55 protein-coding genes (2 of these 55 running past the window's edge) are annotated in these 57,671 nt (G+C 35.2%); 31 read left to right on the plus strand and 24 right to left on the minus strand.

What is annotated here, in order from left to right:
* From BW926_RS02325 to BW926_RS02360, 8 genes are all read right to left on the minus strand, one after another.
* Positions 1-680: the 5' portion of a PstS family phosphate ABC transporter substrate-binding protein gene (locus BW926_RS02325; RefSeq protein WP_076443806.1), read on the minus strand. Its footprint begins 193 nt before the window's first position; only the first 680 of its 873 coding nucleotides appear in the window; the start codon lies at positions 678-680; its stop codon lies off the left edge, out of view.
* Positions 670-867 carry a DUF308 domain-containing protein gene (locus tag BW926_RS02330; RefSeq protein WP_179077972.1) on the minus strand — a complete coding sequence of 66 codons (198 nt, stop codon included), beginning with the start codon at positions 865-867 and terminating at the stop codon, positions 670-672. Before BW926_RS02330 ends, BW926_RS02325 begins: the two co-directional genes overlap by 11 nt.
* A gap of 75 nt (positions 868-942) precedes the next feature.
* Positions 943-1,785, minus strand: a complete 843-nt coding sequence (locus BW926_RS02335; RefSeq protein WP_076443808.1) for an energy transducer TonB — start codon at positions 1,783-1,785, stop codon at positions 943-945.
* A gap of 24 nt (positions 1,786-1,809) precedes the next feature.
* Positions 1,810-2,373, minus strand: coding sequence for an ExbD/TolR family protein (locus BW926_RS02340; RefSeq protein ID WP_076443810.1), 564 nt, complete (start codon positions 2,371-2,373; stop codon positions 1,810-1,812).
* 12 nt (positions 2,374-2,385) lie between these two features.
* Positions 2,386-2,994: an ExbD/TolR family protein gene (locus BW926_RS02345; RefSeq protein WP_076443812.1), complete on the minus strand. Its 609-nt coding sequence runs from the start codon at positions 2,992-2,994 to the stop codon at positions 2,386-2,388.
* Between the two features lie 60 nt (positions 2,995-3,054).
* The gene (locus BW926_RS02350; RefSeq protein WP_076443814.1) at positions 3,055-3,918 is read right to left on the minus strand and encodes a MotA/TolQ/ExbB proton channel family protein; all 864 of its coding nucleotides are present in this window, start codon (positions 3,916-3,918) and stop codon (positions 3,055-3,057) included.
* 242 nt (positions 3,919-4,160) lie between these two features.
* Positions 4,161-7,196 (minus strand): leucine--tRNA ligase, encoded by a 3,036-nt coding sequence (locus BW926_RS02355; RefSeq protein WP_076443816.1) that lies wholly within the window; start codon positions 7,194-7,196, stop codon positions 4,161-4,163.
* 167 nt (positions 7,197-7,363) lie between these two features.
* The gene (locus tag BW926_RS02360; protein WP_076443818.1) at positions 7,364-7,840 is read right to left on the minus strand and encodes a lipocalin-like domain-containing protein; all 477 of its coding nucleotides are present in this window, start codon (positions 7,838-7,840) and stop codon (positions 7,364-7,366) included.
* Between the two features lie 200 nt (positions 7,841-8,040).
* On the opposite strand from BW926_RS02360, the gene BW926_RS02365 reads away from it, so the two are divergent.
* The 3 genes from BW926_RS02365 to BW926_RS02375 are packed head-to-tail and all read left to right on the plus strand — an operon-like array spanning position 8,041 to position 10,425.
* Positions 8,041-9,018 (plus strand): acyltransferase family protein, encoded by a 978-nt coding sequence (locus BW926_RS02365; protein ID WP_179077973.1) that lies wholly within the window; start codon positions 8,041-8,043, stop codon positions 9,016-9,018.
* Between the two features lie 22 nt (positions 9,019-9,040).
* Positions 9,041-9,799, plus strand: coding sequence for a glycosyltransferase family 2 protein (locus tag BW926_RS02370; protein ID WP_076443822.1), 759 nt, complete (start codon positions 9,041-9,043; stop codon positions 9,797-9,799).
* Positions 9,799-10,425, plus strand: coding sequence for a deoxyuridine 5'-triphosphate nucleotidohydrolase (locus BW926_RS02375; protein WP_076443824.1), 627 nt, complete (start codon positions 9,799-9,801; stop codon positions 10,423-10,425). Before BW926_RS02370 ends, BW926_RS02375 begins: the two co-directional genes overlap by 1 nt.
* On the opposite strand, the gene BW926_RS02380 is transcribed toward BW926_RS02375, so the two are convergent.
* From BW926_RS02380 to BW926_RS02405, 6 genes are all read right to left on the minus strand, one after another.
* Positions 10,417-11,646 carry a 3-deoxy-D-manno-octulosonic acid transferase gene (locus BW926_RS02380; protein WP_076443826.1) on the minus strand — a complete coding sequence of 410 codons (1,230 nt, stop codon included), beginning with the start codon at positions 11,644-11,646 and terminating at the stop codon, positions 10,417-10,419. The genes BW926_RS02375 and BW926_RS02380 overlap by 9 nt on opposite strands.
* Before the next feature lie 9 nt (positions 11,647-11,655).
* The gene (locus BW926_RS02385) at positions 11,656-11,994 is read right to left on the minus strand and encodes a cupin domain-containing protein (RefSeq protein WP_076443828.1); all 339 of its coding nucleotides are present in this window, start codon (positions 11,992-11,994) and stop codon (positions 11,656-11,658) included.
* Positions 11,991-12,458, minus strand: a complete 468-nt coding sequence (locus tag BW926_RS02390) for a DUF1648 domain-containing protein (protein WP_076443830.1) — start codon at positions 12,456-12,458, stop codon at positions 11,991-11,993. The genes BW926_RS02385 and BW926_RS02390 overlap by 4 nt, the downstream gene beginning before the upstream one ends.
* 19 nt (positions 12,459-12,477) lie before the next feature.
* Entirely contained in the window at positions 12,478-13,194 is a 717-nt protein-coding gene (locus tag BW926_RS02395; protein WP_076443832.1) for a C40 family peptidase, read from the minus strand.
* Positions 13,195-13,274: 80 nt separating this feature from the next.
* Positions 13,275-13,922: an O-methyltransferase gene (locus BW926_RS02400; RefSeq protein WP_076443834.1), complete on the minus strand. Its 648-nt coding sequence runs from the start codon at positions 13,920-13,922 to the stop codon at positions 13,275-13,277.
* A gap of 331 nt (positions 13,923-14,253) precedes the next feature.
* Positions 14,254-15,087 carry an OmpA family protein gene (locus BW926_RS02405; RefSeq protein ID WP_076443836.1) on the minus strand — a complete coding sequence of 278 codons (834 nt, stop codon included), beginning with the start codon at positions 15,085-15,087 and terminating at the stop codon, positions 14,254-14,256.
* Between the two features lie 86 nt (positions 15,088-15,173).
* On the opposite strand from BW926_RS02405, the gene tilS reads away from it, so the two are divergent.
* From tilS to BW926_RS02420, 3 genes are all read left to right on the plus strand, one after another.
* Positions 15,174-16,508, plus strand: coding sequence for a tRNA lysidine(34) synthetase TilS (gene tilS / locus BW926_RS02410; RefSeq protein WP_076443837.1), 1,335 nt, complete (start codon positions 15,174-15,176; stop codon positions 16,506-16,508).
* A gap of 7 nt (positions 16,509-16,515) precedes the next feature.
* On the plus strand, positions 16,516-18,591 hold the full coding sequence (locus BW926_RS02415; RefSeq protein WP_076443953.1) for a protein-disulfide reductase DsbD family protein: 2,076 nt from the start codon (positions 16,516-16,518) through the stop codon (positions 18,589-18,591).
* Between the two features lie 212 nt (positions 18,592-18,803).
* Positions 18,804-19,328 (plus strand): biopolymer transporter ExbD, encoded by a 525-nt coding sequence (locus BW926_RS02420; RefSeq protein WP_076443839.1) that lies wholly within the window; start codon positions 18,804-18,806, stop codon positions 19,326-19,328.
* A gap of 316 nt (positions 19,329-19,644) precedes the next feature.
* Here the strand turns inward: BW926_RS02420 and BW926_RS02425 are convergent, their stop codons facing one another.
* A complete protein-coding gene (locus BW926_RS02425) occupies positions 19,645-19,875 on the minus strand; it encodes a hypothetical protein (RefSeq protein WP_076443841.1) in 231 nt (76 codons plus the stop codon).
* 16 nt (positions 19,876-19,891) lie between these two features.
* Here BW926_RS02425 and BW926_RS02430 point away from each other — a divergent pair, with 16 nt between their 5' ends.
* Entirely contained in the window at positions 19,892-20,674 is a 783-nt protein-coding gene (locus tag BW926_RS02430) for an alpha/beta fold hydrolase (protein WP_076443843.1), read from the plus strand.
* A 10-nt stretch (positions 20,675-20,684) separates the two neighbouring features.
* Positions 20,685-21,470: a patatin-like phospholipase family protein gene (locus BW926_RS02435; protein WP_228403377.1), complete on the plus strand. Its 786-nt coding sequence runs from the start codon at positions 20,685-20,687 to the stop codon at positions 21,468-21,470.
* Positions 21,471-21,707: 237 nt separating this feature from the next.
* Here BW926_RS02435 and BW926_RS02440 read toward each other — a convergent pair whose 3' ends face one another.
* Positions 21,708-22,715 (minus strand): DHH family phosphoesterase, encoded by a 1,008-nt coding sequence (locus tag BW926_RS02440; RefSeq protein ID WP_076443847.1) that lies wholly within the window; start codon positions 22,713-22,715, stop codon positions 21,708-21,710.
* A gap of 241 nt (positions 22,716-22,956) precedes the next feature.
* On the opposite strand from BW926_RS02440, the gene rpmH reads away from it, so the two are divergent.
* Entirely contained in the window at positions 22,957-23,115 is a 159-nt protein-coding gene (rpmH, locus tag BW926_RS02445; protein ID WP_076443849.1) for a 50S ribosomal protein L34, read from the plus strand.
* 154 nt (positions 23,116-23,269) lie between these two features.
* Positions 23,270-23,980, plus strand: a complete 711-nt coding sequence (locus BW926_RS02450) for a cell division ATP-binding protein FtsE (protein WP_076443851.1) — start codon at positions 23,270-23,272, stop codon at positions 23,978-23,980.
* A gap of 69 nt (positions 23,981-24,049) precedes the next feature.
* On the opposite strand, the gene BW926_RS02455 is transcribed toward BW926_RS02450, so the two are convergent.
* The 3 genes from BW926_RS02455 to BW926_RS02465 are packed head-to-tail and all read right to left on the minus strand — an operon-like array spanning position 24,050 to position 26,791.
* Positions 24,050-24,751, minus strand: a complete 702-nt coding sequence (locus tag BW926_RS02455) for a tRNA1(Val) (adenine(37)-N6)-methyltransferase (protein ID WP_076443853.1) — start codon at positions 24,749-24,751, stop codon at positions 24,050-24,052.
* Complete coding sequence (locus BW926_RS02460; RefSeq protein WP_076443855.1) at positions 24,751-26,205, minus strand: sensor histidine kinase; 1,455 nt, start codon at positions 26,203-26,205, stop codon at positions 24,751-24,753. Before BW926_RS02460 ends, BW926_RS02455 begins: the two co-directional genes overlap by 1 nt.
* Positions 26,195-26,791 carry a riboflavin synthase gene (locus tag BW926_RS02465; protein ID WP_076443955.1) on the minus strand — a complete coding sequence of 199 codons (597 nt, stop codon included), beginning with the start codon at positions 26,789-26,791 and terminating at the stop codon, positions 26,195-26,197. The genes BW926_RS02460 and BW926_RS02465 overlap by 11 nt, the downstream gene beginning before the upstream one ends.
* 49 nt (positions 26,792-26,840) lie before the next feature.
* Here BW926_RS02465 and pdxA point away from each other — a divergent pair, with 49 nt between their 5' ends.
* The 16 genes from pdxA to BW926_RS02545 all read left to right on the plus strand — a co-directional run bounded on the left by pdxA (position 26,841) and on the right by BW926_RS02545 (position 42,356).
* Positions 26,841-27,932 (plus strand): 4-hydroxythreonine-4-phosphate dehydrogenase PdxA, encoded by a 1,092-nt coding sequence (gene pdxA / locus BW926_RS02470; protein ID WP_076443857.1) that lies wholly within the window; start codon positions 26,841-26,843, stop codon positions 27,930-27,932.
* 84 nt (positions 27,933-28,016) lie between these two features.
* Entirely contained in the window at positions 28,017-28,538 is a 522-nt protein-coding gene (locus tag BW926_RS02475; RefSeq protein ID WP_076443859.1) for a YceD family protein, read from the plus strand.
* A 59-nt stretch (positions 28,539-28,597) separates the two neighbouring features.
* Entirely contained in the window at positions 28,598-28,801 is a 204-nt protein-coding gene (rpmF, locus tag BW926_RS02480; RefSeq protein WP_076443861.1) for a 50S ribosomal protein L32, read from the plus strand.
* Between the two features lie 129 nt (positions 28,802-28,930).
* Complete coding sequence (gene accB / locus BW926_RS02485; protein WP_076443863.1) at positions 28,931-29,413, plus strand: acetyl-CoA carboxylase biotin carboxyl carrier protein; 483 nt, start codon at positions 28,931-28,933, stop codon at positions 29,411-29,413.
* Positions 29,414-29,510: 97 nt separating this feature from the next.
* Positions 29,511-30,866 carry an acetyl-CoA carboxylase biotin carboxylase subunit gene (gene accC, locus BW926_RS02490; protein WP_076443865.1) on the plus strand — a complete coding sequence of 452 codons (1,356 nt, stop codon included), beginning with the start codon at positions 29,511-29,513 and terminating at the stop codon, positions 30,864-30,866.
* Positions 30,867-31,172: 306 nt separating this feature from the next.
* Positions 31,173-32,417, plus strand: a complete 1,245-nt coding sequence (gene rocD / locus BW926_RS02495) for an ornithine--oxo-acid transaminase (protein WP_076443867.1) — start codon at positions 31,173-31,175, stop codon at positions 32,415-32,417.
* A gap of 3 nt (positions 32,418-32,420) precedes the next feature.
* The gene (locus BW926_RS02500; protein WP_076443869.1) at positions 32,421-33,206 is read left to right on the plus strand and encodes a glycosyltransferase family 2 protein; all 786 of its coding nucleotides are present in this window, start codon (positions 32,421-32,423) and stop codon (positions 33,204-33,206) included.
* The gene (locus BW926_RS02505) at positions 33,203-33,967 is read left to right on the plus strand and encodes a polysaccharide deacetylase family protein (protein WP_083672237.1); all 765 of its coding nucleotides are present in this window, start codon (positions 33,203-33,205) and stop codon (positions 33,965-33,967) included. The genes BW926_RS02500 and BW926_RS02505 overlap by 4 nt, the downstream gene beginning before the upstream one ends.
* Before the next feature lie 30 nt (positions 33,968-33,997).
* Positions 33,998-34,747: a glycosyltransferase family 2 protein gene (locus BW926_RS02510; protein WP_076443871.1), complete on the plus strand. Its 750-nt coding sequence runs from the start codon at positions 33,998-34,000 to the stop codon at positions 34,745-34,747.
* Positions 34,748-34,751: 4 nt separating this feature from the next.
* Positions 34,752-35,738: a WaaS/CpsH family glycosyltransferase gene (locus BW926_RS02515; RefSeq protein ID WP_076443873.1), complete on the plus strand. Its 987-nt coding sequence runs from the start codon at positions 34,752-34,754 to the stop codon at positions 35,736-35,738.
* Between the two features lie 3 nt (positions 35,739-35,741).
* Complete coding sequence (locus BW926_RS02520) at positions 35,742-36,929, plus strand: glycosyltransferase (RefSeq protein ID WP_076443875.1); 1,188 nt, start codon at positions 35,742-35,744, stop codon at positions 36,927-36,929.
* Positions 36,930-36,932: 3 nt separating this feature from the next.
* Entirely contained in the window at positions 36,933-38,171 is a 1,239-nt protein-coding gene (locus BW926_RS02525) for a glycosyltransferase (RefSeq protein WP_076443877.1), read from the plus strand.
* A 54-nt stretch (positions 38,172-38,225) separates the two neighbouring features.
* Positions 38,226-39,470 carry a glycosyltransferase family 4 protein gene (locus tag BW926_RS02530; RefSeq protein ID WP_076443879.1) on the plus strand — a complete coding sequence of 415 codons (1,245 nt, stop codon included), beginning with the start codon at positions 38,226-38,228 and terminating at the stop codon, positions 39,468-39,470.
* Positions 39,470-40,609 (plus strand): glycosyltransferase family 4 protein, encoded by a 1,140-nt coding sequence (locus tag BW926_RS02535; protein WP_076443881.1) that lies wholly within the window; start codon positions 39,470-39,472, stop codon positions 40,607-40,609. Before BW926_RS02530 ends, BW926_RS02535 begins: the two co-directional genes overlap by 1 nt.
* Positions 40,588-41,472, plus strand: coding sequence for a glycosyltransferase (locus BW926_RS02540; RefSeq protein WP_228403378.1), 885 nt, complete (start codon positions 40,588-40,590; stop codon positions 41,470-41,472). The genes BW926_RS02535 and BW926_RS02540 overlap by 22 nt, the downstream gene beginning before the upstream one ends.
* 2 nt (positions 41,473-41,474) lie before the next feature.
* Positions 41,475-42,356 carry a hypothetical protein gene (locus BW926_RS02545; protein ID WP_076443883.1) on the plus strand — a complete coding sequence of 294 codons (882 nt, stop codon included), beginning with the start codon at positions 41,475-41,477 and terminating at the stop codon, positions 42,354-42,356.
* Position 42,357: 1 nt separating this feature from the next.
* On the opposite strand, the gene BW926_RS02550 is transcribed toward BW926_RS02545, so the two are convergent.
* Complete coding sequence (locus BW926_RS02550) at positions 42,358-43,323, minus strand: glycosyltransferase family protein (protein WP_076443885.1); 966 nt, start codon at positions 43,321-43,323, stop codon at positions 42,358-42,360.
* A 15-nt stretch (positions 43,324-43,338) separates the two neighbouring features.
* Entirely contained in the window at positions 43,339-43,683 is a 345-nt protein-coding gene (locus BW926_RS02555) for a phosphomannose isomerase type II C-terminal cupin domain (protein WP_076443887.1), read from the minus strand.
* Between the two features lie 120 nt (positions 43,684-43,803).
* On the opposite strand from BW926_RS02555, the gene gltX reads away from it, so the two are divergent.
* From gltX to BW926_RS02570, 3 genes are all read left to right on the plus strand, one after another.
* A complete protein-coding gene (gene gltX / locus BW926_RS02560) occupies positions 43,804-45,318 on the plus strand; it encodes a glutamate--tRNA ligase (RefSeq protein ID WP_076443889.1) in 1,515 nt (504 codons plus the stop codon).
* A gap of 48 nt (positions 45,319-45,366) precedes the next feature.
* A complete protein-coding gene (locus tag BW926_RS02565) occupies positions 45,367-46,323 on the plus strand; it encodes an acetyl-CoA carboxylase carboxyltransferase subunit alpha (RefSeq protein WP_076443891.1) in 957 nt (318 codons plus the stop codon).
* A gap of 901 nt (positions 46,324-47,224) precedes the next feature.
* The gene (locus BW926_RS02570) at positions 47,225-48,646 is read left to right on the plus strand and encodes a DUF3472 domain-containing protein (protein ID WP_083672239.1); all 1,422 of its coding nucleotides are present in this window, start codon (positions 47,225-47,227) and stop codon (positions 48,644-48,646) included.
* Positions 48,647-49,153: 507 nt separating this feature from the next.
* On the opposite strand, the gene BW926_RS02575 is transcribed toward BW926_RS02570, so the two are convergent.
* The 3 genes from BW926_RS02575 to tsf all read right to left on the minus strand — a co-directional run bounded on the left by BW926_RS02575 (position 49,154) and on the right by tsf (position 53,896).
* Positions 49,154-52,285, minus strand: a complete 3,132-nt coding sequence (locus BW926_RS02575) for a T9SS type B sorting domain-containing protein (RefSeq protein ID WP_076443895.1) — start codon at positions 52,283-52,285, stop codon at positions 49,154-49,156.
* Between the two features lie 149 nt (positions 52,286-52,434).
* Positions 52,435-52,923, minus strand: coding sequence for a T9SS type B sorting domain-containing protein (locus BW926_RS02580; protein WP_076443897.1), 489 nt, complete (start codon positions 52,921-52,923; stop codon positions 52,435-52,437).
* Between the two features lie 148 nt (positions 52,924-53,071).
* Positions 53,072-53,896 (minus strand): translation elongation factor Ts, encoded by an 825-nt coding sequence (gene tsf / locus BW926_RS02585; protein ID WP_076443899.1) that lies wholly within the window; start codon positions 53,894-53,896, stop codon positions 53,072-53,074.
* Positions 53,897-54,039: 143 nt separating this feature from the next.
* Here tsf and BW926_RS02590 point away from each other — a divergent pair, with 143 nt between their 5' ends.
* Entirely contained in the window at positions 54,040-54,747 is a 708-nt protein-coding gene (locus tag BW926_RS02590; RefSeq protein WP_076443901.1) for a DUF6759 domain-containing protein, read from the plus strand.
* A gap of 113 nt (positions 54,748-54,860) precedes the next feature.
* Positions 54,861-57,671: the 5' portion of a T9SS type B sorting domain-containing protein gene (locus BW926_RS02595; protein WP_076443903.1), read on the plus strand. The gene runs 597 nt beyond the window's last position; 2,811 of the gene's 3,408 nt are visible here — the first part of the coding sequence; its start codon is at positions 54,861-54,863; the stop codon falls past the right edge of the window.

The raw sequence follows: 57,671 nt of genomic DNA on the forward strand, positions 1-57,671 counted from the left end.
TTATATAATTTTCCTTTATTTTGAATCGTAAGAATTTTCACCATATTTCTTAACTTTTCAGACTCTTTATCATAAGGTCTGCTGAACGTATTAAGGCCGATAACTCCAATTTTATCGGGATATTTATTTAATTCTTCTATAATATTTTTACTTCCGGGAATAACAGAAAATTTTAAATCTTTCGGCTGTTTCTTAAGCTTTTGTGCAACAAAATTCAAGTTACTTGAATTGGCTCCATCAAAAATAAACTGTTTATTATCAGATTGCATTCCCTGTGCAATTTCTTCCATTGAAATACTTTCTTTCGGAGAATCTTTGGGTACGACAAAGACTACTGCATCCGCTGCAAACCTTGCCGGTAAAAACTTCAAATCGACCCTGTCTTCGTACGTTTTAATCTCTTCGGGTGTCAGGTTTCTTGACATAACGACTATTCTTGCTTTGTCATTCAACAAATCTAAAAAGCCTAAGTCTTCTTTTTTCGTAGCTACTTTAATTTTCGTTTCAGGATAATTAATCATATATCCTTCTGCTAAAGCCTCCGTAACACTTTTAAATGATTCATCGGTAAGAATTATCATTTCACCTTTGTGATAAGACGGTGATTTATCCTCATTCTTACAGCTTATTGTGATAATACTAAGAAAAAATAGTATTATGAATGTAACACTATTCTTCATTTTTTGAATTTTTTATTCTTGAAATCGCCCTGTAAATTCTGAAAATGCCATAAAGAATCAGAAGTGCTCCCAATGCGTAAGCAACTACCGGCTCCAGAATGGTGAAAAAGAATTTGTAGAAAATAACTACAATTCCCAGAACGATATAAAACAATCCCGTGATAAGGGATAACCAATTGAACATCATATAACAAAAATACCAAAAAAAATAAAAAAGAGAGGCATAAGCCTCTCTTTTTTTAACTATTATTTAAAGATAATATTATCCTTCAAAGTTCATCTTAACAGGGAAACGGAATCTTGAACGAACCGGCTGGCCGTTTACTTTACCCGGATTCCATTTAATTTTTATACTCTTAACAGTTCTTTCAGCTTCTCTGTTCATATCTGAGTTTGGTCCAGTAGCCTTAACCTGGCTTAATGTACCATCTCTTTCAACAACAAAGGTAATTTCAGTACTTAATGTACCTTCGCCTTCTACCGATGAGTTATCAAAATTATCTGTAAATTTAGATCTGAACCCATTAAGCCCCCCTGCACTGAAGTCAGCTGCCTGGTCTACAGATTCGTAAACGTCATTGGTAACCTGTGGCTTAACTTCAACAGTTGTTGCCTTAGTACCTGTAGACGGTGGTGGTGGTGGTGGGGTATAAGCCGGAGCTTTTACACCTTCCTGATTCACCAAACCTGTAGTAGTTTCCAATTGCTTAGAAATTGGCGGTGGTGGCGTTTCAATTTTCGGAGCCTTTACCGGCTCAGGAACCACGTTTTGAATAATTTCAATTTTCTCTTCCTCTTTTGGAGGAGGTGGTGGTGGGGGTGGTTCTTCTTCTTTTGGCTGCTCGATAATTTTATCTTCCTGAAGAATCTCTACTAAATCTGCCTTTACTTCCTGCTTAGGTGGTTCAGTAAGCCTCTTAATGGTAAGATAAATGAATGGAGATAATGCCGCGATAAGGAATAATGCTGTTCCAACAATGAAAGACTTTGTCAATAGTTTTGGATACTGATGTCTTAGATCGTATGCACCATATTCCTTGTTTCTATTTTCAAATACAATCTCGTCTAGTGTAAGACTTGGATCGTATGCATTTTCATTTGCCATAGATTTACAATTTTATGGTTTAAATTACTTTGTAGCCGGTGTTCCTGAGTTACCTACTTTTCTGTCATAAATGGCTTTTTCCCAAGGCTTAACATCAGTAACCCCGTACTGTTCGCTCTTTGTAATTGCCATTTCATCAAGAATATCCACAAAGTTTTTATATACAGCATCGTCAGTGGGTTTGATAATCACAGTAAACTTAGATTTATCAGCCGCATTTGCTTTTGCCTGCTCAATTATTTTCCTAACTCCTTCTCTGTCGAAGGTAGTTTCGTTAAGATTCTGATCAGTCAGAGATGTATTGTCTTGCTGGTGCCAGAAAATCTTATTGTCTTTACCTAATAATAAAGATATAGAGTTAGAAAGTTTAATTTCTGTTGGAGGTGGTTTTTTGTCTTTATCTTTCGGTTTTGCCGGAAGACCCAAATCCATTACATTCGGTTTAGAGAATGTGGTTGTGAACATAAAGAAGGTAATCAATAGAAAACCCAAGTCCACCATCGGAGTCATATCAACTCTGGTACTCTGTTTCTTGGAACGTACCTTGCCGCCTTTGGCGCCCTTTTCCTGTACTTGTACTTCTGCCATTTCTAATCGATATTATTCGTTAGGTTTACCTTCTTGTGATGTAATCAACCAAAATTTAAGAAAATCAATATCTCTTAAACCTTCAAATAAGCTTTTAACTTTTGGATACTTCGTAGTAACGTCACCTTTGATTGCTAATTTGTAATCAGGATTTACTTTTAAACTCTGTTCTACCCAATCTACTAATTGCTTATTTGTACTATCCATAGGAATCCCTGTAGGACTCTTGAAATTCTTCTGCTCGTCATCTGGCAAATCAAGATAGCTTTTTAACTGGTTCATAGGAACCCCAATTGCCTGTACTTTCTGGAATGCAGCTTTTTCATTGTTGTCAAAAGTAACACCGTACTTTTTACCCATATTGTCTAAAAGCTGTAATCTTTCAGATGCATTTACTACTGGCTGGAAATAGAATTTCCCGTCCGGAGTAGCGTTGATGGTCATCAAACTTGCATCAGGAAGTAACTTCTCTGATATTGAAGATGGCGGTTTGATCTGCTCCACGTCAGGTTTTTTAAACTGAGTGGTCAAGATAAAGAACGTAAGTAGTAGGAACGCGACGTCACACATTGCCGTCATATCCGTCACTACACCATGTCTTTTAGGTTTGACTCTCGCCATTATTATTAATGATTTTTAATTAAACTTCTTTTTACTTGTATACAAATTCCTTGCTAATTCTTAGTTGAATTCAGCGAAAGACTGCTGGATACTCATTGCGATCTCATCGATCTTATAAGTCAATCCGTCGATTTTAGAAGTAAAGAAGTTATAAAGGATGATAGCGATCGCTGAAGTACCGATACCCAATGCCGTGTTAATCAAGGCTTCAGAGATACCTGTAGAAAGTGCAGCCGCGTCAGGAGTACCACCTCCAGAACCTAATGCAAAGAACGCCTTGATCATCCCGATTACAGTACCTAAAAGTGCTACTAATGTTGCAACAGTACCTAAAGTAGAAAGGATCATCATGTTTTTCTCTAACATTGGCATCTCAAGAGTTGTAGCTTCTTCGATTGCTTTGTTAAGCGCAACCATTTTTTGCTCTTTATTTAGCGTAGTATCGTGAGACAAAGCTTTGTAAGTAGTAAGACCTTCTTTTACTACATTACCCACAGAACCCTGCTGTCTGTCGCACTCTTCTAAAGCTTCATCAATTTTGTTTTGGTTTAGTAAGCTTCTTACTTGTACTACGAAGTTGTCTAGGTTACCTTTTCCAGCAGCTTTGCTAAGAACGAAATATCTTTCGAAAGAGAAAACGATTACCGTGATCATGAAAGTAATCAAGATAGGTACGATTACCCCTCCTTTGTAGATAATTCCCAAAAACGATTCTGGGTGAATGTCTTTTCCTTCAACACTTGAGAAAGCAACAGATCCACTTCCCAGTTTTTCTGCGTCTTTGAAATTCCCTGGGTTACCAAGAACGAATAAATAAATACAAACCCCTATTGCGAAAAGAATAGGAATAATTAAAGCCGGGTTAAGACCTCCTGCCTTTCTAGCAACTACTTGCTCATCATTTTTTGAAACATTCATTTCCATATTTAACTAAATTATATTGTTTTAAAAATTTTTACAGTTTGTAAATTAAAGGCAAAAAAAATTAAAATGCAAGAGTCTTAATTAAACATTTGCCTTTTTTTTGACAAAGAAATTTTAATACACTTTCGATATTATAATTATTTTCTCTTTTTTTGGCAATAATCCTTAAATTTAACATTTACGTTAAAAAATCAAAAAAATTAAACCTCCATTTTTTTAAAATTGCCAATGTTAATTTTTTTTTAAATTACAATATTCACAATTCTGTGAGGCACTACAATGATTTTTTTGGGTGCTTTTCCTTCCAGAATTTGCTGTATTTTTTCGTCCTGAATTACCAAATCTTCCACTTCTTTGGCAGAAAGCTGGGCAGATAGGGATATTTTAAACTTCATTTTTCCATTTATACTTACCGGATATTCAATTTCATCTTCTACAAGATAATCTTCATTCAATATTGGGAATTTTTCGAACTCGATAGATTCCTCGTAACCAAGCAGGCTCCAAAGCTCTTCGCAGATGTGTGGCGCATACGGAGAAATGATAACGGCAAGAGGTTCTAAAATATTGCGTTTGTTAGATTTTATTTTTTGTAATTCATTTACAGCAATCATAAATGAGGATACCGTAGTATTGAAAGAGAAGTTTTCGATATCATAAACCACCTTCTTTATTAATGTATGCAAAACTTTATACTCTGCTTTTGTAGGTTCTTCATCAGAGACTGAGAAAGCATCTCCATCAAAATATAGATTCCAGAATTTTTTAAGAAAACCATACACTCCGCTTAAGCCTTGGGTGTTCCAAGGCTTCGATTGTTCTAATGGACCTAAGAACATTTCATACAACCTTAAACCGTCTGCTCCGTATTCATTACAGATGTCGTCAGGGTTTACCACATTATATTTTGACTTGGACATTTTTTCTACTTCACGATCGGTGATATATTTTCCGTCTTCCAAAATAAATTCTGCATCTGCATAATCTGGTCTCCAAGCTTTGAATTTCTCTATATCTAATTCATCTGTTGTTCCTTTTAATAAAGAAATATCAACATGAATATTTTGAGTTCTATCGAAAGGAAGCGGGTTCCTGCCATGATCTAAAATTTCTAATCCAAAAAGTTTTTCTTTTGGAAAAGCATCTTCATATTGAGAAATAAAATCAACAACTTCTTTTAGTTTATCATTAACTAAAGTTCCATCTTTTATCTGTTCATACCATTCCTGACCAAACTGATAGCTTCTGGATATATAAACTTCATTATTCAAAATCCTATCTATTATAGATGGTCGATTTTCAACTTTTGAAATAAAATTCTTAAAGTCGTCTTTGAAGGTGAATCTTGAAACCAAAGCACTCATCCCCAAAATCATCCCCTGATTAATCAACTTTTGGAAGGGCTCATCCTGATTGATATATCCTCTATCCTTTAAGAACATATTCCAGAAACGGGAGTATAATAAGTGACCAGTTGCGTGCTCGCTCCCACCGATATATAGATCTACCTGTCCCCAGTAGTCAGCCAATTCTTTTTTAACAAAAACCTCATCATCATCCGGATCCATATATCTTAGGAAATACCAAGAACTTCCTGCCCAACCCGGCATGGTAGATAATTCTAACGGGAAAACCGTTTTTTCATCAATTAAATTGGTATCCACCACTTTTTGGTTTGCTTCGTCCCAAGCAAAAGTTTTCGCATTTCCTAATGGCGGATCTCCATCTTCCGTTGGCAAATATTTTTCAACTTCAGGAAGTTCCAAAGGCAATGCAGAGTTTGGCAACGTGTAAGGCATTCCACTCTTATAATATATAGGAACCGGCTCTCCCCAATATCTTTGTCTTGAGAAAATCGCGTCGCGTTGTCTGTAGTTCGTTGTTCCGTGGCCGATTCCTTTTTTCTCAATAGCTGCAATGATCGCTGCTTTCGCATCATTATAATGTAAGCCATTCAAAAAATCAGAATTTACACAAACTGAATCTTTAGAATCAAAAGAGGCTTCCTGAACGTTTTCGTCGGTCTCAACTACTTTTTTAATTTCAAGATTAAACTTCTTTGCAAATCTGTGATCACGCTCATCGTGCGCAGGAACAGCCATTACAGCCCCTGTTCCGTAACCCATCAAAACATAATCTGAAATGTAGATCGGCATTCTCTCACCACTGAAAGGATTCAAAGCATAGCTCCCTGTGAAAGCACCTGAAACGTTCTTCACGTCAGCCATTCTGTCTCTTTCGGACTTTTTGGAAGTTTCTTCAATATAAGTATTAACCTCAGCTTTTTGCTCGGCTGTAGTAATTGTATCCACCAAAGGATTTTCCGGAGCCAATACCATAAAAGTTGCCCCGAAAATAGTATCAGGTCTTGTTGTAAAGACTTCAACTATCTCATTATGACCTTCCACACTAAATTTCACCTGAGCTCCCTGAGATTTCCCGATCCAGTATTCCTGGGAATCTTTCAAAGGCTGCGGCCAGTCCAAAGTTTTAAGACCTTGTAATAATCTTTCAGAGTAAGCAGAAATTCTCATACTCCACTGCATCATTTTCTTTTGAAAAACAGGGAATCCTCCTCTTTCAGATTTGCCGTCTTTTACTTCATCGTTTGCTAAAACTGTTCCTAAAGCCGGACACCAGTTAACTGTAGTTTCTGCTCTGTAGGCTAAACGGTAATTCAAAAGAATATCTTCTTTATCCATTTCAGAAGCTTCTCTCCATTCTTCTGCCATGAAATGTAATTCGTCGTTCTGGTTGGCATTTAATCCTTCCGTTCCTTTTTCTTCAAAATGCTTGATTAAGGTAGAAATAGATTCTGCCTTATCTGTATTTTTATTATACCATGAATGGAACAATTCAATGAAAATCCATTGTGTCCATTTATAATAAGAGGGGTTGGAAGTTCTTACTTCCCTGCTCCAGTCGAATGAAAAGCCGATTTTTCTTAACTGATCTTCATATCTTGTAATGTTTTGCTCAGTTGTAATTGCAGGGTGTTGCCCTGTCTGGATTGCATACTGTTCAGCAGGAAGGCCGAAACTGTCATATCCAACCGGATGAAGAACATTAAAACCCTGATGTCTTTTGTATCTCGCGTAAATGTCGGAAGCAATATATCCCAGCGGGTGACCTACGTGAAGCCCTGCTCCTGATGGATACGGAAACATATCGAGAACATAAAATTTCGGTTTGTCTGTGTTATTGGAAGTCTTATATGTTTGATTGTCTTCCCAGTATTTCTGCCACTTTTTTTCTATCTGCTGATGATCGTAAAACACTTTATTATAGATATTAGATGTTAGATTCTAGATATTAGAGTTATTTATTCCAAAATCAAGATTCACAAAAATAATGATTTTAAAAGAAATGGAATTTAATTTTAATTTAAAAACAAAAAAATCCCATCCGAAGATGAGACCCTTGTATTGTGGATGAAAAATTTCGATTATTGCTGAACGACTCTTTTCATTGTATATGTAACAGATTGGTATTCTGTAGGATCTGTGGTATCTTCAATAGTAAGGTTCAAGGTAGTATCGTCGAGTTTTGTTACTTTTCCTTTATCCGGTTCTACAATTCCCTGATATTTTATTTGAATAGCCTTAGTCCCTTTGTCATATGTATATGTGAAGTTATGGTCTTCATCGATTTCACAACTACCAGGATTCAAAGCTGAATCTCGCCACCAGGTTACTTTTCCTGCAGTTTCTGTATTGAATCTCCATCTGGAATCTTTCTGACAAGTAGTATAAGTAATCTCGTCTGAAACAGGACTTCCACCCACAGGAACTAAAGTGTGTACTTCTTTGATAGGCTGCCATACACCCGTAAGAGGCACTTCATGCACTGTCTCGTCGTCGTTATTACATCCGGTAGCTACAAATAATGACAAACCTGCAAATAATAAAGCTAATTTCTTCATGTATCAAATTTTTCAAGCGCTAAAATTATAATTTTTTTGATTTAATTAATAATTTTTTGTGAAGAATTATCAAAAACTTTCAAATTTTCAAAAATATAAAAGTGATAATGCCCAATATCACTCATTTTTAATAAATATTGAACCCCCTGAGTAATCCTCATATTCTAGGAAAAAAACTATTTTTGCACAAAACAATGCAAATGCAAGACATAACGAAAAACAATTTTGACTTTTTACGTGTTCTCCTGGCCTTTATCGTTTTCCTAGGACATCTGGGAGCTTTAAGTGTTTCTCCGGAACTTAAATTTCTTGAGTACAGCCCAATCGAAATTGCAGTTTTCGGATTCTTCATTGTCAGCGGTTTTCTTATTGCAAGAAGCTACGAAAGATCTTCTAGTTTAAAAAGCTATTTCAAAAAGAGGATCAGGAGGATCGTTCCGGCTTACCTGCTGGTTGTTTTTCTGTGCGCCGTTCTGCTAAGTCTTGTCAGTAAGCTTTCCTTCACCGAATATTTCAGTAATACACAGGTTTACAAATATCTTTTCTGGAATTCTATATTTTTAAACTTCAAAGCCCCATGGCTTCCCGGCGTTTTCGGAAATCAGGCTGTAAACGGGGCTTTATGGACTTTAAAAATAGAAATGAGCTATTATTTTTGTGTCCCGCTGCTGTTTTTACTTTTCGGGAAAAATAACAAATACAGGAATATCAGCTTGATTATTTTGTATTTCCTTTCGCTTGTTTACCTTAATTATTTTGAATCTTTGGGAAAAATTTCCGTGGCGAAACAACTTCCGGGAACATTATCTTATTTTATTCCGGGAATGCTGATTTATTTTAATTTTGATCAATTTATTAAGCATAAAAAAATCCTTTTCATTATTGCAATTCTTACAGTTTGGATTGATTTATTTACTGGAATCATTTTATTTTCACCGGTGATGATTGGTATTATTGTACTTTATATTGCCTACTCATTCAAATTTTTAAATAATTTCGGGAAATACGGGGATTTCACCTACGGAATTTACATCTTCCACTTTCCTATCATCAGAACATTTACCACATTAGGGCTGTTCGAAGATTACAACCCATTTTTGATGGCATTTATCTGTATGCTGGTTGTAATTGCTGTCGGTGTAAGCTCATGGCATTTTTATGAAAAAAGATTTTTATAATTTTAATTAATTAACCCACAGAATGAAAGACCTGGTTTCCATCATTACACCATCTTACAACTCCGCTGAATTTATCGAGGAAACGATACAATCTGTCCTGAACCAAAGCTATGAAAACTGGGAATGGCTTATTTCCGACGACCGTTCTAAAGATAATACCGTAGAAATTATAAAAAGATACAATGATCCAAGGATAAAGCTTCAGGTTCTCGAACAAAACGGAGGTGCCGGAAATGCCCGCAATAAAAGCCTTGAGAGGGCAGAAGGAAGATACATCGCTTTTCTGGATTCTGATGATTACTGGTATCCTGAATATCTGGAAACAATGATCACTTTTATGCAGGAAAATCATGCGGAACTGGCTTACTGTAACTATTCAAGGTGTGATGAGCATACCATGGAACCCATCCTGAAAGATTTTGAAGCGGATACTGTCGTTACTTTTTCTAATTTGCTTAAAACCTGCAGACTGGCTCCTGTATCTACTATTTATGATACGAAAAGAGTCGGAAAGTTTTTCTTTCCTGTAAAAAGCAAGCGTGAAGACCATGTCATGTGGCTGAATCTGTTGAAAAAAATCCCGAAAGGCTATCCTTTAAGAAAAACACTTGCCAAATACAGGATGCGTCAAAACAGTGTTTCGAGAAAGAAGAAAAATATTATCAAAGACCAATATCTGGTGTATAAAGATTTCATGGGGTTTTCCATATTAAAATCCCTGTATTACACGGCAAACTGGGCTTTAAACGGATTCCTGAAATATTCTAAGATTTTTAATTAGTGGAATATTCAAAAGAGTTTAAAGCTGCACTGAGCGCCTTCTCCAGCGTAGAGAAAGACCGCCTTATTTTCAGATTACTGAAAAAAGACAAGCTTCTATCCAAAAAACTGTATTTCGAATTAATCGATCAGGAAACAACTGATGACAAGCGTGATGCAATGGAAGAAAATGTTCAGGAAAAAGTGCTGCTGGCTTCAAAATATATCGGAAATCAAAAATATTTCCTAGGAATCATCAGAAAAATCAGTGCTGAAATTACGGAGCATGTAAAAATTACAACCGATAAATTCGGAGAGGTTTCACTGAATTTATTGCTGATTGATAAGATTTTAGATTATAACAATGATCTTAGCCGTCAACGATTCGATAATGTCTACAAACTTTATCTTTATCTCATTAATAAAATTTTTAAAGCTCTGATTCTTACGAAAAAGCTTGACGAAGATTATTGGATGGAAATTGATGAATATTTAAAAACCGTTGAGATTAAGATCAATAAAAACCATTATCTGCAAAAGCTGTGCATCAATAATCATTTAAACCCTGCATGGCTGAGAAGTGAAAATATTCCTGAAAATATCGAACTTATTGTAAAGGAAATAAAAAGCCAGGGATTTTTACGATAAAATTTTCTTAATAATTAAATCCGTCGAATTTGGTTTCCCCGAAACAAATTTTTCTGCATTTTCAGACATATTTTGAAGTGTTTCTTCATTATTGATCAAAAACATTACAAAATCTGCTGCCAAACCTGCATTTTCAAAAGATCTTCCACCGTCAGAAGAGATCAGCTCATCCGCTTCCGGATTTTTCTTATAATGATTTCCAAAAATCACAGGAACTCCGAAAGTCGCCGCCTCCAGAATATTATGTAAGCCCGCATCATGAAAACCTCCGCCCACTACGGCAATATCGGCATAAGAATATAATTTTGAAAGCAGGCCAATGTTGTCAATAATCAAAATCCTTGACTTAAAATTTTTCATTGAATCATTAATTTCACTATATAAAATTGCATCCAGGAAAATTTGCTTCAAGGCATGAACCCTTTTCAAATCATGGGGTGCAATAATCAGCTTTGCATAAAGGCTACCCTGCAAAACCTCATCTGCAATTTTTTCTTCCGCCTGCCAGGAACTGCCAAATACTACAGCCTTTTCGCCGCCAATAAATTCTTTAATAAAATCTACATGATTATTTCTCGTTCTTAATTGCTTTACCCTGTCAAATCGTGTATCTCCGGTCACGGAAGATTTCGTAAGACCAACACTCTTTGCCAGCGCAAAAGACATATCTGTCTGATGGAAAAACCAGTCGATGTTTTTTTGTAACTGCTTTACAAACCATTTTCCATAGGAAGTAAAAAAAGTTTGTCTTTCATAAAACAAGGCTGAAATCACGTAGGTTTTTATGTCTTTATTTTTAAGCTCTCCCAAGAGATTATACCAGTAGTCGTACTTCACCGTAAAAAATAGTTGAGCATCAAACTGAGAAATAAATTCCTTTATGTAAACCTTTTTATCGAAAGGTAAATAACAAATGACATCTGCAATATTTTTCTTCTTAATTACATTCTCATACCCCGAGGGAGAAAAGAACGTTACCAGAATCTTATGGTCAGGAAAATTTTCTTTCAACTGCTCCAGAACAGGGAGGCCCTGCTCATATTCACCGAGACTTGCAGCATGCATCCAGATGACTTTATCTGACGGTGAAAAGGCTGACTTTACTTTTTGCAAAGATCCCTTTCTTCCTTCAACGCCTTTTTTAGTTTTATCATTAAACAATGAAAAAACCTTCATCCCGAAGATGAGCAGATTGATAAATATGTTGTAAAGAAAAGCCATATTATTAGTTTAAACTTCTATTCTATCATTATTTGTTGACGGACTTGAAATGACCAAAAATTCCAAATTATTTTGACATTCATTAGAAATATAATGTTTTGATTTCGGTAAAATAGTAATACTTTCTCCTTTTTTTACTGAATTTTTTTTTTCATTAATATAAAATACCGCCTCTCCTTCTAAAATATAAAAAACCTGTTCTGCAGTTTCATGAAAATGAAGTTTTTCCGCTGTTCCGGCAGGCATCATTTCCTGTTTAACGGAAAGGTTTTGAGAATCTTTCAGAACCCAGCTGTCGCAGACGTTTCCCCAGATATAATGCTCAGAATTATGTTTAGACTTAATCATTTGAAAATGCCTACGAAAATGAATACAACAATTAAACTGGCAAATAACGAAAGGATTGCTGTAGACAAGGGAACCCTCGGTTTGGCTGATTCATCTACAGAATATCTGAACATATAATCCTGAATATTTAAAAAGATCCCCATTACTAATATAAGAAGCCACCGCATGAAAATTTTCATGATCAGAAACTGCGAATCCTCGTTCTTTTCGGTAATTCCTATTGGATAATTCACTGATTCCGGGTGTCTTACGGCAAATACCAGAAACAAGTAAAGAACTGTTAATATAACAGGCATTAAAAAAGAATATTTTTTACTTCCAAAATTATCAGCCTTCCCTTTAAAATCAAAATAAATAGGAATGGTTTGGGGTAGAGCATTATAATTTTTCAAAGTAAACCACCACAAAAAAATAAGCAATCCAAAATTAAAAATATCAAATATTGTCAAAAAAACATTTTCCATTTCAGATCATTTTTAAAAATTAAAGTATATTTTTAATAACCCTCAATTTATGAGTATGCTTATTCATTTCTTTATTAAAAATACCCGTAGAATCCAGTGTGTCAATTCTTACTTTTCCAGATGCGTGAATGATCCTCTGATTGTCAAGCATAATTCCTACATGAACAATTTTTCCTTCATCATTTTCAAAAAAAGCAAGATCACCAGGACGGCTTTCTTCAACAAAAGTGAGCGATTCCCCCACCTCAACCTGCTGGGAAGCATCCCTCGGTAGTTTTATTTCATGAATTTTGTACACCAGCTGCGTAAATCCGGAGCAATCTACAGCAAAAAAGCTTTTTCCTCCCCATAAATACGGCACATTCAAAAATTCTTTAGCTGTCAGGGCAATACTTTCACGCACATCATGGCTTCTTCTGGAAGCCACTACAGGAAACTCAACTTCCGATCCCATCGAAAGTAAAGTTTTCCCGTCATTCATTAAAACAGAAGAAAAATCTTCAGTCACCACCGTAACTTTTCGTTTTGTCAGCTCTTCATCTGTTACAGGTCTTATCTGCTTGGTATCCATCCACCCTTGATAGCCGTCATAGTGCATTTTTATTTTGGTCCAATTTTTATTTATTTCCAAAATATCTGCACTTTCACCAAACAATATTTCCGTAACGATTTCCGCCCTGTCAGAATTTTCTGCACGTACGGGTGCTACTGTAACAATACAAATTCCTTTATTCATCGTATTAATTTAGTGATTAAGAGATTTATGAATAAGAAATAGGCTTTTCTAATTTTTCAATCTCTAAACTCTTTAATATTTTACTTTCTGCGAAGAAAGTTGACACCGTCCCGCAAAGGTAAAATAAGATTTTCAAAATCATCATCTTTTGCGATGAAATCATTAAGCTCTTTAATGATTAAGGTGGATTTCTGCTTTGGATTATCCTCCAAAACCTTTCCGTACCATAATACATTATCAAATAGTACTACCGAACCGGATTTCGTTCTCGGTTTGATCAACCTGAAATATTCCGCGTAATTTTCCTTATCAGCATCTATAAAAACCAGATCAAAAATCTCATCGGTTTCTCTTAAAAACTCTTTTGCATCCTGAAGTTTAAAATCAATCTGAGCTGAATATTCACTTTCTGCAAAATATTTTTCAGGCAAATAAGCAAGTTCTTCATTCACATCCAGCGTTGTTATTTTTCCGTCTTTTGCCATCCCTGCCGTAAGACAAAGTGTAGCATATCCTGTAAAAGTTCCAATTTCAAGAATATTTTTCGGCTGCATAATCTGAGAAATTATAGTTAATAATCTCCCCTGCTGATATCCGGAAATCATATGCGGCTGTGTCGTTTTTTGATACGTTTCCCTTCTCAGTCTTTTCAGAATTTCAGGCTCCGAGGAAGCGTGTGTTTCCAGATACCTGTCCATTTCAGGATTCATTTCTTCAAAAAAGCTCATTCTCCAATTTTTTGTTATTCAAATTTACTTAAAAAGAATCATTCTGGGAAAAATACGGATAGTTTTCCTGTAAGAGCTCTAGCTTTGCAGAGAAGGTAAAAATACTACGAAATAATGAATGTAAAGGAAAATCAAATTAACAACGAAAATCAGAAACCTACAATACCGTAAGATAAGGTAGATTTTCCTTTGAAAAAACTAAGCCGGAAGTATCCAAGTCAATTTTTCAGAAAATTATTTCCTTATTGAAAAAAGAAGAATTAATTTGATTAAAAAAATAAATCCCGAAATAGCTTCGGGACTTATTTTTATTGATTGAATATTGCTTTAATTATTTTTTTGGTGCAATGTCCATCAGCTTCATAAATTCATCAAGCTTAGGCATGATGATTATTTCCGTTCTTCTGTTTTCAGCTCTTCCGGAAACGCTCATGTTTGTCTCTTTAGGATTGTATTCTGATCGTCCTCCTGCAGTAATTCTAGCTGGATCTACACCAAACTGAGTCTGTAGAACTTTCGCAACAGCCGTACCTCTCAATGCAGAAAGATCCCAGTTGTCTTTTGGTAAATTCGCAGAATTTAAAGGAGCATTATCTGTATTACCCTCGATCAGTACTGAATATTTATCATAGTCATTGATTACTTTAGCTACCTTTCCTAACACTTCCTGAGCAGCAGGCAGAACATTGTAATCTCCGGTTTTGTACAGCATTTTATCTGAAAGTGAAATCATTACAACTCCTTTCAATACTTTCACCTGTACATCATCGTCTGCTACATTATCCAGAGATCTTTTAAGCTTGTTTGATAATGCCAGATTCAGACTGTCATTTTTAGCATTGCTTGAGATCAATTGTTTGATATAAGAATTGGAAGCATTGATCTCTCCTACCAACTTATCAATATTTGCAGAACTTTTCCCCGAATTTGATAAACAAGCATCAAGTGAAGATTTTAAAGCATCATGTTGACTTTTTAGTAAATTATTCTCACTCGTTAAAGCAGAATTCTGAGATTTCAGATCCTGTATTTCCCTTTGTCTTTCACCCACATTTTCAATACATTGTTTGTAATTTGAGCTCAATGCATCATACTGTTTTTTGCTGATGCAAGATGTCATCCCCAACACCATTGCAGAAACTGCCAAAATTTTAAAAATTTTCATAAATAATCATTTTTAGACGACCCAAAGGTAGGAAATTGAATTGATTTATATGAATTATCTTTGCATAAAAGAAATTCCGAACATAGATGTTGAAAATAACAACCTTGAAAAATCGATTGGAAAAACTGACACCTCATCCTGAAGTCCACACCTACCTTCTGGCGGTGAGCGGAGGCGCAGATTCTATGGCTTTAGCACATTGTTTCAATGACTTACAGCTACATTTTCAGATTGCTCATGTTAATCATGGATTAAGGGGTGAAGATTCTGATTTGGACCAAAAAACAGTTGAGGATTTCTGCAGCAAAAATACTATCAAGCTTCATTTATATAAAGTTTCTGAGCAGGATCAAAAGCCAGAAAACTCTGTTCAGCTTTGGGCGAGGGAGTTGAGATATGCTTTTTTTAAGCAAATTCAGAGCAGAGAAAATCTGGAGTTTTTAGTTACGGCTCATCATCTTAATGATCAGCTGGAAACCTTCATCATCAACCTTTCCAAAGCATCCGGAATTAATGGATTGAGTGGAATTCCGGCTAATGACAATCATATTTTAAGGCCTTTTTTACCTTTTACTAAGGACGAAATCTATGAATTTGCAAAAGAAAATCAGATTGAATACCGCGAAGATATTTCTAACACCAAAAATGATTATTTAAGAAATAAAATCAGGCTTGAGGTAGTTCCAAAGCTATTAGAGGTCAACGAAAATTTTTTAGATAATTTCAAAAAAAGCATTTATTATATTAATCAAACTAAAGATTTTACTCAAAAAAAAATACTTGAAATTGAAAGTAAATTAACAATATTTAACAAGTACCACAAAATTTTATCTAAAGAAAAGCTCAGTCTGGAAAGTGATTTTGTGAAATTTGAGATTTTAAAAAAGTATGGCTTTAACCGGGAAGAAGAAATTATAAAAATTTTTAAATCTGAAAACGGTAGTTCTTTTTTTTCAAAAGAATATCAATTGGTCATTAATTATGATGAATTGATTTTGATAAGGAAGATGGAAGATGGAAGATGGTGGTTTAGTAATAATGATACAAAAGCTGAGGAGATTATTTTAATCGAAAAATTTGACTTTCAAAAAAACCAAATTGCTTTTAATCTCGAAGATTATATTAATGACATTGAAGAAATCAATAATAAGTTTGAATGGGAATTTGATGCTGAAAAACTTCAGTTTCCTCTGCGCTTGAGAAGACATCAGGATGGAGATGAATTTTATCCTGCCGGGTTTTCAGGGAAAAAGAAAGTGGGGAAGTTTTTTAGGGACGAAAAATTATCTATTTTAGCGAGGCAAAAAATCTGGATTTTATCAGACCGAAATAATAAAGTGTTGGGAATTATTCCTTACAGGCAAGATAAAACACAAATGAAAAATGAAAAAACAAAATTTACACTTAAATTTTTTAACTGAAACTAAAATGAAATTTAGAAACTGGTTTTTGTTAATTCTGCTGTTTTTGGCAACCGGAATTAATGCACAAATTAAAAACCCTGTAAAATTTAAATTTACAATCAATGAATTAGGAGATAATCAATATGAAGCTGTATTGAACGCCACTATGGAAAGCGGATGGCATATTTACTCCAAAGATATCCCTGAAGATACAGGAATCCCGACAGACTATAAAGTTTCAGGAAAAAATATTGAGCTGATCGGAAAATTTATGGAAGTCGGAAAAAAACATGAAGAATTCTCTGAAGCTTTCGGAGGAAAGATCATTTATTATTCCAATTCCGCAGGTTTTAAGCAAAAATTTAAGTTAAAGGACGGAACAAAACCAGGAGATGTAGTTGCCGAAATTACTTATCAGACGTGCGACGACAGAGTTTGTCTCGCTCCAAATACACTGGAATTTAACAAGCAGGTAACTCCAAAAGGAGCAACTGAAGAAGCAAAAACGGATGAAAAAACAGAACCGGCGAAAGATTCTGCTACCATTCCGGCCACAACCGCATCTGTTGTAGAAAATCCCGTAAAAAATATAGCGACTCCGGCAACTTCAACACTTGACCCAAAGCAATTAAAAATTTCATCTATAGATTTTCAAAAACCATTGACAGACTGTGGAACAGGGTCCACAAAAGTTGAAGAAAACTATTGGACATATTTATTTCTAGGATTCATCGGAGGTTTGATCGCACTGCTTACTCCTTGCGTTTTTCCAATGATCCCATTGACCGTTTCTTTCTTTACAAAAGGAAATAAAAACAAAGCAAAAGGAAAAAGGGATGCTTTAATCTACGGCTTTTTCATCCTTCTTATCTTTGTTTTATTAAGTGTACCTTTCCATTTAATTGACGGGATTGCCGGAAATATTTTCAACAAAATCTCTACCAGCGTCTGGCTGAATATTGGCTTCTTCATCATATTCATTTTCTTTGCAGGAAGCTTCTTCGGATATTACGATATTACGCTGCCCAGCTCAATTGCAAACAAGTCTTCAAAAGCGGAAGAAGCCGGAGGAATCATCGGGATTTTCTTCATGGCACTGACTTTGGTGATCGTTTCTTTCTCTTGTACAGGCCCTATTTTAGGAAGTTTGTTGGGAAGTGCAGTAACGGGCTCCGCAAATGTTCCAATGTTGTTAACTTTTGCTTTAGCTGGTTTTGGATTGGCATGGGCGATTGTTTTCGGATTATTGGCTTTATTCCCGCAGGCTTTACAAAGTCTTCCGAAATCAGGAGGCTGGATGAATACTGTAAAAGTCGTTCTAGGTTTTGTGGAACTGGCTTTGGCTTTAAAATTCTTATCAAAAGCAGACCTAGTTTCTAAGATATTTTTCTTAAAAAGAGAGCTTTTCATCGCGATCTGGATCATTATCGCATTAGGATTAGCATTGTATTTATTTGGATTAATCAGATTCCCGCATGATGATAAAAAACCGAAAATTTCAATAACAAGAAAGATTTTAGGAGTTTTAGGAATTGGGTTTGTGATTTATTTAATTCAGGGGTTAATTCCATCAGACCGTCCGAAGTTGCAGTTGCTGAGTGGTATTTTACCTCCGCTGAATGTAAGCTATTTCCATGACGAAAAAGACGGAATCCTGGGAATGCACCCCGAGCACGATTTTTTCAAAGCGATTGAACTTGCAAAAAAAGAAGACAGACCGCTTCTGATTGACTTTACCGGCTACGGCTGCGAAAACTGTAGAAAAATGGAGGAATTCGTTTGGAGCGAACCGGATATTTTACCGATCCTTCAAAATGATGTTGTTCTCGCTTCTCTCTATGTAGATGACAAAGAAGAGCTTCCGGAAGATCAGAAAACGAAAATTGACCTTGGCGACGGACAGGTGAAAAAGGTAAAAACCATCGGAGACAGATGGAGCTTGTTCCAGCAGGTGAATTTCAATAACAATTCCCAGCCGCATTATGTTTTGGTGACACCTGATGGAAAAGTGATTAACACTCCGGTTTCAGGTTATATGCCGAAGGAGGATTTCAAAAAATTCCTTGAATGCGGAGTAGATTTTTATAAAAAGAATAAATAATTTTTAACTTAAAAATAAATTAAGCCTTATCAATTCCTGGTAAGGCTTTTTTAATTCATTAATTTAACATTATTTAAGCCAAAACACTCAATTAAAATGTGAATTTAATATCATTTCTAAACGTTAGGTATAAACTTTGTATCAATTCTATAAAATAAATAGTGAGTTTTCACATTTCATTAAATACCGTTTAACATTTAAAAAATATTATTATGGCTGAAGTAATTGCACAAGAAAAGCAGGGAGGAAACAAACAAAGAAAAAAAATGATCAGGATTGACATGACTCCAATGGTAGATTTGGGATTTCTACTGATCACATTCTTTATGTTCACTACAAATTTCACAAAACCAAATGTGATGGATTTAGGACTGCCGGAGAAAGATCCGAGTACACATCCGATTGATAATGTAATGAGAGATAAAGACCAGGTTACCTTTATTTTAGGAAAAGACAATCATGTTTTTTATCATCAAAGTAATTCTGAAGATTTAAATAAAAACAATTTAAAAGAAACTGATTTCAACGGAATAAAAATTACGAAAATTATTTCTGAAGCTTATAACAACGCTCCGTCGAAAGATAAATTCACAGTAATTGTGAAACCTACAGACGAAGCCAATTATAAAAACTTCGTAGATATTCTCGACAATATCGCCATCTCCAAAAAAGAACGTTACGGAATCACCGATATCAAGCCCTGGGAAAAGAAAGTTTACGAAGAATTAACCAAATAAAGAAAGAAGAGCATTTTTAAGTGCTCTTTTTTATTTATTTTTGAGAAAATAATTTTATTTAATGATTTTTTTTTTTACCGGAATGCCTATTTCAGATTTATTTATTTCATGTTCTAAAAAAGAAACAATGTTCACCTCAAGACAGACAGACAGACAGCACAAAAATCATTGATTCTATCAATGTTGTAAGAACTAAAATAAATGAAAGCAATAAAAATCATTTTAAAGATTTCAGCGGAAAACATAAATTCACCCATAATCTGATCAAAACTCTGGGTTTAGTTACTTTTAAAAAGATTGAAGACGAAGGAGATCATTATGACATTCCAAGAAGTATAAGACCTAGCATTAAAGGATTTATAGCCGTTGTATCAGAAAAGCATATGAATTTCACAGGAAAATCATTCAAAGTATTTCCCAGAACAACAACGGAAAGCCTTACACTAGAAAGAAAACCACAACCTTCATTTCCAAAGACGGCGGAAAAACTTACAGGCTGCAGGATATAATGAATGGTTCGGGATTTGTTGATCATATTGATATTCATTTTTAATTGTTGAATTATGTTAAACTTTGAAACAAAAGGAAACGGAAAAAAGACTTTAGTTTTACTGCATGGCTTTATGGAAAATATTTCCATCTGGGATGACATGGAACCTCATCTTTCTGAAGATTTCTCACTCCTGAAAATTGACCTTCCGGGTCATGGGCAGTCGGATATTATCGCAGAAATTCAGACGATGGAACTGATGGCAGAAGAAGTAAAAAAAGTGCTTGATGACCAAAACCTTAAAAAGGTACATTTGCTGGGCCATTCCATGGGAGGATACATTTCTTTAAGCTTCGCTGAAAAACACCCTGAATATCTTAAAAGTTTAACATTATTTTTCTCCACTTATTTACCTGATGATGATGAAAAAAAACAGCAGCGAATCAAAAGTTACAGAATTATCCAGGACGCTTTTGCTCATTACGCAAGAGCAGGAATCCCCAATTTATTCAATCCGAATGAAAGAGATATTCTGGAAGGAAAAATCGAAACAGCATTAAAAATTGCCCTTTCCACCAATAATCTCGGCGCGTTGGCGTCAGTAAAAGGCATGGTAGAAAGAACCGATAAAACACACATTCTGGAAAATCTTGATGCAAAAATCCTGATTCTTGCCGGAAAACACGACAATGCAGTAAAAACCGGAATGATGATTAAAAATCTTCCCGACAGAACCAATATAAAATCCTATGTTTTAGACTGCGGGCATAACGGCCATTGGGAAAAACCAAGCATCTGTGCAGAGATCATCAACACTGAGCTTCTTCACAACTTACCGAAACATTTAGTTTTCTGATATGCTGGATATGCTCTTCAAAAAAAAGAAACCGATCATCGGCCTTACCCTTTCCGGGGGAGGAATGCGCGGGATTGCCCACATTGCCGTACTGAAAGCCCTGGAAGAATATAATCTTAAACCTGATATTATCTCCGGAACCAGCGCGGGATCAATTGTCGGGGCATTTTATTCATTCGGGAAGTCGCCGGATGAAATGATGGACATTGTAAAGCAGACCACCTTTTTCTCAAGATCCTATTTAAAACTTTCTAAGAACGGAATTTTTAGTTCAAAATTTATTTTAAAATTATTCATAGATTATTTTCCCGAAGATAATTTTAATATATTAAAGATTCCTGTTTATGTAGCCGCAACAGAAATGACACACGGGATTGTCGATTTCTTCTCGGAAGGAGAGCTTTTCGGACCTTTGCTAGCCTCTTCAAGCGTTCCCTTTATTTTGCCACCAGTAAAAATTGGGGAAAAAGTTTATGTCGATGGCGGAGTTTTAGATAATTTACCCATTGAACCTATTGCAAATAAATGCGATTTTCTAATTGCTTCCCACGTGAATTCCATTAGCTACGACAGCCTGGAAAAAATGAGCTTAATGAAAGAATTCGACAGGATCTTACACTTAGCCATAGCAAAATCGGTTTATTCCAAAGCCAAAAGCTGCGATATTTTTTTAGATCCCCCAAAGATGACCAAGTTCAGCTTATTCAATAAAAAATCCCTTGATGTAATGTTTCAAGAAGTATATGAATATACCTGCAAAGAGCTTGAGAGTAAGGGTTATTCGCGTGGGGATTGAATTGGAGGATTTGAGTGTTTTAGACTTTGCGTGTAAAAATTTTTATGTGCCTTTGCGAGGAGCGAAGCATTCTCTTTTCTTTTAAATAAAGCTTAAAACATATAGTTTGTCATTCTAGGAATCTCAGCTTTGAGATTAAAATAAAACTTTATGAGATTCTTCACTACAATTCGTTTCGTTCTGAATGACAAAGAAATACTACTCTATCTCAAACTAATCTCAGCCTCAACCTAAAAATTACAAACAATCCTCCCCTTCTATTTTAGTCTTAAAAGTCTCAATTGTTCCCTGCAACGTTTCATAAGATTTTCCGCCTGCAGCGTTGATGTGCCCGCCTCCATTGAAATACTTTCTTGAAAACTGGTTCACATCCATATCATCTTTACTTCTGAAAGAAATTTTAATAAAATCTTCATATAAATCTTCCATGAAAAATGCAGCCATTTTTACACCGAGAATACTCAGTCCGTAATTCACAAAGCCTTCTGTATCCCCTTTCTGGAAGCCGTATTCCTTGAGTTCTTCTCTTGTAAGATACAGAACAGCAACCTTTCCATCTTTTACCACTTCTATCCTTCCTAAAATCAAAGCCAGCAAATGAAGCCGGGAAACGGTATTGGTATCCCAGGTATTGGAAGTGATCATAGCAGGATCTGCTCCTTTTTCAATTAGATTAGCAATAATCCTGTGCGTGGTTGCACTTGTAGAACGGAAACGGAAACCTCCCGTATCAGTCATGATGCCTGTGTAAAGGCATTCTGCAATATCTTTATTCACTAAACCCTCATCATCCAATGCCTCAATAAAATGATAGATCATCTGGCAGGTCGCAGGAATTATCGTATCAGAATATACGAAATCAAATTGCTCCGGCTGCTGGTGGTGGTCAATAAGGATTTTTTTTCCTTTCGCATTCGTAAGCCAGTCTCCCAGCAGACCGATTCTTGAGGGAGAATTAAAATCAAGGCAAAAAATAACATCGGCTTCGCTGATCAGATCAAAGGCTACTTTTCTCTTGTACTCTGCAATGAGCGCTTTTTTAGCTTCGGCCATCCATTTCAGGAATTTCGGAAAATCGTTCGGGACAACTACCTCTGCGAAGATCCCTTTTGCTTTTAAATAATGTTTTAAACCAAGGCTGGAACCAATCGCATCACCATCCGGATTGTAATGGGTAAGAATTACGATTTTGTTTTCAGGGGTTAGTAATGAGTTAATTTCTAAAAGTTCTGCCGGTGTAAACATCATATTATGTTTATGTTTATTTTTTCTTTAATTTTGACTTTTCAAAGATAGAGCTTTTAAATAAATCCCTGTCATTATTTTATTATTAAAAATTTCGTTTATCAATCAATCTTTATAAATAACTGAATAAAAAGAGGGCAAAAATTTTTAAAAAAAGATTGGTAAAATTTGTAACATTTAAAAAAATCCATATCTTTGCAACCTGAAAATTAATAGATAATTACGATTTAAACATATAGTAATGAGTAAAAGAACATTCCAGCCATCAGAAAGAAAGAGAAGAAACAAACACGGTTTCAGAGAAAGAATGTCTACGCCAAATGGAAGAAGAGTTTTGGCTGCAAGAAGAGCTAAAGGCAGAAAGAGATTAACTGTAAGTGCATCACGCGCTAAGAGATAATTTCTTAATTATCATATACAAATCATGCTTGAAAAGAATTTTTTCAGGCATTTTTTGTTGTTAAAATTTACTAAAATTTAGGTCTTTTAAGCTTCTTTTTCCTATTTTTAAATTCTGAAAAAATATTTTAGAACAGCACTATTAAAACTAAATTATGCCACATACAAATATCGCCGGAGATAATATTATAAGCTTGCAACATGCTAAGATCGCACAAAAAAACTTCACCGTTCTTTCTGATGTGAATCTGAACATTAAAAAAGGAAGATTCTGTTATCTTATCGGGAAAACAGGTTCCGGTAAAAGCTCATTACTAAAGACATTGTACGGGCATATCCCTTTGGCTGCAGGGCATGGCGCGGTAGTAGGCTTTGATCTTGAAAAAATGAAGACTTCCGACATCCCAAACCTTAGACGAAAGCTTGGGATAGTTTTCCAGGATTTTCAATTGCTGCCTGACAGAACAGTTGAAAAAAATTTAAGATTCGTTCTGGAAGCAACAGGATGGAGCGACAAGGTAAAAATGGAAGACCGTATCAATGAGGTGCTGGGAAGCGTAAATATGAAGAGTAAAAAGCATAAAATGCCACATGAGCTTTCGGGCGGAGAGCAGCAGCGTGTGGCTATTGCAAGAGCTTTACTAAACCATCCGGATTTAATTCTTGCCGATGAGCCGACAGGAAATCTTGACCCTGAAACATCCAATGAAATCATGACCTTATTAAAGCAGGTAGCCTTGGAAAACGGAGCAGCTGTTGTAATGGCAACACACGATTACCACATGATCCAAAATTTCCCAGGGGAGGCAATCAGATGTGAGGATGGAAAGGTTTCTGTTTTAGATACTGCAGAGCTATTTGAATAAAATTAAAAGATTCAGGGATTCAGGGATTAAGAAATTTAGATATTATAGGCGTAAGCTAACTTCTAAGATCTAATTTCTACCTTTAAAAATATGAAACTCCTTTGTGAGCTCAAGATATTGGTCCGAGTATTGTCTCGGGCTTTTTTCTATAACAAATTCTGACTCTTCAAGCTTTTTTTCAATTAAAGAAAATTCAAGAATCAGTCTTTTTATATTGGCCGTTTCAATTCCTTTAATATTTATTTTTCGAATTAAAAAAAATTGATTTTCACTGGCAATTCTGATAAAGTCAGTTCCGGCTTCCATGGGAATTATCACAGAAAATATTCCTTCCTGGGAAAGCAGCTCTGCTGATTTTGAAATTAACTGCTTAAAATTCAACTCAATAGTTTGACGTGCAATCTTGTCTTTTCCTGAATTCGATTCTTCAAAATAGGGAGGATTTGAGATAATCAAATCAAATTTTTCTTTCGATTCAAACTTTTTAAAATCCTGATGAACATTTTTTAACCTTGACTTGAATGGAGAATTTTCAAAATTAAGCTTTGTAAGATTTGCAGCCTCTTCATTAATATCAATTCCTAGAAATTTTGCTTTTGAATTCCTTTGGGCAAGCATTAATGAAATCAAACCCGTTCCTGTTCCTACTTCCAGAACTTTGGAAGCAGCATTTACATAAGTTAAAGCACCCAACAAAACCCCGTCAGTTCCTACGCGGAAGACATCTTTAGATTGCTGTATTTCAAATTGTTTAAATGTAAACGGCTTCACTATAAATTCGTCGGTAAAGTAATTGTGAAGGTAGAACCTTTACCAACCTCAGATTTTACGGTGATTTCTCCTTTGTAATCTTCCACCATTTTCCTTACCATTGATAAGCCCAGCCCCATACCACTATTTTTTGAAGTAAAATTAGGCTCAAAAATCCTTTCATAAATACTTTCAGGGATCCCAATACCGTTATCCTGAACGGAAATCATCACCCTTCTCTGGTGTTGTTCCACATCTACATTAATGATTAACTTCCTTTCTTCACTTTCCGCCTGTTTTGCATTGGTCACAAGATTGGTAATGATTCTAGATAGGTAAATTCTATCCATATTAATCATGATATTATTTTTGTTAGAATGCATAAAAATACTATCATCATTGAAGACACGCAGAATATCTTCGACCTCAGTATTGAGATTAATGACTTCATTGTTTTTCTCAGGAAGCTTGGCAAATTCTGAAAACGCAGATGCTACAGTAGCAATTAAATCGATCTGATCAACCATCGTTTTGCTCATCTGCTTTACCCTTTCCCTGATATTCGGATCTTCGGGATCAAATTTTCTTTCAAAATTCTGAATGGTCAGTTTCATCGGAGTCAATGGATTTTTTACTTCATGAGCCACCTGTTTTGCCATTTCTCTCCAAGCCTCTTCGGAAGCTTTGAAACGAAGCCTTTCTTTCTGATCCTGAATCTGAAGAATCATCCTATTATAAGCCCTGGCCAAAGCATTTAGCTCATCATTCTTATAATATCTGATAGGACGCATCTCATTCTCAAACAATGTGATACGGGTGATCATATCGGAAAACTTAGTAATATTTTTAGCTAAACTGTTCGACATGATCCAGCTTATCCAGATACTGAACAAAATCAATAAAATATCAACTAAAACAATATATTTTATATAACTGTGAAGAACATCAAAGTATGCAGATTCATTATGATAAAGAGGAATATAAACAATGGCAATCGGCTCCAGATCATTATTTTTAAGAAGCAAATAGGAGGAAGTAAGCACCGCACCTTTGGAAGCATCATATCCTTTGATATCATACCTTGCGTTAGTCGCCAAAATTCTGTTGACAATATTAATAGGAATTCTTTTCTGGCTTACAAGGCTTTCCTCCTTATTAGAAAGTAGGTAATTTCCTTTAAGATCATATAAGATAATATCATGCTGGTTGATATCCGCAATCTCGAAAATTTTATTTTCCAAAAGCTCGGGAAGATCCTTGGTTTCGGTACGGATCATACTTACCGCATAATCCAGATAACGGACCACAGCACCTGTTTTGGCCTGCATATCAATTTCGCTTTGTTTAACAGAATTTTCCTTTAAAACAAAATAAGGAATCAAAGAAGAAGCGACTACACTTAAAAGACATACCAACAAGAACCCGAAAAAAACTCGGTTTCTCAAGCTATATCCCTTATACATATTAATTGACATTCTGTTTATTAATTAATCTAGCAATATACTTACCAATTATATCAAATTCTAAATTAACTTTATCTCCTGCCTTTAAATATTTCATATTCGTAAATTCCCATGTGTAAGGGATGATCGCTACGGAAAACTGGGAATCTTCACTTTTTGCAACCGTTAAGCTGATTCCGTTTACTGTAATAGAACCCTGCGCAACAGTTACAAAACTTCCACTATCCTCATATTTCATTGTTATATAATAGCTTCCGTCCTTATTTTCAATGCTTATTACCTCACCGGTCTTATCAACGTGACCTTGCACGATATGTCCATCCAGTCTTCCATCCATTTTCATGCAGCGTTCAAGATTAACTACAGTTCCCACCTTCCATTTTCCAAGGTTTGTTTTTTCTAGAGTTTCATTGATCGCTGTTACGATATATTGATCTCCGTCTATCTTCACCACTGTAAGGCAACAGCCGTTATGAGCAAGACTTTGATCTATCTTTAATTCGTTTGTGAATGGGCATGTTAAAGTAAAATCAATATTGCTTCCGTTTTCTTCTATCTTCTCAATTACTCCAACTGCTTCAATTATTCCTGTGAACATATTATTTTTTGCTAAATTTGTAAAATTATAATCTTCAAAGATAATCAAAATGAGCCCAAAAAACCATAAAGTACGAGTAGGAATTTCAATCGGAGATTTCAATGGCATCGGTCCCGAAATCATAATGAAATCCCTTGCAGACAAAACCATTACGGATTTTTTCACGCCAGTGATTTTTGGTTCGGGGAAATTATTTACTTATCAGAAAAATATTTTTAAATTAAACTTAAATTTCAACTACATCAACGAGGCTTTACAGGCACAGGCCGGGAAGATCAATATGGTCAATCTTGTAAAAGAAAATTCCACGGTAGAACTTGGTATTCCCACGGAAGAATCGACAAAAATGGCAATTGATTCTCTGGAAGCAGCCACGGAAGCTCTCATGAAAGAGGAAATTGACGTTCTGGTTACCGCCCCCATCAATAAAGACGAAATGATGAAGATGGGCTTTAAGCATGCCGGTCATACAGGCTATTTTGAAGAAAAATTTAATAAAAAAGGGTTAATGTTCCTGGTAACGGAAGACTTAAAAGTTGCCGTTTCCACCCATCACATCCCGATTGCTCAGGTTGCCGAAAATATTTCTAAGGAAAAAATTAAAAAGCAGATCAGAGTTTTAAATCAAACTTTAATTGAAGATTTTAATATTCAGAAACCGAAAATTGCCGTTTTAGGACTGAACCCGCACTCCGGGGACGGTGGCGTGATCGGGAATGAAGAAATTGAAATCATAGCTCCGGCCATCAAAGAACTTTCAGACAACGGGATTCTGGCATTTGGTCCCTTCCCTGCCGATAGCTTTTTCCAACCTAACAAATACAGAAGCTTTGATGCGGTCTTAGCTATGTATCATGATCAGGGACTGGCCCCATTTAAAACTCTGGTATATGAAGAGGGCGTAAATTATACAGCAGGACTTCCTTTCATTAGAACTTCTCCCGATCATGGAACAGCTTATGATATTGCAGGAAAAAATGTTGCCAATGAACAAAGTTTTATGGAGGCGATTTTCACTGCGATTAAAGTTTACAAAAACAGAAACGAGTACAACGATTTGATGAGCACTCGTCTTCAACCAAGAAAAATAGTAATAGACAATGGAATCGACGAAGATCTGCCTGAGGAAAGTGAGGATTAATTTTTTAAAAAAAAATTTAAATTAATTTGTTAGAGAATTTATTTGTTATTATAAAAAAATTGCATATTTTTGCACACTCATTTTATGGACAAGTTAAGAAACTATGATATTAGCTTTTCCGGACTGAAAACCGGGAAACACGAGTTCAGGTTTGAGATAGATAAAGAGTTCTTTCAATTATTTGACACTGAACAGGAATTTACAAATCCTAAAATTGCAGTATATGTTTTACTTGATAAACACACTACTTTTTTAGAATTTGAGATCAAAGTAAGCGGGACAGTAGAATTGGTTTGTGATATTACAAACGAAAATTTCGATCATCCTATTGAAAATGAAATCAAAGTATTGGTAAAGTTTGGCGAAGAATACGATGACAGCGAAGAAGATGTAATCACCATTCCTACCAGCGACCATGCTTTTAATATTTCACAATTAATTTACGAAAATGTGGCTCTTTCCATTCCGATGAAAAAGATTTCACCCAACGTAAGCGAAGAAGATCTGGCAATTCTGGATAAATTCAGTCCGAAAGATCATGAAGAGGAAGAACATGAAAGCGATCCTAGATGGGACGCATTAAAAAATTTAAAAAATAAAAATTAAATAGTTTAATGATGGGATGATGAATCTCATCGCTCATCAATTAAAAAAGTTATTACAAAATGGCACATCCAAAGAGAAGACAGTCGTCTACAAGAAGAGATAAGAGAAGAACTCACTACAAAGCTGTAGTTCCTCAATTAGCTAAAGATGCAACAACAGGAGAGCTTCACTTATACCACAGAGCTCACTGGCATGAAGGAAAATTATACTACAGAGGAAAAGTAGTATTGGAAAAAGAAGTAACAACTACAGAAGAAAACTAAGAGTCGCTTTTTTCACTGAAAAACACTCGTTTTAATACAAAAACCGTCCAATTTTTATAAAATTTGGCGGTTTTTTGTTGTTTTTTATGTTTTTTTGGTATCTTTGGCTCAAAATCAAATATCAAATTTATGGACATTAAAGACATACAAAATCTTATTAAGTTTGTATCTAAAGCAGAGGTTTCTGAAGTGAAGTACAAGACTAAAGATTTCGAAATCACTATTAAAACTCCATTAGCTGGAAGCGAAGTTGCTTATGCTCAACCTGCAGTTTACCACACTGCTCCACAACAAGTAGCTGCTCCTGTACAAGTAGCAACTCCTGCTGCTGCACCTGCTGAAAAAGCTGAGGCTGCTTCTGACGACAGCAAGTATGTTACTATTAAATCTCCAATGATCGGAACTTTCTACAGAAAGCCATCTCCAGATAAAGACGTATTTGTAAACGTAGGTGACGAAGTTTCTATCGGTAAAACGGTTTGTGTAATCGAAGCAATGAAGTTATTCAACCAGATCGAGTCTGAGGTAAGCGGAAAAATCGTTAAGATTTTAGTTGATGATGCTACACCTGTAGAATACGACCAACCTTTATTCTTAGTAGATCCATCTTAATTAGAAGTTAGATGTTAGACATTAGATGTTAGATTAAATTCTACATTAAAATAACATTATCTAATTTTCAAATTATCTAATTTTCAAATTGAAGAAGATGTTCAAAAAAATATTAATTGCCAATCGTGGCGAAATTGCAATGCGTATCTTACGTACTTGTAAAGAAATGGGGATCAAAACCGTTGCGGTTTATTCAACTGCTGATAAAGACAGTCTTCATGTAAGATTTGCTGATGAAGCAGTTTGCATTGGTCCGGCAATGAGTAAAGACTCATATCTTAAAATTCCTAACATTATTGCTGCTGCAGAAATTACCAATGCAGATGCCATTCACCCGGGTTATGGATTCTTATCTGAAAATGCCAATTTCTCAAGAATCTGCCAGAAAAATGGTATCAAATTCATAGGTGCTTCTCCCGAGCAAATTGAAAAAATGGGAGATAAAGCAAACGCTAAAGCTACGATGAAGGCTGCTGGGGTACCTTGTGTACCTGGTTCTGACGGTTTAATTGAATCTTACGAGCACGCAGTAAAAGTTGCTAAAGAAACAGGATATCCTGTAATGATCAAGGCAACTGCCGGTGGTGGTGGAAAAGGAATGAGAGCTGTTTGGAAAGCTGAAGACCTTAAAGACCACTGGGAATCTGCAATTCAGGAAGCTGTAGCTGCATTCGGAAACGGAGGTATGTACATGGAAAAACTGATTGAGGAGCCTAGACACATCGAAATTCAGGTTGCAGGAGATCAATTTGGTAAAGCTTGTCACCTTTCCGAAAGAGACTGTTCAGTTCAGAGAAGAAATCAGAAACTGACAGAGGAAACACCTTCGCCTTTCATGACCGACGAGCTTCGTGAGAAAATGGGTGAAGCAGCCGTAAAAGCCGCAGAATTCATAGGATATGAAGGTGTAGGAACTATCGAATTCCTGGTAGACAAGCACAGAAATTTCTATTTCATGGAAATGAACACGAGAATTCAGGTAGAGCACCCGATCACTGAGCAGGTTATTGATTATGACTTGATCAGAGAGCAAATTCTTTTAGCTGCAGGAACTCCTATTTCAGGAATCAATTATTATCCAAAATTACATTCAATCGAATGTAGAATCAATGCGGAAGATCCTTACATGGATTTCAGGCCATCTCCGGGAAAAATTACCGGACTAAATATTCCTGGCGGACACGGGGTAAGAGTGGATACACATGTTTATGCCGGATATACCATCCCTTCAAACTATGACTCAATGATTGCAAAATTGATCACGACGGCTCAAACCCGTGAAGAAGCCATTGCGAAAATGAGAAGAGCTTTGGAAGAATTCTATATCGAAGGTGTAAAAACTACGATTCCCTTCCACAGACAATTGATGGATAATGAAGATTATCTTGCAGGAAACTACACAACAAAATTCATGGAGGATTTTGTAATGGATAGAAAATACGATAATCACTAAGATTATTTTATATACAATCTAAAACCGTCTCATTTTGAGGCGGTTTTTGTTTTAAAGAAACAAGTGCATCCTTGTCAAGGTTTAAACCTTGACAAGGATATTACAATTTCCCTCAAAAAAATTTGGCTTAAAGAAAAGTTATTTTTTAAAGATAGAATAACTGCAACATAGAATCCGCAACAGCAATATTTTCTAATTCATTTTTCGTTGAGCATTAAAAGCACTTAAAACATGTTGTTTTTCAGTATCATATTTCTGTTTATCATTTTCATTTATAATGTTTAATTTTGTGCAAAACCTAAATTTATGTCAACAGTAGAAACAGTAAAAAACTCTCAGTATTTCATTGACCTTGAAGACAAATACGGTGCTCACAACTACCACCCTCTTCCCGTCGTTTTAGACAAAGGAGAAGGAGTTTTCGTTTGGGATGTGGAAGGAAAGAAATATTATGATTTTCTTTCTGCCTATTCTGCTGTTAATCAAGGACATTCGCATCCTAAAATTGTCGGAGCTTTGATTGAGCAGGCTAAAAAATTAGCTTTAACATCAAGAGCTTTCTACAATTCGAAATTAGGTGAATACGAGCAGAAAATCACTTCTCTTTTTGGTTTTGATAAGGTTTTACCAATGAATTCCGGTGCTGAAGCAGTGGAAACAGCTGTAAAATTAGCCAGAAAATGGAGCTATGAAGTAAAAGGAATTTCAGAAAACGCAGCAAAAATTATCGTTTGTGAAAATAATTTCCATGGAAGAACCACAACCATTGTTTCTTTTTCAAACGATCCCGATGCCAATCAAAATTATGGCCCTTTTACTCCTGGATTTATTAAAATTCCTTACAACGATATTGCCGCTTTAGAAGAAGTTTTAAACAGAGAAGCGGGAAATATTGCCGCATTTTTGGTCGAGCCCATTCAAGGGGAAGCTGGGGTTTATGTTCCAAATGAAGGATTTTTGAAAAACGCTTCTGAATTATGTAAAAAACATAATGTTCTTTTTATTGCCGATGAAGTTCAGACAGGTATTGCAAGGACAGGAAAATTAATTGCCTGTCATCATGAAGGTGTTCAACCCGATATTTTGATTCTGGGAAAAGCACTTTCCGGCGGAATGTATCCTGTTTCAGCAGTTTTGGCTAATAACGAAATCATGAATGTGATCAACCCCGGACAACACGGTTCTACTTTCGGAGGAAACCCGATTGCTTGTGCGGTTGCCGTTGCCGCCCTGGATGTAGTGGAAGGAGAAAAACTTTCTGAAAGAGCAGAAGAATTGGGAAAATTATTCCGTTCCGAAATTGAAAAAATCATAGAAAAGACTGATCTCATCACAAAAGTAAGAGGTAAAGGATTATTAAATGCAATTTTAATAAATGATACTCCTGAAAGCTCTACAGCATGGAATATTTGCTTAAAATTAAAAGAAAACGGCCTTCTAGCAAAACCAACTCACGGAAATATTATCAGACTGGCACCTCCTTTGATTATAACTAAAGAGCAATTGCTTGATTGCGTTCAAATTATAGAAAAAACACTAAATGAATTTTAAAACATGCCAATCTCCCTTGCGGTCATAACCTATAATGAAGAAGATAATATTGTAAGGCTATTAGATGCACTAAAAGATATAGTTGATGAAATTGTAATCGTTGATAGCTATTCAACCGATAATACCAAGGAAATCTGCACTCAAAAATATCCTCAGGTAAAATTGTTTGAGAAAGCTTTTAATGGGTATGGTGAACAAAAAAATCATGCCATTAATTTGTGCTCCAATGAATGGGTCTTATTTCTGGACGCGGATGAAGTTCCTGATGAAAATTTAAAAAAATCAATCAAAAAAATCACATCTTCAGTCCAGCCTGAATTCAAAGTGTATAATGTGAAGTTTAATAATCATCTAGGGATCCACCTCATAAAATTTGGTGGCTGGGGCAATGTTTACCGTGAGAGACTTTTCAGAAAAGACTGCGCAAAATATTCTGACGATAAAGTTCATGAATATCTGATCTTCAATGAAAAATGCGGAATTTTAGAGGGCAGACTCAATCACTACACATATAAAAGTATCCAACATCATATTACAAAAATCAACAAATATTCTGATATGATGGCAGAAAAAATGTTTGAGAAAGGTAAAAAGATTAACCGTTTCAAGATCATCGTAAGTCCGTCTTTTGAATTTTTAAAAGTTTTTATCTTTAAACTGGGCTTTCTTGACGGATTTCCTGGCTTTTACATTGCAAGAACAATGGCATACTATACTTTCTTGAAATATATTAAGCTCTACGAAAAAATCAGGTTGATAGAAATTGAAAAAAAGCACGGTAAATTATGATTTTATACATCGCCTTACTCATTTTAATCGTATTTTTAATTATAGAATTCCGGCTATATCTTTTTCTTTTTCCAAAAAACAGGCTGATCATTCTTATGTATCATCAGGTAGAAGAAAAGACTAATGATAATCTCACTGTAAGCCTCAAAAATCTCGAACTTCAATTAAAATATTTAATTCAAAATAAATATAAAACGAAATTCTTCTCCGAAATTAATCCCAAGGAAAAAAACACTATTATACTGACTTTTGACGACGGCTATAAAAATAATTTTAAATATCTGCCGCCGTTACTGGAAAAATATAATCTGAAAGCCACTATTTTCATTCCGACAAAATTTATTCAGGAAGGATATAAAAACTATGAAATGATGAGCTTTGAAGATATCAGAAATCTCAATGAAAATCATTTTGAAATTGCACTCCACAGCCACGAGCATCACAACTTCAGAAACTTATCTACAGATTACATCAAGCATGATCTGGAAAATAATATGCAGATTCTTGATGAAGAAAAAATAAAATATTCTAAGGTACTTGCTTATCCATACGGGAAATATCCAAAGATAAACACAAGAAAAAAGGAAATTTTTTCAATTTTATGCGACTTAGGAATTAATTTTGCTGTAAGAATTGGAAATAAAGTGAATTATTTTCCGACACAAAAGCCTTATGAGCTATGTAGAATAGACATAAAAGGTAAAGATACGTTAGTAAAATTCAAATTAAAACTTATCTTTGGAAAATTAAAACTGTTTTAGAAAATATTTTCCGTATCAAACTAAGAAGTTATGATGAATATAAGCGGGCTGATCATAACACATAATGAAGAAAAAAATATACGCGGAGTCCTTACATGTTTTGACTTTTGCGATGAAATAATTGTTGTAGACTCATTCAGTACAGATAAAACTGTGGAAATTGCCAAAAGCTTTCCTAATGTTAAGGTAATTCAGAATACATTTGAAGACTTCACCAAACAAAGGAATCTGGCACTGGACACAGCAAAAAATGACTGGGTTCTATTCCTTGACGGCGACGAGAGAATAACCCCGGAATTAAAAAAAGAAATTGTAGATGAACTAAATAAGCCTGAGCAGAAAGACGCCTATTATTTTTACAGGAAGTTCTTTTTTGCCCAAAAACCGATTAATTTTTCCGGTACACAGTCTGATAAAAATTTCAGGCTTTTCAAAAAATCGAAAGCCAGATATATCGCCGGGAAGAAAGTCCATGAAAAACTTGAAGTAAACGGTACAGTAGGTGCTTTAAAAAACAAGCTGCTCCATTATTCCGTTTCAGACTATGATTCTTACCGGAAAAAGATGGTTCATTACGGTATTTTAAAAGGAAAAGAATTAGCCGCAAAAGGGAAAAAGTTTAATCGTTTAATTCAATATCTTAAAACAGCTTTTAAATTTTTTAAAGCATATGTCATGAGACTTGGCATTCTGGACGGGAAAGAAGGCTACCAAATTTCTTACCTGCAGTCGCTGAGTGTTTTTGAAACATATGAATCATTAAAAAAAGAGCAAAATTAGTTGGATGAAGATTTGTATCATTAGTTATGATTTTTGGGATTATGATAAGTATATTGTTCAGACATTATGCAAACGCGGTATTGAAGCACACCATATAAAGATCAGTTCCGTTACTCATTCTAATTTTAACGAAAGGGCTGTAAATGCTTTAAGTAAAACATTTTTAAATAAAAATTTAAAAAAAGAAAAAAGACAGAGATACGTTCTGGAGTCTCTGGAAAAACTGGGGCATCAGGATCAGATTCTGGTTTTAAACCCGGATACTTTTGATATTGCAACGCTTGAAAAAATCAGGAAATATACCGACAGGCTTATTACCTACCTCTATGACAATTTGGAGAGGGTTCCTGTAGAAGGCAGGCTTCATTTTTTTGATAAAATTTTCTCTTTTGATATTAGCGATGTAGAAAAGCACAGTTTTGAAAAGATCACTAATTATATTTACCTCCCTTACCTACCCAAAGAGAAGCAAAATCCGCAGATGGATCTTTTCTACATTACCTCTTACGATAATCGAAGAGTTTCGCTGATAAAGCAACTGGCAAAAAAACTGATCAATATTGGAATGAAATTCCAGATTATGGTAATCGGAAAAAAATCCTGGAAGCATCAGCTTAGAAATCTCTTCATTAAAGTTCCTGAAAATCTGTTCCTGATTTTCAGCATCAAAAAAATTCCTCACGATGATCTTCCCAAATATTATAAAAATTCAAAAGTATTGCTAGATCTGATGCGTGAAGGTCAATATGGACTGAGCTTCAGGATCTTTGAGGCAATGTCTCTCGAAAAGAAAATCATTACTGATAATGAAGCAATTAGAAGCTACGATTTTTACAATCCCAATAATATTTTGATTTTAAACGAAAATATTAGTAATCTTGACAAAACTTTCTTTGAAACACCATACCAAACAGTTCCGAAAGAAATCTATTACAGATACACGCTGGATTGCTGGGTAAATAAAGTTTTTGAACTGGATCATAACAACTAGCAAATGGGAATCTTAAAAAAAATAAAAAAACATTTTAAAAGGAAAGAAAAGCTTAAAACCCTCAATACGCAGGACATAGTAAACATCAGCCTGTACGACGCTTCAAAAAAAACGATCCTTTTTGCTTCAAGAGACTTTCCTACACACGATAAAGATTCCGGTTCCAACAGGCTCAAAGAAATTATTTTAATCTATAAAGAATTAGGATACAACTGCATTGTGTTTGCTCCTCATATTTTTGAAGATGATTCTTATGTGGAATTTTACCAGCAGCATGGTGTGATCGTTTTTGTAGAAAATAATAAGTTCAAAAATATTTACGCCTTTCTATCAGGCCTAAAAAAAGTAGATTATATTTGGTTTAACGGTCCTCTTGCCTTGAATTTATTCTATAAAAAAATGAAAAATACCTTACCTGATACAAAATATATTTATGATATGGTGGATATTCATTTTTTAAGGTATAAAAGAGCTATTGAAATCGAGCCGAACCGTATTTCTTTAAAGAAAAATTACAAGCATTATTTCCGTCTGGAAACGGTTGTAGCGCCTCAGCTTGATTACATTATCGCCATTTCTGACAAGGAAAAGGAAGTCATGAGCCAATATGCAGACAAAAATAAGATTATCACAATATCTAACATACATTATCCTAAAATTGACATTTCTGAAAGAAAAAAATTTACTGACAGTAAAGGAATTATTTTCATAGGATCTATTCATGAGCCCAATATTGATGCGGTAAAGTTTTTATATGAAAAAATAATGCCTCTCGTATGGAAGGAAAATCTCGATCTGGAAGTGAGTGTAATTGGTAATGTAGCAGATAAACTGGATATCAAACAGTATCCAAAATTTAAGTTTTTAGGCTTTGTAGAAAGCATTGAAGAGCATTTTATGAATTCCAGAATAATGGTTGCCCCGTTGAGATTCGGAGCCGGTGTGAAAGGAAAAATTGGCCAGGCTTTTGAATATTTTTTCCCCGTTGTTACTACAGATATTGGGGCAGAAGGCATGAAATTAACAGATAAAAAAAATGTATTGATCGCAAACGACGAAAAATCTTTCGCAAAAGCTATTCTTCAATTGAATAATAATGAAGAACTTTGGAATACATTAAGTAAAAATTCGGTGGACAGCCTGAGTGCATTTTCGCCGGAAGAAGTAAAAGAAAAACTTAAAACATTATAATTCATGTCATTAAGTGTAAATTATCATGGTTTTTTTGATGGAAATTTCGGGATCGCAGAAGCAACTCGGCTGAATGCCATTGCCATGGAAAATGCCGGCATCAAGGTAAACCGGATCAATTATTCAAGTGATACGCTTGAAAAAATACAAAGTGAAACCAAAGCGGAATCTTCAATTAATATTTTTCACATCAACAGCAATGTTACCCATGAGTTTTTCTCAAAAAATCAGGATATTAAGCTTGCCGGGCATTACAATATTGTTTATTGGGCATGGGAATTCCCCGAGGTATCGGATAAAACAGTTGAGTTTTTAAATATTTTTGATGAATTATGGGTTCCCAGTGACTTCTGTGTTAATATTTTCACCAAATATACAGGAATTCCAGTGATGAGATTTTCTCATCCGATTCAGAAACTCGCTCCTTCCGATGAATTTGATTTGAATGAATATAATATTAAGTCCAATTCAAAAATTTACGTGACGATTTTTGATTCATTGAGTACAACCATCCGAAAAAATCCCGAAGCGACAATTGAATCTTTTATCAAGGTTTTCAATAATGATCCTAAAAGTATTTTAATTGTAAAAACCCATAATCTTGAGCGAAGCAGGGATGCCCAAAAAGCACTCGAAAAGTATTCTGCTATTCCGAATATTATTCTTATTAATGAACATTTTTCTAAAGAAAAGCTTCATTCTTTTATTCAGAAATCTGATGTTCTTATTTCGCTTCACGGCTCTGAAGGTTTTGGGCTGACGATGGCGGAAGCTATGTCTTACGGAAAAATTGTAGTCGGAACAGGCTATTCGGGAAACCTGGATTTTATGAATGTAAATAATAGCTTTCTTATTCAGTATGATTTTATCAAAACATCCAATACAAAAGGATTAATTGCGGAAGGACTGACTTTGGCAAGGCCCGATATTGAAGATGCCGTTGAAAAACTTCAATACATTAAAAGTAATTTTGGAGATTTAGATAAAATTAAAAGTAATGCTGAAGCTCAAATCCGAGATAATTTTTCGGTTGAATCGATTGGAAATCTGTTTAAGATAAGATTAGGTTTTATTGATCAGTTTGATAAAAAAGAAAGCTCGGGAAATAGTGTTGGTAATGTTTTTTACTTGGCAGAAATTGACAGACTTACCGGAAGAGTTAATTATCTTGAAAAAACGTTATACAATAAAATAAGAAAAAAAGTAAATATTTTTCTAAAAAAAATGAAAGGTAAAAAATAGCTTACACAATACCACTACATGTAAAAGCTAATAAATGAATTAATCAATATTCATATGAATGACAAGATTGCTATAGTTGTCCAAAGATATGGTTTGGAAATAAATGGGGGTGCAGAACTTCATGCCCGGTTATTAGCTGAAAAACTGTCAAACACCTATGATGTGGAAATTATTACGACCAGTGCAATAGAATTTAAATTCTGGGACAATTATTATCCTGAAGGAGTTGAAATTATTCATGATATTAGAGTCAGAAGATTTAAAACCTTAAAAAAAGACGTACCGAGATTTAGAAAGCTCAGTAAAGCAGTCTGTAATATTTATAAATATAATACCCGGAAATTAAACCTTTTAAATTTTCCTTATTTATTTTTTAAGAGGCAATACAGCAAAAAAGCATTCAATTTTAATGAATGGCTGGAAGTGCAGGGCCCTTTTTCCACTGATTTAATTGATTTTATAAAAGAAAAAAAAGCAGATTACAAGACTTTTATTTTCTTTACCTATTTATACCATCCTACCAATATTGGCATCCGGGAAGTTTCTGAAAAAAGCATTCTTATTCCAACAGCACATGATGAGCCCCAATTTTATCTTGACGGATATGCACAGGTGTTTTCTTCTGCAAAATACATCATGTATAATACTCAGACTGAAAAAGATCTGGTTGAAAAAGTTTATCCTCAGACCAAAAAAACAGAGTCAGAAATTGCAGGAATTGGTTTTGATGATTATGACCTTACGATAAGCAAGCTGCCGGAAAATCTTCATCCAAAACAATATTTTGTTTATATAGGAAGAATAGTTAAAGATAAAGGCTGCGTAATGATGATTGAATATTTTAATAATTTTAAAAAAACATATCCTGAATATAAAGATCTAAAATTGGTATTGGTAGGTAAAAACTCTCTTGATGAACAAATAACTCAGGGAGAAGATATTATTCTTACCGGATTCATCGATGACGACCTTAAAAACACCCTGCTAGCGAATGCCTGTGCGCTAATAATGCCATCATTCTATGAAAGCCTCTCACTGGTAACGTTAGAAGCAATGTTGCTGAAAACACCTGTAATTGTAAATAAAAATTGTGACGTTTTGTATTCTCATATCAAAAAAAGTGAAACCGGAAAAAGTTTTACAGACAATGATGAGTTTTCTCAAGCCCTTATTTTTTATATTCAGCAAAAACAGAGCGATCTCGTTTTGGAAGGTAATAAAGCAAGAAACTATGTTCTGAAAAATTATTCATGGGATGTTATAATCAAAAAGTTTAATTCAGCTATTAGATCTTTGTAATGATAAAAAAAATTCTCTTTTTTTTTCCTGAAAATCCGTTTTCAAACAGAGCAGGAAATACAACCAGAGCAAAAACTACACTTACCGTTTTAAAAAAACTGGGATACAGCATTGATTTGGCAGGTGTTGATGAAATTTATAAATATCTTAATGACACCACAAATATTGATAAAAATATTGTTGACAATCTATTTTTACTAAAGCAAAAGCCACCGAAAATAAAAACTACGGCAGACTATTGGAAATATAAAATTTCAAAATTCTACAAAAAACCCAATCCCAATAATAATTCTTTGACCGATTTTATAAAGAAAGAGTTCAGGGGCATTTTTACATCAGAACATTACGATATTATTATTATTAATTATGAATTCTGGACAGGATTAATTGATAATTATTCTATGAAAGATACGTTGAAAATCATAGATACTCATGACTGGATCACCCTTAATGAATTTTACAAAAATAAATCATTAGATATTGGCAAACGTTTCAATGAAGAAATAAGCAACCTCGCAAAATTTGATAATGTAATAACCATCTCAGAAGATGAGCATTCGGTTTTCAAAAAATTTTTGGGAGAAAAAGTAATCAATATACCTCCTTCTTTCCCATCACATTTTGAAAAAAATAACCCGGATAAAAAATATGATTTAATATTTGTAGGATCCGAGAATATTTTCAATATAAAATCTATTCAATGGTTTTTTGCCAACGTATATCCCTTACTTCCGGAAAATATTAATATTATAATAATCGGAAGAGTTTGCAGACATATTGAAAAAAGAGAAAATGTAGAAATGGTAGAGTTTTCAGAAAGTCTGGAAGAGTATTATCATCAGTCAAAAATTGCAATCTGCCCAATGCTTGAAGGCACAGGTATTAAAATAAAAGTAATTGAAGCATTATCCTATGGACTTCCTGTAGTGGGTACTGAGCGTGCGGTGGACGGCTTTTCGTCAAAAACATCAAACGGCTGCCTAGTCACTGACGATCCTGAAATTTTTAAAAATAAAGTAATATCTTTATTACAGGACGAAGTATATTATCAAGATATGAAACACCAGGCCGAAGACTATTTTAAAAATAATTTTTCAGAAGAAAAAGCTATAGAAAAATGGAAAAACCTTTTACAGTGATCGATGACTTAGCCATTATTATTCTAAATTACAACTCTTTCGATGATACCAGTCGGGAAGTAGATTCCCTATTAGCTGAAGGTGTTCCGCAGCAATGTATTTATATTGTAGATAATAATTCAGGAGACAAAAAAGGAATTGAGAAGTTTGGAGCTCAGAGGCAGATTAATTATATTTTAAGTGATTATAACGGTGGCTACGCCTATGGTAATAATCTGGCCATTAAAAAAGCTATACAGGACGGAAAAAATTATTTTTTATTGTTAAATCCGGATATCGAAATCTCTTTAGCTTCCATAGAGCAATTATATAAAGACTTAAAGAAATTTTCAGACATCGGAATCATCGGTCCGCGGATTTGCTACAGAAACAACCGGAGCAGAATATTCTCGGACGGTGGATTATTATTTTCAGAGAAAGGCTTTATGGGAGCCCATGCCAACGGCGAGCAGGACAAAAATAATGTAGAAGCACCCCATTACCATTACCATATAAATTATGTAGACGGGAGCGCTTTACTATTCAGAAAAGAAATTTTAAATGAAACAGGCCCGATGAACGAACATTTTTTCATGTATTATGAAGAATCTGAATGGTGTCTGCGCCTTCTGGAAAAAACAAACTGGAAGATCGCTGTGAACACACAATGTGAGGCATATAATCTGGCCAGCAATAAGGGAAGTTTCTATGAATATTATATGACTAGAAACCGAATCTGGGTATGCAGATTATACAATGGAAACATAAAATACGTAACCAAAGAGCGGTGGAAGCTCGCACGAAAAGCAATTAAGAAAGGAAAATTTTCTATGGCGAAAGCTTACATAAAAGGAATATTGCACGGGATTTATTCAAAAATATAATTATGGCTCAACAAAAAATCATCAAAGTCGGATATCTCTTATCTTATGACTATAAATTTATTTTTAATTCTCTTAAACAGGTCTATGATTATGCAGACGAGATATTTATCTGCTATGATAAGGACGGCAAAACGTGGGCCGGTAATGATTTTGAAATTCCCGAAACTATATTTTCGGAAATCCGCAAATTGGATCATCAGAAAAAGATCACGTTCTATGCAGACGCGTTTTATGTAAAAGGAATCAGCGCGATAGACCTTGATACAAGGCAGAGAAACATGCTTGCCGAAAAAATGGGCAATGGCGGATGGCACATTCAGATAGACAGTGATGAGTATCCTATAAATTTTGAAAAGCTTACTTCATTCCTGAAAAAACATAGCTTTCTCTTAAGAAACACAAACAAAACACCTGTTAATTTCTTTGTCAACTTTGTTACTCTTTTCAAGCAGACCGATGAAGGCTTCTTTGTGGTTTCTCCCTATACAGAATCTTGCTTCCTGGTAACCAATGTTCCTCATTACATCAGTGCAAGATACCCTCAGAATACCTATTCCTTGAAATTAAATTTTAATAATATCCACCAGTCTTGGGCGAGAGATAGCAGCGAAATTCTCCAAAAAATTAACAATTGGGGCCACAATAATGATTTTGACACTTCCGAATTTTACAAAAAATGGGAAAATCTGAATATGGAAAATTATACTAAGTTTAAAAACTTCCATCCTGTTTATCCAAAAGACTGGCAGGAGCTACAGTTCATTCCGGCAAAGAATATAGAAGAATTTATAGTAAACTTTGAGAAAAATCACCCTCAAAAAGAGATTAAACTGCCTCTTAAACTTAAAAAGAGATTAAAGCTTTACCTCAAATCTCTTTTTTAAATTATTTAATAAAAACATCCTCAAACTTTTTCATAACTGTAGAAGGATTAAACAGTTTAGAATAGCAGTCCCAGTCTTTACCGAGATCAGGCCTGAAATTATTTAAAATATATATCAGATCTTGCTTATCGCTATACAAAACTGCCTTATCGCCTAAAATATCCAGGTGTGATTTTTCATCGGAGCCGGACCATGTTATGATGGGTTTATTCTTTAGTGAAAACTCACCTACTGCAATACCAAAACTCTCCCCTTGCCATCTGGCATGTAGAAAAGCGTCTGATGTATTGATGAATTTTACTTTTCTTTCAATATCAGTAGTTGGAGGTAAAAAAATTATATTCTTGTAGGATCTAAAGAAATTCCTTTTCACAAATTCATTAGTCCCCATAAAAATGAAATAAATATTCTTATTCTTAAGCGCTGTTTTCTTCACTACATCCATCACAAAGTCAATATCAAAAGTATCCGCACCTCCGTATCTTGCAAATACAACTGCATCTTTAGGAATATTTAATTCTTCGCGAAGATCTCCTTTTATTTCAGGAAGATCAACAATATGAGGAACGAAGGGCAGCTTTCCGCCACTCATTGTTTTTGCCAGCCATTCCGAAACGTATGCATAAACGTTGCCGTACGGTTCATTATATTTAAAAACAGCATGAATAACAGTTTTAAGCAAATCTACGGGCGCATTAGTTTCTTTTTCTCCAGATTTTATGGCATAAAAAAGGTCTGCTTTCAGGCTGGTGATAATCGCATCCCGTTCCATGATGTCTTTATATCCTATAACATTAAATCTTTTTTGAAACCGTTGAATTGATTCTACTGTATTACCCGGGCTGTTTTGGGCATAAAGAATTACAGATTCATTATTCAGAATCGTTTCATTATAATTTGCATAATCAAAAAGTGCATTAGAAGTACCTCTGTAGCATAATTGATTTTCATGGAAAATAATTTTCACTAAAATTATATCTTATTAATTTCTATCATAATCATCTTCAATCCTCACAATATCATCCTCTCCGAAATAGGTTCCCGTCTGTACTTCAATGAAAACAACAGGCCTATCTGAAAGGTTCATCATTCTATGCTTCGCTCCAAGCGGAATGAAAATGCTTTCACCATACTTCAGATTGATTTCTTTATCATCCAGAACCACAGTAGCATCTCCTTCAATGATGGTCCACTGCTCCTGTCTTTTGTGATGGTATTGGTAAGACAACTTTTGTCCTGGATTTACTTCAATTCTTTTTAATTTGTAATTCAGCTCATCGGCCAAAACAAAATATTTTCCCCACGGTCTTTCGCCTATTTCTAGCATAATACTTCTTATTTATTAATACAAATGTAAATATTCAAAACAAAAAAGCCAATAACTGGAACATTAAACCTCCCTAAAAAACATAATTTTAAGTAAATTTGCATCAAAATTTTAATTGAAATGGAGAAAGTAAGAGTACGTTTTGCTCCAAGTCCCACCGGACCTTTACATTTAGGAGGCGTAAGAACCGCATTATATGATTATCTTTTTGCTAAAAGCCAGGGAGGTGAATTTGTATTGAGAATAGAAGATACAGACACTGCAAGATACGTAGAGGGAGCAGAAGAATACATCGAAGAAGCCTTAGAATGGTGCGGAATCACTGCTGATGAAAGTCCTAAAAAGGGAGGAAAATTCGCTCCATACAGACAATCTGAAAGAAGACATATTTACGACGGTTACACAGAGCAGATCCTGAAAACAGATTATGCCTATATTGCTTTCGACACATCTGAGGAATTAGATGCCATCCGTGCAGAATATGAAGCAAGAGGTGATGTTTTTTCTTACGATAATAAAACAAGAAACCGTTTAAGAAACAGCCTTGCCCTTTCTGAAGAAGAAGTTGAAACGCTTTTGCTTAATAAAACACCATATGTGGTAAGATTCAAAATGCCGGTTGACAGAACATTGAACCTTGAAGACATCATCCGCGGAAAATTTTCTGTAAATACCAATACTTTGGATGATAAAGTTTTGGTAAAAAACGATGGGATGCCAACGTATCATTTCGCCAACATTATCGACGATCACGAAATGAAAATTTCTCACGTCATCCGTGGTGAAGAATGGCTGCCTTCTTTGGGTCTGCATACTTTACTGTATGAAGCAATGGACTGGGAAGCACCTCAGTTTGCACACCTTTCTTTGATTTTAAAACCAGAAGGAAAAGGTAAATTAAGTAAAAGAGACGGTGATAAATTCGGGTTTCCTGTTTTCCCCTTAAACTTTACAGATCCTGTAACAGGAAACGTTTCCAAAGGGTACAGAGAGAGCGGATATCTTCCGGAAGCATTCATTAATATGGTTGCATTATTGGGTTGGTCGCCTGCAGATGATAAAGAAATTTTATCGTTGGATGAAATGACAAAAGAATTTGATTTAAATAAAGTTCATAAAGCCGGAGCAAGATTCAGCAAAGAAAAAGCGGAATGGTTCAATCATCAGTATATTCAAATGAAATCTGATGAAGAATTGCTTGAGATTTTAAAAGGATCAGATTTGAATTTAGCTCTTCCTGACGAAAAGCTGTTGAAGATTATTCATTTAATGAAAGAAAGAGCAACTTTCCCTAAAGACATTTACGAAAACGGAAAATTTTTCTTCGAAGCACCAACTTCTTACGATGAAAAGGCATCGAAAAAGGCTTGGAATGATGAAACTTCCGATATTTTAAAAGAATTAGCATTAAGTATTTTGAATATAGAAGGAAAAGAAGACAATGCAGAAACTCTTAAACAAAAGATCCACGATTTTGCGGAGAAAAAAGCCTTGGGAATGGGGAAAGTGATGATGCCGCTGCGTTTAGCCTTAGTCGGAGAATTGAAAGGCCCGGATGTTCCGGACATCATGGAACTTCTTGGAAATGCAGAAGTTAGCACCAGAATCAACAATGCAATCAATAATTTTAAATAGGTTCACATAATTTTTCATAAATTTGAAAGATTTAATTTACTTCAAGAAATGGAATATTTAAGTTTCGAACTCCCTGTTAAAGAACTTGTAGATCAACTTCAGGCTTGTTCTTTAGTAGGAGAAGAAAGTGGTGTTGATGTAAAATTAGCATGCAGCCAGATTGAGGACAAGATCATCGAAAAGAAAAAAGAGATCTATGGAAACCTTACTCCATGGCAGAGAGTACAGCTATCTCGTCACCCTGATCGTCCTTATACACTAGACTATATCAACGGAATGGTGGATAAAGACAGTTTCCTGGAGCTTCACGGAGACAGAAATTTTGCTGATGACCCTGCAATGATCGGTGGTTTAGCCACATTAGACGGTCAGAAAGTAATGATCATAGGAACCCAAAAAGGAAGAACGACCAAAGAAAGACAGCATAGAAGATTCGGAATGCCGAATCCTGAAGGATACAGAAAGGCTTTAAGACTGATGAAGCTTGCAGAAAAATTCAATATCCCTGTGGTGACTTTAGTAGATACACCGGGAGCTTATCCGGGATTGGAGGCCGAAGAAAGAGGTCAGGGTGAAGCCATTGCAAGAAATATTTTTGAGATGGTTCAGCTTAAAACCCCGATATTTACATATATCATCGGTGAAGGTGCCAGCGGAGGAGCATTAGGAATAGGTGTCGGAAACAAAGTATACATGCTGGAAAACACCTGGTATACCGTAATTGCACCGGAAAGCTGTTCATCCATCCTTTGGAGGAACTGGGATCACAAGGAAGATGCAGCCAATGCACTGAACCTTACTCCAAAAGATGCTTTAAGAGAAAAATTCATTGACGGGATCATTGAAGAACCGCTTGGTGGAGCACATTATGATCCAGAGGTGGCTTATTTAAATTTGAAGAATTCAATTTTACAGAATATTAAGGCATTCTCAAAATTCACAGGACAGGAACTGGAAACCCAAAGACAGGAGAAATTCATTGAGATGGGGCAGTTTAAAGGATAAAACAAGAAAGACCGGCTAAGTTAGCCGGTTTTTAAATTATAATCAATTACCGTTATTTTAATAAACCTTCAAACTTTTAACTATTTTCTTAAATTCATCTTCCTCAAAACTAATAGAATTATTCATTATTTTATCTATTGTATAATTCCTTGAAATACAATATTTTGTAAAAAGACATATGTAGATCTGTTTTCATCAGGATAATAGATAATGTGAAAAAATTTCTTGGTTTTGAATCCTTTTATTTCACTTTAAGAATACCTCTTCCACTTACTTATAAAAAAAATTATTTTTTTTTATAGTTTTCTCAGGCTTCTTTTCAATTTTTAGCATTGGAAAAAAATGTCTTTTACATTCTCAATATAGATTATGAGAATTAAAAAATATTTTCTCAAAAAAAATCTAATATTTTCCTTAAAATATAGGTTATGTGGCATCTATTTTTTTCTCTTATTTGGGAAAAATTATATTTATTAAAAAATATTTTGAGAATTCGTAAAATTGCCTAATTTTGCAAATTCTAATAATTCAAACAATTTGATAAATTTTTATGCAAATTTTGGAATAGAAGAAAATTGCTGAAAATATTTTAAACAGGTGAAATTGAAGAAATCTGAGCCCATTTGGATAATAAATTCAAAAACGGAGAAAAGTATAGGGAAACCGAGACGTAAAGTGGATTCTTATTTCCACTAATAATGTCAAAAGAAATTTGCCTCGGAATTATATATGTATTTCCAATTACAACTCAATGAGTTTATTTACCATAATAGTAGATATTTTAGAGAAAGCTGATCGAAAGGTTTGTTATTGCTAATAGTACAAACTAAGTAAATAAATTGATATTCAATAAATAATTAAACAACTATAGGATAAAACAATATCTAAAAAATGAAAAAAAATGCAAACAAAAACAATTAACTTTTTAATTCTCATCTTTAGCACCTTTTTTATGATAATTAAAACTGATGCACAAGAAAACGCAGCTCCTTCAATACATTTAACTTCCTATTTTCCTTCTAATGATGCTATCTTGAAAATGCAAAAGATAAAGATCGTTCAATCGGCTAATAATTCATACTTTGAAATTAATAACTTCACAAAGGGATATGCAGGATTACAACAAACTTCATCTACCCCTTCTGGTAATACAAATATTTTAATTTCTTCATTATGGGATGTCAATACACTTGCCGGTATTTATTCATCTGTAGATTATCATGACGCATTAACTTCTACAAGCCGTTTTGGTGGAGAAGGCGATGGTTGGAAGACGATCAACCCTTACGCGTGGGAAATTAATACCTGGTACAACTTGGTGCAAAGATCCTGGAAATTAAATGGTAAATTATATATCTCTACTTTTATAAATAATATTTCAACCGGAAAGTGGTTTCATACTGCTACACTTTCAATCCCAGATCCAAATGTAAATTTAGGCGCAAATAATGATGCCTTTTTAGAAAACTGGTATGGATATGATCCTTCTTGGAATGGCAGTAAAATAAGAAAAGCATTCTTAAAAGACACGTGGAACTTGAACACCAATGGAAATTGGGAAAAAAATACCAGCGCATTTTTTAGTGCTAATAACAGTGCTGCAGATATACAAAGAAATGGAATATATCATAATAGTTTTAATGCTTATTATGACAATACCGAAAATGCTTACTGCATTCAACATGGAGGAAATTCTACCCCTTCTGCTGCCTTCAATAATGGAAGAACTTTATCTCTTCCTCCTCAAGCTAACCAAGGAACATCACCAATTTTGACTATAGGAACTATTAGTTCTGTAAATGCTAATTATAATAATGGTATCATCAATGTAAACTGGGCGATTGATCAATACAAATCCCCTCAATTAATTGCAAAAATTGATATAATTGACAATCTTAATAATATTGTGAAAACTGAACAATATACACTTCCAGAAAAAAGAAGTACTGCCATAAATTATAATTTAAGCAATGGTAATTATATAGCAAAAGTTACTATTATAGATATTTTTAATCAAACTTCAACACCAAAAACATTTAGTTTTACAGTTGGTAATGGCAATCTTTCAACTGATGAACTTAATTCTTCAAAAGTATTGATTAAAGTCACTCCAAACCCTGCTAAAGAGTATTTAACAGTTGTAGGACAAAACCTTAAACAAGCAATACTTTTTGATGAATCAGGTAAAGCAATCTTGACTGCATCATTAAAAAATTCCAACACACATATTAATGTTAGCTCATTGATAAAAGGATTATATTTTATAGCCATTAAAGACGAAAACAATAAAATTATTCATAAAGAAAAAATTATCATTGAATAACCTCATTGCTTAACCTTATTTATAGAACGTACTCAACAACATCTAAATAATTATTAGGTTTAGCAAGGATGTAAAGAATATTAAACGAGGCTGTCTCAAAAGACAGTCTCGTTTTATTTTCCGCCCATTAGTTTTTATTTAAATAAGGTCTTAATTTTTAATTGGGTCTAAAAATATTGTTATAGGAATAGCTTTTTATGCTACTTTATTCTTTTTAGAGTATGATAACAAGAAGCAGTGTTTCAATTTCCACGAAGCAAAATAACAATCTGGGCAAAGTATCCCCGATCTGATGCTTATTTTCACATCCCCATAAAATCCAATAAATTGACGGAAAAAGAAAATTTTGTTTGGGATTGTAATCTTAAAAAAATACCTTCGAAATATTACACATAAAGCAATTTATAAAAATTGCTGAAAAAGGAAAATCTTTGAGCTTTTCTTTTTTCATAATAAAGATGCTGGCTCAAAAATGAGCCAGCATCTTTAAAGTTTACTTAGAAAATTTTAGTCTATGTTTTTCACTAGGATCCACCCGGTGTATTTAATTGGAGTTTTGTCTTTGTTTGGCTCATTCCAATTGATATGATACCAGTAAGTTCCTGTTATCAATTTCTTATCAAAATGTCTGCCGTCCCACTTATAATTGTTGAACTTATCTCCCGTGAAGATTTTATTGCCATATCTGTCATAGATCGTAAACGAAAGATTGTCTTTATAAGCCAGCTCGCTGTAATCGATGACGTCGTTTTTATTATCCCCGTTCGGTGTGATTGCGTTAATAAGATTTGGTACGGTAACTTCTACAGAGATTGGTGTACAGTTGTAAGCATCTTTTACATAGAATATATGCTGGCCTCTGGAAAGCCCTGTGAATACATTAGAATCCTGCCAGTTTGTAGGAGTATCTGCTGCATACTGGTAAGGCGCTTTTCCGCCAGTTACGTGTACCGTTACTGTGTTATTAGAAATTTCAATTTCTTTAATTACCGGATCTTCTGCTTTTTTAACTTTTACAAATTGCTTCACGAAGCACCCACTATCTTCAAGAATTACCCAGTAATCTCCCACTGAAATGTTTTGTATTGACTGAGTAGTTGCTCCTGTATTCCATTCATAAGAAGCATATCCTGGTCCTGCGTCAAGGCTTGTTCTTGCATCAATACAGATTGTTTTATCTACCAAGACTGATGATCTTTTTGGAGGAATTACTTTTAAATTAACTTTCGCGATAGCATAGCATCCATTGCTGTTATAAACCCTTACATAAGCAGTCCCGTTTCCTGAAATATAAGCATTTGCATTCAGGATCTCATTTGTTCCATTGCTTGCATCAACAAAAGTAGGATAGTATTTTTTAGTAATTGGAGCTTCGGAAGAAAATACTGCAATAGTAAGATCAAAAGAAGCCTTTGTTTCATCCATTTCAAGGAAACATTCGCTTAAGGTAGCTTCATTCACTACCGGTGTAGGAAGGAATTCTAGTATGATTTTTGCATTTCCTACACAACCTTCATTAGTTGTTACTTTTACATATACTACACCTGCTGCAGAAAGATAGTTCGTAGGATTGTTGATCATATTTGTTCCTGCATTAAGGTCTGCTAAAGTAGGATAGAAATTCTTTACTACAGGATTATATGACGTAACGACAGCTGTTGTAAGATCAAAGAATCCTTTTCCATCATATTGACAAGTTTTGATTGTAGCATCATTTAAAACAAATGGAACAACATTTAAGTTTAATGTTACATGTTCACAATCAATAAACTCAGAAGCGTTTCCGCAGAACTGATAAACAATCTGGTCAGCACCTAAATACCCAGGATTTGGAATATAAGTGATCTGCCCTGTTGATGGGTTCAGGGTAGCTGTTCCGTGTGTTGGGTAAGTAAGAATTGCTACTGTACTTGCTACCGGAGTCTGTGATGTATTGAATGAGAAAGTAGGTGTAATTACTTTAGTAGCACATGCATTTAATGAAGCAGTTGTATTTTTAACACAAGAGAATACCTTATAAATTGGAGTTGTAACAGGAGGACAAGTTCCCATAGTTACTTTTACGGTGTAGTTACCTGCTTGTGTAGGTGTATAAACAGCTTGTGTAGCCCCTGAAATAGCAACTCCGTTCAGATACCATTGGTAGGTTTCAAAACTGTCATCCACTTCCAGTACGATTCCCGGTACACAATCTCCTGATTGTTTTGCAATAACAGGGATTGACGAGAATCCTGCAAAATATCCACCATATCCTACAGCACCACTACCTCCGGCAATACCTGCAGTAACGGCTTTTGTAGAGTTTACAGTCACATTCCCGGCTAACCCTGGGATGGAATAAGATACCCAGGCCGTAGTTCCTGTCACAGGATAAGGTCCCTGTGCAGTAGTAGGTGTGGTTGCCGGACCGCCATTGGTGCTATAAGTCACTGTAGCACCCGCTTCTGTTAAGATATTTAATTTAATATCAGGGCTGGGGTTTCCGTTAAGGTCATTAATAAATGCGATTTCTTCAATTTTCCTTGGCAGGAAGCAGTTCAAAGGCGGGATATAGTTGTATCCCAATGTTGCAATACTTGTTGCAATACCGGCAAGAAGCTGGTAAACATAAACATTTTTACTTGTTTTGATGTACATATTATAATGTCCGTTACCCTGATCTATGTAGTTAACGTTATTAGCCGGTGTTGCATTATTAGGGCCGTTTACTCTGTAGAACTGCCCTTCGTTAAGAGTTGCTACTACCGGGCCGCCGTTGATCTGTATTTCTGTATTATTTTCAGTGGCAATGATTAAGGCATCTTCCATCTGGGCTGTAACGTTACCATTTCCTTTTACAAGAACAAACTCGCTGCCTAATCTGTCCACAGGAACAGACTGGTCCATGATAATATCAGAGTTTCCGCCAACCGATCCCCAGGAAAACTGTCCGTTGAAGTTCCCGTTTGTTAAAGAAATAGGTTTGTCAGATTCAATCTTTGCTCCGATGAATCCTGATGAGTTTCCGGATTGATTTCCACGTCCTTCAATGATATAAGATTGTCCTTTGTTCAGCGTAAAAGACATAGAAGGTGTTGTAGCACCTGTTGTCCCGTTTGAAAATATGACTCCTGCAGAGTATCCTGAAACCGTAATTACGGTATTGTCTTCAGTTGCCAAGATCCCTGCCATAAAGTTATAGATACTTCCTCCGCCTACATCGGTGATAGGAGCAGCAGCGGCATAGAATTTTTTACCGATACCCGCTTTTCCTTTAGAAGTCAGGATTTCACCGTGGCTGGGAATTGAAAATCTAAGATTAGCATAATAAGGTTTTTGCCCTTTCGTATAAAGTCCTTTGGTAATAGGGGTGAAAAGGTCTGCCTGCGACGTGGTGATAATATTTTCTACAGGAACCACGAAGACTTTTGGATCTCCTTTACTGATGGTAACAGTACCAATTGGAGCATTATTGTTGTAAATAGTTACTTCAAATGGAGTGGTAGAATCGGTAGAGAAATAAATAGACTGGCTGTTTGTTCCTCCGGACAAACCTGTTCTGTTCATCATCGGTGCAAACCAATGTTCTGTATCTCTTTGTGCAAAGAGGGTGTTAATCGTCAAAAAAACTAATATTAAGCTGAGTAGAAATCTTTTCATATATTAGGAATTAGGATTTCTACAAATTTAGTACAAAATTCTAAATACTGTTAATAGGTTATAAATAAAGTTAAAATTTTATTCGCGATTTTTTATTAATATCCAACCTGAATAAGAAACCGAAAGTTTGGTATCTGGTTCGATCCATCTCAATAAATACCAGTAAGTTCCGGTAGCCTTCCATTTAGCTTTCCGTCCCAGATATAATTTTTGTCCGCTGACCTGTAAACGAGCGCTCCGTAACGGTCGACAACTTCTATCGAAACATCCTGCTTTATCCTCAGATCAGAATAGTTTAAAACGCCATTAATTCCGTCATTATTCGGGGTGATGGCATTAATAAGATTTAGCACTAAAAATTCTTTGATCACAGGAGTACATCCGTCTGCTCCCAGAACATAAACGATGTGCATTCCTCTTGATAAGCCTGTAAAGACGTTCGAAGCCTGATAATCAATTCCATTTAAAGAATACTGATAAGGCGGAGTTCCTCCTGAAGCAAAAACAGTAGCATTATATCCTAACACTTCAATTCTGTTAATTGTTGGAGCCTGAGTTGTCGTCACATTTACATACTGACGATAAATACAGCCGTTAAATCCTAAATCCACATAATAGCTTCCCGCACCTACGCTCATTAACTCCTGTATTTGCGGATACCCTTGCTAATAACTGATAAACATAAATATTCTTATTGGAAGAAATTCCCATATTGTAATTAATCCGGTGAAATAAAAAAATCCCGGTGAAAAATCACCGGGATTGATATTTTTAATCTGGAAAAGATTATAAGCTTACTCTTACAAATCCTGTTACTTTCAAATCTCCGTTTGCAGACTTTACATAGTCAGCAACTGACATGCTTGCATCTTTAATGAAATCTTGGTGTACCAAAGTGTTGTCTTTGTAGAATCTCTGCATTTTACCTTTAAGGATATTATCAATAATGTTTGCAGGCTTACCTTCTTCAGTAAGTTTGTGTCTTTCGATTTCTAATTCTCTGTCGATAGTTTCCTGAGAAACAGCAGTTTCGTCAAGAGCGATTGGGTTCATCGCAGCAACCTGCATAGAAACAGACTTAGCAGCTTCATCGGCTCCGTCTACTTTAGCAGAAAGAGATGTGATAGCAGCGATTTTGTTTCCTGCGTGGATGTAAGCTCCTAAGAAAGGCCCTGTAATTCTTTCGAATGCGCCGATTTCAATTTTTTCACCGATAACACCTGTCTGCTCAACTAATTTCTCAGCAACAGTAATACCGTGGAAATCTGTAGCTAAAAGCTCTTCTTTAGTAGCCGCGAAGATTGCCATTTCTGCCAGTTCATAAGCCAGTTCAATGAAAGCTTCGTTTTTCGCAACGAAGTCAGTCTCGCAATTTAAAGAAATAACAGCACCTAGTGTGTTATCTTCGTTTACTCTTGCGATTACTGCCCCTTCAGTGGATTCTCTGTCAGCTCTGTTAGCTGCTACTTTTTGTCCTTTTTTTCTAAGGATATCTACTGCTTTTTCGAAATCTCCTTCAGCTTCTACTAAAGCTTTTTTGCAGTCCATCATACCTGCACCTGTCTGGTTTCTCAATTTTGCTACGTCTGCAGCAGCTGGTGTATAAGACATAATATCTATTTATTTTTTTATTTAAGATTAGTAATAATTTTTAGCTTAATTTTAAAGCAGTGCAAAGATAATGATTTTAATGATAAACTAAAAAAGGACTTTTTGCGTTATTGGTATATTTAATAATTTTAAATGATTAATTAATGAAAAAAATATTTCTCCTTATATTTTTATGCATTTTTACTCTAGGCTTTTCGCAAAAAAAGAAAAAAGCGAAATCTAAAGCTATTGTCGAAAAGGAAACTGTTATCATTTATACCGAAAGCGATGCAGAAGCCACTACGGAAGCAAGAGTGATTGCAGGCTTCCTAAAACAAAATCCCGGGCATGCCAAAACAGAGTATTTCAAAAAGAAGCTGATTCAGATGATCATGGCGAATAATTCTCCAGAGGCCAAACCTACAATAAAGCCTTTAAACGAAGAGAAAGTAAAGCAAATGGTTCTGGAAAGCAACAGCCTGAACAATGCTAAAACTATTGCAGCTAATACAGGCTCCGCAGTTCCAGAAAGAACAGTAAACTATGCAAGCGTTGCAGGAACAAGCAAAAAAGGATCTGGGCCGAGCGAGCAAAACAAAAGGACTGCAGCAATGCTTACCCACATGTTCAACAACGACCCGATGGATAAAGAAGCTTACATTAATATCAAAAACAGATCAAAATGTAACCTAATTGTAAAGATTACAGGAAAAAAATATTACAATCTGGATGTTCCTGCCAACGGGCAAAACTTCCTTTTGGTGGAAAAAGGAGAATATGTTTTAACAACAATGGTTTGTGATGCTAAATATTCTTCTATAAAAAAAATCAATAAGGATATTGAGCTTGAGCTGAATTTGAGGGATGAGTAATAATTATAAATAAAATAATACTTAAAAAAACGGTTAAGAAAAATTTCTTAACCGTTTTTTTTTAAGTTACTAAGATTTTTTATTATTAAATTTGTAATAAAAGCGATAACCGAATGAAAAAAATCCTATCTTTTTTATTTGTATTCTATTTTTCCGTCTCTACATTTGCCCAATTGGATAGGGAACATTGGTTTGCACCCATGGTAGACCGTACCGGAAACCCAAACCCCAATCAGAAACTATATCTTTCAACCAACCGTACGACACCGTTTCCGGTAAGTATTTATAATAATAATGTTTTAATTGCAACCGTTAATATAAGCAAAGGGAATCCTCAAAAAATTGATATCCCAAGAAACTTCATCATTACTACCCTACAAACAGACCTCTTTACGCCAGGTACTAAGGGTCTTTATGTAAAAGCAGAATTCCCTTTTTATGCTAACCTAAGATTCTCGGTATACAATCACGCAGAGATTATTACATCAAAAGGGATCTCTTCCACAGGGAAATTATTTTATGTTGCCCACGCACCTATTACGGTGATCAACCCTATTCTGAACTTCATGACGAGTATTCTTGCGACAGAAGACAATACCGTGGTTACTGTATCAGGATATAAGCCTACCGTACAGTTTTCTAACGGGACAAACGGGACAACAACTCCATCTATGACTTTTACCTTAAATAAAGGACAATCCTACATCATCGACGGAAGCGGAAGCATCAGCGGGAATGCCGATGGTTTTATCGGATCCAAAATTACAGCCACAAAACCAGTGAATGTCACCAACGGGAATTTTAACGGACAATATGCCGGAAATTTTCCTTCCAGCTCGGATATTCTAATGGATCAGGCTGTTCCTGTGGACAGATTAGGAAACGAATTTGCCCTTGTAAAAGGGAACGGAAGCCTTACTTCAAACATGGAAGGCGCCCTTGTAATAGCCACAGAAAACAATACGGAAGTCCTAGTAAATGATGAAATCACGCCTGTAGCAGTTTTAAATACAGGAGAGTATTTCAAGATACCATCTTCTAAATATCAGCTTCAGGGAAATAATCATTATAATTTATATATAAAAACAACTAAAAACGCATATATTTACCAGCTTCTCGCAGGAAATGCCGACTCTACGGGCAATGAGATAGCAACAGGTGGGTTTAATTTTATTCCGGCCCTTAACTGCTATTTGCCAAAACAAATTAATGAGCTTGGGCTTATTGATGAAAATTATGTGTTTTCCAATGGTAACCCTGCCGGAATTCTGAATATTCCTACAAAATTAAATTTAATAACTGAAAAAGGTGCCGCCGTTACCGTAAATGGAGTTACTCCTCCTGCTTCCACCGGACCTTTCAACGTGACCGGGACCAACAACTGGGTAACCTATGGCATTCCGAATACTACAGGAACCATTACCGTGGTTTCTTCCAAAGCAATTACAGCCGGGATTAATGCAGGAAGTGATGCTATAGGCTATGGAGGATTCTTTGCGGGATTCTCGACTCAGCCCGCGATCCTGAAATCTGGAGGTGATTGTATCCCGGGAATTGTACTTACTGTAGATCCTATTATTTATGATACTTATCAATGGTATGTTAACGGCACGCTTATTCCGGGCGCTACTTCTTCCTCAATAACACCAACGCAGTCGGGATACTACACTTGCTCTATAACGATGGGAAGCTGCGCACCTTTGGTAACGGAACAATTTAAGGTACTAAACTGTACAAAGTTGTCTACAGCAAGCTACGATGCCTGTACCTCAAAAATCATTATACCTGCTTTTTCAAGCTCTGCACAGACACCTGTTCCTTCAACGGTTTCTATTGTTACAGCCCCTACTCTGGGTACTGCCGTGGTCAACCCTACAACCGGTGTGATTACCTATACCGTCACCACTCCGGGGACTACAGGAACTGATACTTTCACATATACTTTCTGCGGAAATGACGTCAATTTCCCAGATTGTGAAACAGTGACCGTAACCATGAACATCCAGGCGTTAATCGTGAATAATGCTACATTAACTACATGTAATAATAACGGAACAGGGCAGGGTACTTTTAATTTAACGACAGCAAACGTAACAAGTAATTCTCCGGTAACGATCACTTATTATCCGAGCTTAATTGATGCCCAGAACGAAAACCCTGCAGCTTTAATTACCAATCCTTCAGCTTATAATGCTGCCAACGGAACCCTAGTTTATGCCGTGGTTGCCAATGCGATCGGGTGTAAAAGCATTGTAAATATTACGCTTAACTTATTCCCTTTTGCAGAAGTCTCTTCCAATTATACGACAACACTTTGTGATGAAAATGTAGACGGCTCCGTGAATGTGATTTTATCAGATATCACGCCGCTTGTTTTAGCAAATTCAACTTACTTTACCGGAGTAAGATATTATGCCAATTTAACAGATGCTAATGCCGGAAATACAAATGTACTTCCTAACAACTGGTCATACAGCACCACAACGACTATTTACATCAGAGTAGATTCCCCGGACAGCTGCCCTCCCGTGATCAAACCGCTTATTTTTAACGTTTCTCCAAAGCTGCCTTTGATAAGAACGACCTATCCTGTAACAGTCTGTGACGATGATCTGGATGGTATAAAATCAATGAATCTACTATCTTATATCAATTTATATACTACAGATCCTCTGGTGACAGTGAGTTTCCATGGAACTTTGACCGATGCGCAAAATGACCAGGCTCCGATAGGAAACCCGATGAATATTACGGGGACTCAAACCGTTTACATTAGATTTGAAAAAGCCGGGGCATGTCCGAATATTGCTTCAATTACAATAACGATTAAAGTTCCGAAACATTCAGCGGTTTTATTTGATAAAGTAATTTGCAGTAAGGCATTGACCACACTGAATGCAGGTCCTGGATTTGACAGCTATCTT

Source organism: Chryseobacterium sp. RU37D, from assembly GCF_900156075.1.
Taxonomy (GTDB): Bacteria; Bacteroidota; Bacteroidia; order Flavobacteriales; family Weeksellaceae; genus Chryseobacterium.

Coding starts and splice junctions, on each gene's coding strand:
- BW926_RS02330 (WP_179077972.1), bottom strand. CDS start 867: ATGATGTTCAATTGGTTATCCCTTATCACGGGATTGTTTTATATCGTT.
- BW926_RS02335 (WP_076443808.1), bottom strand. CDS start 1,785: ATGGCAAATGAAAATGCATACGATCCAAGTCTTACACTAGACGAGATT.
- BW926_RS02340 (WP_076443810.1), bottom strand. CDS start 2,373: ATGGCAGAAGTACAAGTACAGGAAAAGGGCGCCAAAGGCGGCAAGGTA.
- BW926_RS02345 (WP_076443812.1), bottom strand. CDS start 2,994: ATGGCGAGAGTCAAACCTAAAAGACATGGTGTAGTGACGGATATGACG.
- BW926_RS02350 (WP_076443814.1), bottom strand. CDS start 3,918: ATGGAAATGAATGTTTCAAAAAATGATGAGCAAGTAGTTGCTAGAAAG.
- BW926_RS02360 (WP_076443818.1), bottom strand. CDS start 7,840: ATGAAGAAATTAGCTTTATTATTTGCAGGTTTGTCATTATTTGTAGCT.
- BW926_RS02365 (WP_179077973.1), top strand. CDS start 8,041: ATGCAAGACATAACGAAAAACAATTTTGACTTTTTACGTGTTCTCCTG.
- BW926_RS02370 (WP_076443822.1), top strand. CDS start 9,041: ATGAAAGACCTGGTTTCCATCATTACACCATCTTACAACTCCGCTGAA.
- BW926_RS02380 (WP_076443826.1), bottom strand. CDS start 11,646: ATGGCTTTTCTTTACAACATATTTATCAATCTGCTCATCTTCGGGATG.
- BW926_RS02385 (WP_076443828.1), bottom strand. CDS start 11,994: ATGATTAAGTCTAAACATAATTCTGAGCATTATATCTGGGGAAACGTC.
- BW926_RS02390 (WP_076443830.1), bottom strand. CDS start 12,458: ATGGAAAATGTTTTTTTGACAATATTTGATATTTTTAATTTTGGATTG.
- BW926_RS02395 (WP_076443832.1), bottom strand. CDS start 13,194: ATGAATAAAGGAATTTGTATTGTTACAGTAGCACCCGTACGTGCAGAA.
- BW926_RS02400 (WP_076443834.1), bottom strand. CDS start 13,922: ATGAGCTTTTTTGAAGAAATGAATCCTGAAATGGACAGGTATCTGGAA.
- BW926_RS02405 (WP_076443836.1), bottom strand. CDS start 15,087: ATGAAAATTTTTAAAATTTTGGCAGTTTCTGCAATGGTGTTGGGGATG.
- tilS (WP_076443837.1), top strand. CDS start 15,174: ATGTTGAAAATAACAACCTTGAAAAATCGATTGGAAAAACTGACACCT.
- BW926_RS02415 (WP_076443953.1), top strand. CDS start 16,516: ATGAAATTTAGAAACTGGTTTTTGTTAATTCTGCTGTTTTTGGCAACC.
- BW926_RS02420 (WP_076443839.1), top strand. CDS start 18,804: ATGGCTGAAGTAATTGCACAAGAAAAGCAGGGAGGAAACAAACAAAGA.
- BW926_RS02425 (WP_076443841.1), bottom strand. CDS start 19,875: ATGAATATCAATATGATCAACAAATCCCGAACCATTCATTATATCCTG.
- BW926_RS02430 (WP_076443843.1), top strand. CDS start 19,892: ATGTTAAACTTTGAAACAAAAGGAAACGGAAAAAAGACTTTAGTTTTA.
- BW926_RS02435 (WP_228403377.1), top strand. CDS start 20,685: ATGCTCTTCAAAAAAAAGAAACCGATCATCGGCCTTACCCTTTCCGGG.
- BW926_RS02440 (WP_076443847.1), bottom strand. CDS start 22,715: ATGTTTACACCGGCAGAACTTTTAGAAATTAACTCATTACTAACCCCT.
- rpmH (WP_076443849.1), top strand. CDS start 22,957: ATGAGTAAAAGAACATTCCAGCCATCAGAAAGAAAGAGAAGAAACAAA.
- BW926_RS02450 (WP_076443851.1), top strand. CDS start 23,270: ATGCCACATACAAATATCGCCGGAGATAATATTATAAGCTTGCAACAT.
- BW926_RS02460 (WP_076443855.1), bottom strand. CDS start 26,205: ATGTCAATTAATATGTATAAGGGATATAGCTTGAGAAACCGAGTTTTT.
- BW926_RS02465 (WP_076443955.1), bottom strand. CDS start 26,791: ATGTTCACAGGAATAATTGAAGCAGTTGGAGTAATTGAGAAGATAGAA.
- pdxA (WP_076443857.1), top strand. CDS start 26,841: ATGAGCCCAAAAAACCATAAAGTACGAGTAGGAATTTCAATCGGAGAT.
- BW926_RS02475 (WP_076443859.1), top strand. CDS start 28,017: ATGGACAAGTTAAGAAACTATGATATTAGCTTTTCCGGACTGAAAACC.
- rpmF (WP_076443861.1), top strand. CDS start 28,598: ATGGCACATCCAAAGAGAAGACAGTCGTCTACAAGAAGAGATAAGAGA.
- accB (WP_076443863.1), top strand. CDS start 28,931: ATGGACATTAAAGACATACAAAATCTTATTAAGTTTGTATCTAAAGCA.
- accC (WP_076443865.1), top strand. CDS start 29,511: ATGTTCAAAAAAATATTAATTGCCAATCGTGGCGAAATTGCAATGCGT.
- rocD (WP_076443867.1), top strand. CDS start 31,173: ATGTCAACAGTAGAAACAGTAAAAAACTCTCAGTATTTCATTGACCTT.
- BW926_RS02500 (WP_076443869.1), top strand. CDS start 32,421: ATGCCAATCTCCCTTGCGGTCATAACCTATAATGAAGAAGATAATATT.
- BW926_RS02505 (WP_083672237.1), top strand. CDS start 33,203: ATGATTTTATACATCGCCTTACTCATTTTAATCGTATTTTTAATTATA.
- BW926_RS02510 (WP_076443871.1), top strand. CDS start 33,998: ATGATGAATATAAGCGGGCTGATCATAACACATAATGAAGAAAAAAAT.
- BW926_RS02515 (WP_076443873.1), top strand. CDS start 34,752: ATGAAGATTTGTATCATTAGTTATGATTTTTGGGATTATGATAAGTAT.
- BW926_RS02520 (WP_076443875.1), top strand. CDS start 35,742: ATGGGAATCTTAAAAAAAATAAAAAAACATTTTAAAAGGAAAGAAAAG.
- BW926_RS02525 (WP_076443877.1), top strand. CDS start 36,933: ATGTCATTAAGTGTAAATTATCATGGTTTTTTTGATGGAAATTTCGGG.
- BW926_RS02530 (WP_076443879.1), top strand. CDS start 38,226: ATGAATGACAAGATTGCTATAGTTGTCCAAAGATATGGTTTGGAAATA.
- BW926_RS02535 (WP_076443881.1), top strand. CDS start 39,470: ATGATAAAAAAAATTCTCTTTTTTTTTCCTGAAAATCCGTTTTCAAAC.
- BW926_RS02540 (WP_228403378.1), top strand. CDS start 40,588: ATGGAAAAACCTTTTACAGTGATCGATGACTTAGCCATTATTATTCTA.
- BW926_RS02545 (WP_076443883.1), top strand. CDS start 41,475: ATGGCTCAACAAAAAATCATCAAAGTCGGATATCTCTTATCTTATGAC.
- BW926_RS02555 (WP_076443887.1), bottom strand. CDS start 43,683: ATGCTAGAAATAGGCGAAAGACCGTGGGGAAAATATTTTGTTTTGGCC.
- gltX (WP_076443889.1), top strand. CDS start 43,804: ATGGAGAAAGTAAGAGTACGTTTTGCTCCAAGTCCCACCGGACCTTTA.
- BW926_RS02565 (WP_076443891.1), top strand. CDS start 45,367: ATGGAATATTTAAGTTTCGAACTCCCTGTTAAAGAACTTGTAGATCAA.
- BW926_RS02570 (WP_083672239.1), top strand. CDS start 47,225: ATGCAAACAAAAACAATTAACTTTTTAATTCTCATCTTTAGCACCTTT.
- BW926_RS02575 (WP_076443895.1), bottom strand. CDS start 52,285: ATGAAAAGATTTCTACTCAGCTTAATATTAGTTTTTTTGACGATTAAC.
- BW926_RS02580 (WP_076443897.1), bottom strand. CDS start 52,923: ATGAGCGTAGGTGCGGGAAGCTATTATGTGGATTTAGGATTTAACGGC.
- tsf (WP_076443899.1), bottom strand. CDS start 53,896: ATGTCTTATACACCAGCTGCTGCAGACGTAGCAAAATTGAGAAACCAG.
- BW926_RS02590 (WP_076443901.1), top strand. CDS start 54,040: ATGAAAAAAATATTTCTCCTTATATTTTTATGCATTTTTACTCTAGGC.